This window comes from Haloferula sp. A504 (genome assembly GCF_044385805.1).
In the GTDB taxonomy this organism is placed as follows: domain Bacteria; phylum Verrucomicrobiota; class Verrucomicrobiia; order Verrucomicrobiales; family Akkermansiaceae; genus Haloferula.
Window position 1 is genome coordinate 1 of record NZ_JBISBU010000020.1, and the last position, 57671, is coordinate 57671.

Here is a 57671-nt window from a genome sequence, read left to right on the forward strand (position 1 = left end):
TCGACCACTACCGCGACCACCGCCAAAAATCAGTGAACACCATCAATATGGCACAACCCATCCAATCATAGCCTGCCAAGCAAACGCCCTAGGGATGCCCGGGTCGGATTCCCGGGTCGAAGCGACCCGCAGGTTGTACAGGCTCGGGAGCCTGTCATCCTAAATTCGCCGAACGATCGATTTTCGGATGCGCGCCGACAGACCGCGAATCTGTTCCGCCGTCCACGAAAACAACAGGACGGGCTCGGACAGCCCTCCAATCCAAACACAAACCACAAAACATAATGAAGAACACACTGAAAGCCATCATGGGCGCCTTCGCCGTCACCGCCCTCGCAATCCCGGCTCAGGGCGCGGAGAAGAAAGACATCGTCGACACCGCCGTCGCCGCAGGATCGTTTGAGACCCTTGCCAAGGCACTGACCGCCGGCGGCCTGGTCGACGCCCTCAAGGGGGACGGACCGTTCACGGTATTCGCCCCGACCGACGAAGCCTTCTCCAAGTTGCCCGACGGCACGCTTGAGACGCTTCTCAAGCCGGAGAACAAGGACAAGCTGGTCGCCATCCTGAAGTACCATGTCGTCAGCGGCAAGGTCATGGCCGAGACGGCGGTCACCCTCACCGAGGCGGAGACGCTCAACGGTGACAAGGTGACCATCGAGAAGAAGGACGACGGCCTCTATGTCGGCGGTGCCAAGGTCGTGAAGACCGACATCGACACCACCAACGGCGTGATCCACGTGGTCGACGCGGTCATTCTTCCCCCGTCGAGCTAAGCTCGGGCGAAGCCTCTGAAATCATCCCGCTGCCCGGCCCGGGTAGCGGGTTTTTCGTGTTCCGAACCGGCACTTCCGGTCACCCGTCACGACACTGGCCAGTTGGCCGCATTCATGCTCCATTGCCCCTCGACCGCATGAGCAACGAACACCAACGCCTCGCCGAATCCGTCATGGCCGACTCGCCCTGGCGGCAGTGGGGCCCGTACCTCAGCGAGCGCCAGTGGGGCACCGTGCGCGAAGACTACTCCGCCAGCGGCTTCAGCTGGGGGGCCTTCCCGCACGATCACGCCCGCATGCGCGCCTACCGCTGGGGCGAGGACGGTCTGCAGGGATGGAGCGACAACGAAAGCCTGCTGTGCTTCTCCCCCGTCCTGTGGAACGGGCGGGATCCCATTCTCAAGGAGCGGCTTTTCGGCCTCGGCGGCCACGAGGGAAACCACGGGGAAGACGTCAAGGAATGCTACTACTACCTCGATTCGACGCCGACCCATTCCTACACCAAGGCGCTCTACAAGTACCCGCAGTGCGAGTTTCCCTATTCCCGGCTGCAGCACGAGGCGCTCCGCCGGTCGCGAGAGGAGCCCGAACTCGAACTCGCCGAGCTCGGGGTGTTCGATGACGGCCGCTACTTCGATGTGCTCCAGGAGGTCGCCAAGCGCACCCCCAACGACATCCTGTGGAAGATCACCGTGACCAACCACGGCCCCGAGAAGGCCGATCTCCACCTGCTGCCCCAGTTGTGGTTCCGCAACGTCTGGTCATGGAAGGGGACGCGCGAGGAACCGGTCGCCAAACCGACGCTGCAGTATGACGACGGCGGGCTGCTGGTCCACCACCCGAAGCTGGGCAACTACCGTTTCCACGCCGACTCGCCCGACGCAAGGGCCGGGCGCTGGCTCTTCACCGAGAACGAAACCAACCACCCGGCGGTCTTCGGCATCGACCCCCAGGGGAAATACACCAAGGACGCCTTCCACCGGCATCTGGTCGATGGCGAGAAGGGCGCGGTCGCCCCGCGCCGCATCGGGACCAAGGCGGCGCCGCACTTCAGGTTCTCCATCCCCCCCGGTGAATCGGTGACCGTCCGCTGCCGGCTCCATCAGGTCGACTCCGCCATCGCCGCCTTCGATCAGTATGATGAAACCTTCGCCGCGCGGATTTCGGAAGCGGACGAGTTTTACGCGCGGACCATCCCGCCCGCCGTCGACGAGGAAGAGCGCCGGATTTCACGCCAGGGCTACGCGGGCCTGCTGTGGACCAAGCAGTTCTACTACTACGCCATCGACGAATGGCTGGAAGGCGACGAGAACGCGCCGCCGCCGCCGAAGGAGCGACTCAAGGGCCGCAATCACGACTGGCATCACTTCCATGCCCGCGACATCCTTTCGATGCCCGACAAGTGGGAGTACCCTTGGTTCGCCGCATGGGACACGGCCTTCCACATGATTCCCTTCGCGAAGATCGACCCGTCCTTCGCGAAACACCAGATGCTGCTGCTGCTCCGCGAGTGGTACATGCACCCCAACGGACAGCTTCCCGCCTACGAGTGGAACTTCTCGGACGTCAATCCTCCGGTCCACGCCTGGGCCGTGTGGCGGGTTTACAAGATCGCCGACCCGAAGGGCAGCCGCGACCTCATCTTCCTCGAGCGCTGCTTCCAGAAGCTGCTGCTCAACTTCACCTGGTGGGTCAACCGCAAGGACGCCGACGGCAACCACGTCTTCGGCGGCGGCTTTCTCGGGCTCGACAACATCGGCGTCTTCGACCGCTCCCACGCGCTGCCCGACGGCTCCAAGCTCTATCAGGCCGACGGCACCGCATGGATGGGGGGATACTGTCTCACCATGCTCACCATGGCCCTCGAACTCGCGGAACACAACCGCGCCTACGAGGACATCGCCTCGAAGTTCTTCGAGCACTTCGTCAGCATCACCGACGCGATCAACTCGCTCGACGAAACCGGCCTGTGGGACGAGCAGGACGGCTTCTACTACGATCAGTTGATCTTCGACGATGGCAGCGAGCCGCAGCCCCTGCGGACCCGCTCGCTGGTGGGCCTGCTGCCGCTTTGCGCGACCACCGTGCTCAAGCAGAAGCACTTCGAGATGCTTCCCGACTTCAAGCACCGCGTGGACTGGTTTCTCGCCAAGCGCCCCGAGCTCGTTCGCTACCTCAACGTCAAGCGCTACGAAGGTGCCAAGAATCCCGGACGCTGCCTGCTCGCGATCCCCACCGAGGAACGTCTCCGCAAGTGCCTCGAAAGGCTCGTCGACCCCGACGAGTTTCTCTCCGACTTCGGCATCCGCTCGCTTTCCAAGGCCCACGAGAAGGAACCCTTCGTCTTCGAATGCGGGGGCCGCCGCAACGAGGTCCGCTACACCCCGGGCGAGTCGGATACCGACATGTTCGGCGGCAACTCGAACTGGCGCGGCCCGATCTGGTTCCCGACCAACTACCTCATCATCGAGGCCCTCCAGCGCTACCACTACTACTACGGCGACGACTTCACCATCGAGTATCCGAAGGGATCCGGAAAAAGGTGCAACCTGCGCGAGATCGCGGCCGACCTCTCCGAGCGCCTGATGAACCTCTTCAAGCCCGGTGCGAACAACCAGCGCCCGTGCTTCGGCGACGCCACCCGCTACGCGGAAAAGGATGACTGGAAGAACCTCCTGCTCTTCCACGAGTACTTCCACGCGGAAACCGGGGAAGGCCTCGGTGCCTCGCACCAGACCGGCTGGACCTCGCTGGTCGTCCGCCTGATCCGCGAACAACGCCGCAGCTGATCGCAAAGAAGGACCGTGCGACGCGGTTCTATACAGGCCACGGTCGGCAGGCTTCACCTTCACAGGCCACCACCTCACCCGGCCCCTCCGAGCGCACCCACACGGAGCGAGGCATGAAGGTTCGCCGTGCCTTCTCCCTGATGCTCTCCGGCAACTCGCCGCGAACGTCCATCTTCACCACCCCGCGCAGGAGGCGGTCATACGCTCCGATCAGCACCGGACAGGCGAAGCCCTGCGTTTCCATCCTGCGTGAACCGGCCCGCACGATCGCTTCGGCCCGCTTGGCGTAGCCGTCGTCGCCGGTCAGTGCCGCCAGATCGAGGAGATTATCCGCCGCAACGTGAGTCGCAGCCGGCTCCGCTCCGTCGTAGTCCTCGAGCACGGTCATCAGCTCCCGCCCCTCGAGTTCGGCGCGCATCACGTAGCCGACCCGCTCCGGGTCCCAGAACCGCTCGTCCATTTCGCGCTGAAGCTTGAGGGCCCAGTCCAACCATCCCGCATCCAGCGCACCGAGCTCGATGAGACCACGGATCACGCAGGCATGATCGATCGCGAAACCGGCCGCATCCCCCCGCGTGCCCCGCCACGACCTCGCGAGCCCATCCTCGTCGCTCCAAAGCTCCCTTTTCAGAAATCCCGCCGCATCGGCAGCCGCATCCTTCAAGTCGGTCCGGTCCAGCAGGCGAGCCCCCCGAGCCAACGCCGCGATGAGCAGGCCGTTCCACGCACTGATGATCTTGTCGTCGCGATGCGGCCGATGTCGGCCCGACCGCCGCTTGAGAAGAAGCCCGGCGGATGCCGCCAGGGATTCCCTGACCTCCCCCACCTCCATCTCGAAGCGCCCGGCAAGCACCTCGTCGCTGGCGGCACGATACAAGGTGTTGCGTCCCTCCAACTCGCCGTGGGGGTCACTCTCGGGCCGGGCATTTCCCTCCTCCGTCACGCCGTACGCCGTGCAGAACAAGGCCGCCGCCCGTGGTTCCAGAAGTTCGTGGATCTCCGCCCCCCTCCATGTCCAGTAGGCTCCCTCGATCTTCGGAGATTCGGGCGGCTGCAGCGCATCCCCCTCGACCGAGTCCGCGTCCTCGGCCGCATGAAACGCCCCGCCGGAATCCCGCATGTCGCGCAGCAGGTATGTGAAAACGCCCTCCGCCACCTCGCGCCACTCCGCCGAACCCGTCGCCTGCCAGGCTTCGAGATACAACAAGGCCAGCTGCGCCTGGTCGTAGAGCATCTTCTCGTAGTGCGGCACGTGCCAGTAGCGGTCCACCGAGTAGCGGTGAAATCCCCCGCCCAGCTGGTCGTGCATGCCACCTGCCGCCATCAACTTCAGGGTCCGCTCGACCATCTGCAGGCAGGCCCCGCCCTCGTCGGACCCCGCGCCGAAGCGGTCCGCCAACTGCAGCAGCAGCCGGGGCACCACCGGCCGGGGAAACTTCGGAGCCCCGCCCCAGCCACCCCACTCGGGATCGAACATCGACTCGCAGCGGTCGACAAAATCCCCGAACACCTTCTCCCCCGGCAATCCCTGAACCACGGCATCCACCGTACTTTCCTTCCGCAGATGATTCATCATCCTGCCCGCGCTTTCCTCAATCCGCGCCCGGTCCTCCTTCCACAGCCGCCCCAGCTCCTCACAGACCCGGGTGAATCCCGGCCGTCCCCCGCGGTCGCCGGGCGGGAAGTAGGTGCCGCCGAAGACCGGCTCGCCGTCGGGCGTCAACCACACGCTCATCGGCCATCCACCCTGGCCCGTCGTGGCCTGGACGAAGGCCATGTAGGTCGCGTCGATGTCCGGACGCTCCTCGCGGTCGACCTTCACGCACACGAAGTGCCGGTTCATCACCGCGGCCACCGTCTCGTTCTCGAAGCTCTCGTGCTCCATCACGTGGCACCAGTGGCAGGTCGAGTAGCCGACCGACAGGAACACCGGCACGTCGCGCCGCCGAGCCTCCTCGAAGGCGGCATCCGACCACGGCACCCAGTTCACCGGATTGTCCCGGTGCTGCAGCAGGTAGGGAGAAGTTTCGTTCGCAAGTGCGTTCGGCATGCGCCGACCCTGCACCCGCTTCCCCGGGCTGTCGCCCGAAAAGCCGCCACAGGATTGCCGGGGGGAAGCAGGCTGAATGCACGACGTTGCTGCCCGTGGATCACGACTTGCACCGGTGATGCGGATCTGCGACTTTCCGGTCATGTGCGAGCGAGCCACGGCAGGCCACCGTCCAAGCCGCAGTGCGAGCGCGGAAGCTGCATTGCGGGCGGAGATCGAACGGATCTCCCGCATGACGGTCGAGGAACGCATCACCGCCGCCCTGACCCTGCGCGAGCGCTTCTCCTGGATCCACCCCGGGAAAGCGTTGCCGCCCTCCACTGAAAAGTGAGCCATGCCGGACGCGCCTGCCAACTTGAGGGTTGCGGAACACATCGCAGCGATCCTCGGCGAGTCCGAACTCCTGCGCCGCAACCCCGATGTGGATCTCGATGCCATTCGTGAAACCTGCCGGAAATACCGGCTCCACGGTTTCGGCCGGGTGCTTGAGGACCTGGTCGATTAGGGATTCGCGATCACCACGCCAGGTCCCGGGGGCATTGCCGGGCTCCCTGTCCGCATCCGCATCCCGATGACGCAGCGAAAAAGAACTCGCGCTTCCGGAGTCGGGTCGATTGGTTCACGGCATGGGACCCGAACTCCTTCTGCTGCTCCTTCCGCTGGCCGCGTGCCTGGGGATCTTCTGGATCATTCTCAGGTTCTCGTCGGCAAGGATTGCGAACCAGTACCGTCTGCTGTCCGAACGCTTCGGTCTCGAACTCGACCAGCCACCGGCGAAGATGGCCGGGTTCGTCCGTCCGGACCCGTCGCTCTACGGCCGCTACCGCGGGCGTGAGCTTTCGTTCTCGGCCCCGGGAAAGGGACTCAAGGGCACGCGGCAGATCGAGAGCGTGGTGAAGCTGGAACTCAGGAACCGGCAGCTCAAGGCGCAGATGGCCCCGAGCGGACTGCTCGGGGGCCTGCGTCAGCGCGACAGCCGCGGGCAGGACCGCTGGAAGAGCGGAGAGGCAACCTTTGACCAGGCCGTCGACGTCCGGACCAATGAACCCAAGACGCTCGAGGAGGTCCTGACCGATGATCGGCGCACCTGGCTGGCCGGGAACCTGAAGAGCTTGAAGGGTTCCGTTTACGTCGGCGACGGCACCATCGCGTACGCAAAACTGGGTTTGATCGCCGACGACGCGACCCGGCTGAAATTCGAGGAGGTCGTCGATTTCCTCTGCGACTTCGCCGAGGCGGTGGAGGATTGAGCGGGTGCCGGCCTCACCTGATCCCGAATCGCTCGAGCAGGTCGAGCTTGGGGGCCTTGACCAGATTGAGGGATAGCTGCTTGCGGACACGCCGGCCGACACCGGTGCCCAGCTCGTCAAGGAGGTCGGCGATGATTTCCTTGGGCGCGGCGAGGTAGATGTCCTCCCTGCCCGTGCCGGCCGCTCGCCGGATCGCCCCGGCGATGCCGTTGAGCTGGCGGGCTTCGGCTTCGTCCTGCTCGGACTGCCGTTCGCCCACCGACTTGCTCCCGGACCCGTAGGCGAAGCGGCCCGCCTTGTCGGTCACCCGCTCGGAGACCTTGCTGTGCTGGTTCGCGAGATCGACGTCGGCCACGTTCGCGAAGACGGGGGAGGTGCCGGGCTCGAGTTCGTCGCGGGTGATGCGGTAGGCCTTCATGCGGCCGAGGTCGGCGAGGATGATGAGTGCATTCATATCACGCCACCCTCGCAGTGAAGCCGCCCGGGTGCAAGGGGAGGCCGGAAATCTCCTGTCCGCCATCCCCGACTTCCGGCAGACTCGGGCCACGCGCATGGACGAGGTTCCTGAAATTCCCGCACCCCCGCCCGAGGTCCCGAGGGGCAGACTCTGGGCCTCCCTCGGCATTCCGCCGGGGATCACGATCCTCGGCACCATCATCCTCTCGGTGGCTTTCCGGGACAGCCACAACTACGGCATGGAGATCCTCCTGATGCTGCCCGTCGGCCTGATTGCCATCATCACCTGCCTGGTCTTCTTCATCCTCGCCTGGCGTGTCCGCTACCACGGGCGCACGCTGGTCCTCACCGCCATCGGTTACTTCCTCGGCCAGATCATCCTCTGCCTCTGCCTGTGGTATGGATGCTGTTTCGCCGTCCTCGCGTGACCCCTTTCCGGGATCCACGTGGCGGCACCCCGGCCTCGTTTTGCATTTTCGCGGATGCCGTGAGCCGGCATGGTCCGTTCATGCAGGATTCCGACAGCCCCAACGCCAGCATCGCCCTGCTGGTCGATGCCGACAACGCGCCCTCCTCGAAGATCGACTTCATCATCTCCGAACTCGCCTCGCACGGCGTGGTCAACATCCGCAAGGCCTACGGAAACTGGAAGAAGAAGGGGCTCGCGGGCTGGGAGAAGGTGCTCCACGAGTATGCGATCCAGCCGGTGCAGCACTTCGACATCGTGAAGGGCAAGAACGCCACCGACATGGCCCTGCTCATCGAGGCGATGGACATCCTCTACACCAAGGACGTGCAGACCTTCTGCCTGGTGTCGTCGGATTGTGACTTCACGCCGCTGTGCCTGCGCCTGCGGGCGGAGGGAAAGCGCGTGATCGGCTTCGGCAGCCGCAAGACCCCCGAGCCCTTCGTCAACAGCTGCACCCATTTCCTCTACCTCGACGAGAAGACGAGGACCAAGAAGACCGCCTCCCAGAAGAGCAACTCCACGAACGAGCTGAAGGGGAACAGCAAGCTCATGAACACCCTGCGGACGGCGGTCCAGGCCGTGCAGGACGAAGACGGCTGGGCGCGCCTCGGCCCGGTGGGCTCCCACATCAACAACCAGGGTCCCTTCGACCACCGGACCTACGGCTACCGCAAGCTCAGCGACCTCTTCGCGGCCATCGACCTGTTCGAGGTGAAGACCCGCAAGGACGGCGAGCGCACCACCTTCCTTGTCCGGGTGAAGAAGGGGGCCGCGAGGAAGTCGGGGGGAGCCAGGGCCTGAACGGATCCTTCGCCACTGGACCATCCGGGACCTTTCCGACAGGGTCCGGCGCTCGATGGCCATTGAGGAAGAGACACGCATCGCCAAGGCGACGGGAGCGACCCGTTGTCGGGAACTCGACGTGGTGCAACGCCTGTGGAGCGGCTACGGGGCGATCCGGCGATACGGACTCGAGGGGAGCGATCGGGAAAGCCTGATCGTGAAACACATCTCCCCACCCACCGCAGCCGACCATCCTCGGGGGTGGAACACGGACCGGTCGCATCGGCGCAAGCTGCGATCCTACCAGGTCGAGTCGGTGTGGTACAGCGACTACGCCGGGCTCTGCGATGACCGGTGCCGCGTGCCGGAGTGCCTGGCGATGGAGCGGCAGGACGAGGAGATCCTGCTGCTGCTCGAAGACCTCGACGCGGCGGGCTTCCCCGGACGCCGGACGACGGTCGACTCCGGCGAGGTGCGGGCCTGTCTCGCATGGCTGGCGCAATTCCACGCGACCTTTCTCGGCAACCCGGGCGAGGGACTGTGGGAGTGCGGCACCTACTGGCATCTGGAGACACGCCCGGATGAGCTGGAGGAACTCAGGGCCGGGGACCCGGCGCTGTGGCGGGCCGCGGGGGCGATCGATGCCAGGCTCAAGCAAAGCGCCTTCCAGACCCTGGTCCATGGCGATGCAAAACTGGCGAACTTCTGCTTTTCCCAGGATGGCACTTCGGTGGCGGCGGTCGATTTCCAGTACGTCGGGCGCGGCTGTGGGATGAAGGACGTGGCCTACTTCATCGGCAGTTGCTTTCGCGACGAGGCCTGCGAAGCACAGGTTCCCGCGCTGCTGGATTTCTACTTCGCCCAATTGCGCGCGGCACTCGTGGCGCGGGGCTCGGACAACGATGCCGGTGCGGTCGAAGCGGAATGGCGGGAACTCTTCCCGATCGCCTGGACCGACTTCCACCGCTTTCTGAAAGGCTGGAGCCCCGGTCACTGGAAGCTCCACTCCTACAGCGAGCGACTGGCCCGGCAGGTGCTGGCCGAAATCGGGGAGTAAGATCAAGCGAATCGAGAACCATGAACCTCACGCCCGAACAACTGCACGAACTTGCCGCTCAGGCCTGCCTCGCGGCAACCGAGGCGGGAGCGCTCATTGCCAGCTACCGCCACCACGAAGTGGCGGTGCGGGAGAAGGATGCCGGCAGCGGCCTCGCCTCACAGGTGGTGACCGAGGTCGACGAAAGGAGTGAGGAAACGATCCTCCGGATCCTCGAGCCGACGATCGCCCGACACGATCTCGCCGTGCTCACCGAAGAACGCGAGGACGACCGGCAGCGCCTTGAGAAGGACCACTTCTGGTGCATCGACCCCCTCGACGGCACCCTTCCCTTCACCCGCGGCATCCCGGGATATTCGGTCTCCATCGCCCTCGTCCGTCGCGATGGCAAGCCGCTGATCGGAATCGTCTTTGATCCGGTCGCCGGGAAACTCTACCGCGCAGTCAGCGGGGCCGGCGTGGAGATCGACGGAAAGGCCTTCCAGCCGTCCGCGCGCGAGCATGGTCCGCTGAAGTTCTTCTGTGACTGCACCTTCCCCGGCCACCCGGATCGCGAGGGCCTGATCGACGAGGTTCGCACGGCCGCCGACCGGGAAGGGTTTCCCGGAGTGGAGGTCATCGAAGGGGCGGGCGGTGTTCTCAATGCGTGCCACGTTCTCACGGACGGACCCGCCTGCTATTTCAAGAAACCCAAGCTGAAGCAAGGCGGAGGCTCACTCTGGGACTTCGCGGCGACGGCCTGCCTGTTCGCAGAGGCGGGGCTCCACGCCCGCGACTTCGAGGGAAGGCCACTCGACCTCAATCGCCCCGACTCGACCTTCATGAACCACCGGGGGGTGTGCTACGCGTCGAGCGAGAAGATGGCGATGGCATTGAGACGCGGCTCGCAGGCGTAGTGCCCCGGATTCGTGTTTACGGATTCTTTACCCTCGCAGGGGCTTCTTCTGTGCTAGCCTCGTCGCTGATCACCACCCGCGACCATCCGTCATGAACCCCAGGCTCATCCTGCTTCTAACCTTCGGCCTCGTCTTGATTCCCGTCAGCCCCGCGTCCGCCCAGCGTTCCTATTCGGTACCGCAGGGCATCAATGTCCTTTCCTCCAGTGCGCGACTCGTCGGCCTTTACGTGGAAAAGCACTATCCGGAAGCACGGACCCACGCCTTTGAGGATGTCATCCATTTCGAGCACCTGACGGCAGTCCATGTCCTGCCGGCGATCGCCATGAACCCGAAGCCGCCTCGTGTCGCCGTGCGCGGCCCGCTGGCCGGCGGGGTTTGGTGCGACATCGCGGTGCTGGAGGGTGCTCTCAGTGACACTCCCTACGCCCGTGCCGAGGGCGCGATCGATCGGGGGCCGTTCATCGAGCACCTACACTACGTGGCACCTCCCCTCGAGCCGAACCACCATCTCATCGTCACGGTCCGCCTGCCCAAGGATGCCGGGGACGCGGGCAGCAAGTTCGTCGAGGGCCTGCAGGAGACGCTCGAGCAGTTCCGCATCGAACGGCAGACGGAAACACCCCCGGCCCGCTGAAACCGGCGTGGCGACGCGCCTGCCGGGGGCGGAGGAAGATCCGTGCATTCGGGGAGCCTTGTGGTCCATCCTCAGGCCATGAAGGGCAAGCGGATCCGATGGTGTGTCCTCGTGCTCGCCGGCATTGCCGGGCTGGGACTGGTTTCCTGTGCTTCATCGAGGTCGCCGCAGATCACCATCACCACGCCCCTGGGCAGGATCGAGGCCGAGGTCTTTATCGACGAGGCCCCGATCTCGGCGCAGGCATTCCTGCGCAACGTCGATGCCGGAGTGTATCGAGACGGTCGCGCGGCCTTCTACCGGGTCGTGCGGATGGACAACCAGCCCGAGAACGAGGTGAAGATCGAGGTCGTGCAGGGCGGCGTGGACCGCGAGACCGGAGACACCGGGGTCCCCTACATCCCCCACGAAACAACCGCCGTCACCGGCCTCACCCACCGCGATGGTTCACTCTCGCTGGCGCGAATGGAGCCGGGAACCGCCAACACCGAGTTCTCGATCTGCATCGGTCCCCAGCCCGAGCTCGACTTCGGCGGGCGACGCAACCCGGACGGACAGGGCTTTGCGGTGTTCGGCCAGGTCACCCGGGGCATGGATGTCGTCCGCCGCATCCAGCAGATGCCCGAAACCGCACAGTACCTTGATTCCCCGGTGAGCTTCACCATCCAGCGAGAAACCCGCTGAATCCGGATCAAGATAGCCGTCACGTCCCCGGGCCGTATGACTCCCCCCACACCATGTCCATGACACCCCTCATCCGCCGACTCACCCCGATCGCCGCCTCCCTCTCCCTCGCGCTGCCGGGGCTGGCCGCCGACGCCCTGGATCTTCCAAGTTTTTTCAGCAACGGCATGGTGCTGCAGCGGGACCAGCCCCTGAAAATCTGGGGCTGGGGTCCCAAGGACTCCGAGGTTTCCGTCACCTTCGCCGGGCAGTCAGTCACCACCCGCATCGCGGACGATCGCTGGGATGTCGTCCTCGATCCTCTGCCCGCGAACGCCACCGGCCAGGTCCTCGTCGTGGCCTCCGGATCCACGAGGGTGAAAATCGAAGACGTGCTCATCGGCGACGTCTGGCTCTGCGGCGGCCAGAGCAACATGGAATGGCGGCTCCGCAGCAGCCGCGATGCCGACCTCGAGCTCCCCGCCGCCGACTACCCGGGCCTCCGCTACTTCCGCATCGAACCCGAGGGCGTCCCCGAGCCCCGCACCGACATTCCGGTGAGCGATACCGCCGGGATCTGGCAGGCCTGCACGCCGGAAACCGCCGGCGACTGCTCAGGGGTGGCGTACTACTTCGGCCGCCGCCTGCACCGGAACCTCGGCGTCCCCGTCGGACTGATCAACGCCGCGTGGGGCGGAACGATGGCCCAGCACTGGGTGACCCGGGAGACCCTCGACACGCTGCCGACCATGAAACCCTTCATCGAGGAATACGAACAGAAGCGCGCCGACTGGATCGAGGGCGGTGGCATCGAGGGAGCGAAGAAGCGCTACGAAGCCGATCTCGCCGCATGGGAACAAGCTGCCGCCAAGGCCAAGGCTGCAGGCGAGAAGGCTCCAGGAAAGCCCAACTTCAAGAACTACGGTGACCCGGCGACGGGCCGCATCCCCGCGGGCCCGCTCAACGCGATGATCATGCCGCTGGCCGGTCTCCCGATCCGCGGCGCGCTCTTCTATCAGGGCGAGAACAACTCCTTCGGGGAAACCTGGGTCCCCTTCCAGGAGACCTTCCCGGCGGTGATCGCCGACTGGCGGCGGCTTTTCGGGGATGACGATCTGCCCTTCGGCATCATCCAGATCGCCGGATGGAGCACCCGCCGGTCGATGACCTACGACATGAACCACCACACCAACGTGGTCCGGGAGATCCAGTTCAACACCTGGCGGAGCACTCCGAACACCGGGTTGGTCGTCAGCTTCGACGCCAACAGCGACGCCAACATCCACCCGCGCCGCAAGATGCCGGTCGGCGAGCGCTCCGCCCGCTGGGCGCTGTCGCAGGTCTACGGCGCCAAGGACGCGACCAATCCGAAGCTGCCGCTCGACTGGCATGGCCCGGTTTATCGGGCCATGGAGAAGGGCGACGGACGGATCAAGGTCGTGTTCGAGAAGGACGGCGCGCAGGGCCTGCGTCTCGACAAGGCCGACGTGCGCGGCTTCCACATCGCCGGAGCCGACCGGGAGTTTCATCACGCCGAGGCCCGGGTGGTCGACGCCAATGGCGACAATCCATCCGTCGAGGTCTGGTCCGCGGACGTCACCGAGCCGGTGGCCGTTCGCTACGCGGTTTCGAACCTGCCGATAGGCTCCCTGATGAACAGCCGTGAACTTCCCGCCTTTCCCTTCCGGACCGACGATTGGCCGATCAAACCGCACCACGGCGAAGCCGTCTATCAGGTAACAAGATAGCTGCAGGCGCCCTCGCTGCCGTCCATCACGGAAGTTTGCCGGTCGTCCTTGTCAGCCGCTCGGACCTGGCGATCTCCTTGCCGTCGGCGAGCACGACCAGGCCCTTGCCCCGGCCGTATTTCCCGCCGGCCTTGTCCCAGATGATGGTGAGCAAGTGCCCGTGGTAGGGCACCCGGTCGAGGCAGAAGGAGTCCCAGGTGCCCTCGGGAAGAAGCGGGTTCACGACGACGATGTCGTCCGCGCGCGGCCGCAATCCGACCAGGCCGGTGATGATCAGGTCGTTGTAGGTCGAGTGATTGTAGTCCTTGCCGCGCTCCTTGCCACCCTTGCCCTTGTCCCACGTTCCATTCTTCCATGATTCCAGCCGGGTGCGCGAGATCCAGTCGCCGGTGAAGGGGTTGAGGTTCTCGTCGATCCACGGAACCACCTTCCCATCCTCGCGGGTACGCAGATGGGACCGCGTGTAGATGCCGAGGGCCTCGAAGTAGTCCCGCCGATCGATGACGTCCTGCTCGTAGTTGTTGAGCACATTGGCCATCGCCGTGAGCACGCTGCAGGTCGCCAGCGGCCAACTCGGTCCGTTCCACTGGCATTCGTGACCCTCATAGGAAATCACGAACTCCGGATGCCTTTGCTCGGCGAAAGTCGGCCCGTAGGGAGCGTGGAACCCCCGGGGATCCATCAACTGCTTCCACCCGGCTTCGTAGCCCGGGTCCGGCAGATTGAAATACCACGGGGTGTAGCCGTAGAGTTCCCTGACGCCGCCCAGCGGCGCTCCCTCCTTCGGCAGAATCTTGAAGAACCGGGCATCCTCGTCCCACAGCTTCTCCTGGACCAGACGCTTGATGGTGGCCGCCTTCTCCTCGAAGCGCGCGGCCTGCTCGCCCTCGCCCGCCATGCGTGAAATGGCCGCGATGGCCCTGGCGTCGCCATACATGAAACTGTTGAGCGTCGGGCGGTAGCCGTGCCCGCCGATGGACATCTCTCCCCCGTCCCGGTCGTCGATCGTGTAGAACATCCCGTTCTCGTGCCGCCCGATGCGATGGGCGCCCCAATCCCAGCCGGCCTCCCAGGCTTCGTAGTTCTCCACCAGGTCGGGCAGCAGGTCGACGAGCAACTCCCGGTTCGGCGTCGCGAGGTGGCGCGCATGATAGGCATCCGCGATCCAGAAGCTGTACTGCCGCGGCTTGCCCCCCTTGCGCAACCAGAAGACCGCGTAGTCATCGAGATACTCCGGATTGCGCAGCCAGCGCCCTTCATAGAAATGGTGGGCCGCCGGACAGTTGATGGTGTTGTGTTTCCGCGACCAGCTGACCTTCGGAAGGAACTCGGTGATCACGTAGCCGTCGGGCGTGGACTTCACGTGCTTGCGGTAGGTCCACCACCGGAAGTAGAAGGTCCGCTCGAAGTGCTTGTCCGGGCACTCGAAGAGCGGGATGTTGTCCTTGAGAAAGGCGAGGGCCTCCTTGTTGGGGATGTTCGCATACATCTCCTCGTCGTCGGCATTGAAGCGGGCGACGTACGTTTCGAGGGCATCCGTGGTCAAAGTGTCGTCCGCAACCGCGGCACCCATCCCCGCAAGCGTCCCCAGCAGCATCGCCCTCATCGTCGCCGGTTTCATCATCTCAATCCCTACCCTCCTACCGCCCCGAAGCTTTCGCCGGCGACCCAGGAGATTCAGAAACCAAATTCGTGTCCTTTCGCGTCCATTCGTGGTTCCTTTCTCCGCATGAAACCCGTCCTTGGCCTTGCCCTAGCCCTCACCTGCCTCAGCCTGGACGCCGCCGAAAAGCCCAACATCGTGCTCATCATCACCGACGACCAGGGCTACGGCGACCTCGGATGCACCGGCAACCCGGTCATCAAGACCCCGCACATGGACGCGCTTGCGGCGGAGTCCTCGACGCTCGACGACTACCATGTCGCTCCCACCTGCTCACCGACAAGAGCCGCGCTGCTGACCGGCCACTGGACCAACCGCACGGGTGTCTGGCACACCATCATGGGCCGCTCGATGCTGCGGGCCGACGAGATCACCCTCGGGCAGCTCCTGAAGGACAACGGCTACGAAACCGGCATGTTCGGCAAGTGGCACCTGGGCGACAACTACCCCTACCGCCCCGAAGACCGGGGCTTCACCGAGGTCTACCGGCACGGCGGCGGCGGTGTCGGCCAGACCCCCGACTACTGGGACAATTCCTATTTCGACGGCCACTACTTCCACAACGGCGAAGCCGTCCCCGCCAAGGGCTTCTGCACCGATGTCTTCTTCGAGGCCGGCCACGCCTTCATCCGCAAGTGCGTGGCCGCGAAGAAGCCCTTCTTTGCCTACATCGCCACCAATGCCCCCCACGGGCCGCTCCACTGCCCGCAGAAATACATGGACCTCTACAAGGACCAACCGGCGGGCATCGCCGCCTTTTTCGGGATGATCACGAACATCGATGAAAACCTCGGGAAGACCCGGAGCCTCCTCCGGGAACTTGGCGTGGCGGACAACACGATCTTCATCTTCACCACCGACAACGGCACGGCCGGCGGCGCCAAGGTCTTCAACGCGGGCATGCGCGGGGCCAAGGGCTCCGAATACGATGGCGGCCACCGGGTCCCCTTCTTCCTTCACTGGCCGGCCGGAGGCATGGATCGGAAGAACCCCGTGAAGGAGATCGCCCACGCCGTCGACATCGTCCCCACCCTGCTGGACCTCACCGGATCCTCGAAGCCCGACGACCTGAAGTTCGATGGCGTGTCCCTGCGGGCCCTGCTCGATCCCATGACCGACGTTGACTGGGCCGACCGGATGCTCGTCACCGATTCCCAGCGTGTCGTGGACCCCATTAAGTGGCGCAAGTCGGCGGTGATGAGCCGCCGCTGGCGCCTCGTGAATGGAGAGGAACTTTACGAGATCGAGGCCGACCCGGGCCAGAAGACCGACGTCGCCGACCAGCACCCCGACCAGGTCGCCCGGATGCGCGCGTTCTACGAAAAGTGGTGGGCGGAACTGGAGCCGACCTTTTCCAGGACCACCGAGCTTCACCTCGGCCAACCCGGCCACGAAACCGTCACCCTGACCTGCCACGATTGGATCGGAAAGAACCCGCCGCCGTGGAACCAGGGCCAGATCCGACGTGCCGGAAACCTGCTTCAGGAGGATTCCCCGACACTTCGTCACGAAAGCCACTGGGCGGTGAAGGTGGTCACGGCCGGCACCTACGAGATCACCGTTTCGCGCTGGCCGCAGGAGGCCGGCCACCCCATCACGGCCCCGCTGCCCCCGGGCGGAAATGTCCCCGGTGCCTCAAAAGCCTACCGCTCCCACCCGGGAGTCGCCGTTCCGGCGGTCGAGGCCGTCCTCCGCCTCGACGGCCGGGATCTCGCCCGCAAGCCCGTCTCCGGCGACGACACCGCGATCACCTTCACCACCGAGCTTCCGGCCGGCTCCCACCGGCTGGCCCCGGTCTTCCTCACCCGGAAGGGCGGCGAAGTGGGTGCCTTCTACGCCGTGGTGTCGAAAAAGTAGGCCCGGCCGGATTCGAACCGGCGACCAACCCCGACAGCGTCGGGGCTGCTCCAACCGCTTCAAGTAGGCCCGGCGGGATTCGAACCCGCGACCAAGGGATTATGAGTCCCCTGCTCTAACCGCTGAGCTACAGGCCCGAGGTGGCGGGAGTTGCGACACCGAAAAGGTTGGGACGCCCCTTGAAGCGGAGCAAGACTTTCCGCCTCGCGGCCAAGAGCCGAGCCTGTCGGGCTGGCTCCCCCAACCGAACCGCAGCCCATGCCAGAGGCGGCCGGCCAGATCCGCGGCCCGATTCAGGCGGCGATTTCGTAGTGCTCGGCAATCTGCTGGAAGATCCGGTCGCGACGCTCGCGGGCCTGTTCGACGTCGCGGGTTTTCAGCGAGAAACGAAGGCGCTCAGCCGTGGCGTCGGGCTTGTGAACGGTCAGGTGGCACCACCACACTCCACGGTTGTTCCAAAGGTGGTGGTTGGGGTTGTCGTGATTGACCCGCAGGGCGAGCTTGGGTTTGCGTTTCATGCTGGCTGTAGAGGTAACGAAACCGCCCCAGACTCCTCCAGTTCGCTGAAACCGAATGCCTTTCGACGCTAACGTCGGTCGAATTCCAGCGGATCGACGTGATCAGGCAAGCCTTTTTGCCTGGATGCCATTCCAATGCCGGATTTGAGCAAAATGTGCTCAATTGCCGGCTCAACCGACCCGCAATGCATCCTCGAATCTCTGATGCAGTTCCCTCGGATCCTCCTCACCGACCGAGACCCGGATCAGATGCCGCGGCACGCCGCAACCTTCGGCCCAATCCAGCTCCCGGTAGTGCGCCAGCAGCGTGTAGGGACAAGCCAGGGTGAACCGGGTGCCGAAACTCGGCCCCTTGGTGACCTCGAGCGCATCAAAGACGCGCGGTGCCCGCCGCGCGGACTTGAGCGCGAAGGAAAGAAGAGCCCCGTAACCGCCGTCGGGATGGCGGATGCGGTCGTAGCGCTCGGTGGTGGTCCGGGACGGATGCCACACCTCGGCCACCGCCGGATGGGATGCCAGCAGCGCCGCCAGGTCGCGGGCGCTGTCGTTGGCACCCTTCAGCCTCGCCGGGTAGCCCTTCATGTTGGCCAGCAGCGCCTGGACGTCGCCAAGGTAAAGCGGCCCGGTCTCGGTGCTCTCCCGGTCGAGCGATGCGATCAGGTCGTCGGCAAACTCCGAGTCCTCGCGGACCACCACGCCGCCCCCCATCACGTCGCCCACTCCCGAAAGCCACTTCGTCAGGCTGAAGGTCACGGCGTCGGCCAGCGGCAGGACCCGGACATTGTGGGGGCCGACGGCGGAGTCGTCGACGATGAGAGGCGTCCCGCCCTCGCGACAGGCGACGGAGACCCGCTCCAGATCCACACAGCGCAGCAGCGGATTGGTCGGCACCTCGGTGAAAACCGCGGCGAACTCGCCGCGGACGATGCGCTGCAGCGCTTCTTCGAACGACTCCCCTTCCGTCTCGTTGAGAAAAACAACTCCGTTCCCGAAGCGTTCCTGGAGCTTGAGCGAGTCGACGTACGGAAATTCGAGCTGCAGCGTGCGACGGCCCTCGGCGACGCCCGGCAGGGATCGCAGCAAGGCGGTGATCGCCGCCATGCCGTTGCCGAACACCGAGACCTGCTCGCTGCCCGTTCCGTAGATCTTCGCCAGGCGGCGCTTCAAGAGTCCGAGCTTGGAGCCGGTCCGGAGCCCGCCGTTCAGCCAATCCTCGGCCATCCGGCTGCTGATGATTTCCCCGGTGAACCGCTGGTATTCCCACGCCACGGTCGCCGCGGCCTGCGGGACGATGACCGCCTGAAAGCCATCGAACCCCGAGGATCGCACCGCCAGCTTCGAACGCCGCTCGATCCAGCGCTGCGCCCGCTGGGCGGCGCTCTTGGTCGGGAACAGGTAGGCCGTCTCCCCGTCGCCGCAAAGCTCCTCCGCCGCGCGCAGCGTCACGCGTTCGACGATCGGATTGCGAATGAACCGCGGGTAGCCCGCCTTGAGCCGGCGCAGGATCTTCTGCCGGCCTTCCTCGTAGCCGACGACGGAGGACCAGGTCGGCAGGCAGACCGAACATGCATGCGGCGAATCCGGCAAGGGGACGCCAAGGTCCTCCTCGCTGAACGCAGGCTGCCGGATGAAGTCGCGCATGCGCCCCCTGCTTGGAACCAATCGCCCTTCCCACGCAAGCCGATTCGATTCGCCCCCCCCTTTCCTGTGGCCGGACCTTCCCCTTACCGCACGGACCGAAGGTGCGGTGAATTTTTCGCTACCATCCACCGGGTCCGGGGTTTCTATTCCCGCGATGCGGCATTGGAAATCGATCGGCCTGATTCTCCTGGTGACGGCTGCCGGACTCATTCTCGGCAGTCATCTGGGAAATCAGGCGGGCAAGACCCCGGAGCCAAAGACCGGGGAAGCGGCTCCTGCCCGGCAGGCGCGGTCCATCGACGATCCGGCTCCGCTCCCTCCGAGGTCGGGCGAACGGGAGTCCGGCCCGGACCGGACACGCGGCACCGATGCGCCCCCCGGAGCGCTCTACGGCGAACGCACGGTCACCTTCTCGAGTGCCGAGGCGATGCGCCGCTTCCTGGCCTCGCTCGACGGCACGGGCATCTCGGTGATTGGATCGATCGACGCGCTCAACACCCTGCGCCTGCGGCTGGACGATCCCGGCGCCCTCGCCGGCCTGCTCGATGAATCCGACGAGATCGGCTACATCTTTCCCGCCGAGATCCCCGGGCAGGGCAGCATCCAGCCCGGCGCGGTGGCCTTCGGGGAGACCTACCTGAGATGGCTCGGTGCCGACGGCGACCGGACCGCCTGGGGCAAGGGCGTGGTGGTGGCCGTCCTCGACACCGGGGTGGTGAGCGGTTCCGCATTCGGCCAGGCGGTTTCCAGCATGAACCTCGTCGAGTTGCCCACCGACGGCTCGACCATCAACGGGCATGGCACCGCCGTTGCGTCGCTGATCGCCGGCAAGGACGGCCTGGCCCCCGACGCCCGGGTGCTCGACTACCGGATCGCCCGCGACGACGGCACCTCGGACACTTTCCTGATCGCCCAGGCGGTGCTCGCCGCGACCGATGGCGGCGCCGACATCATCAACATCTCGCTCGGCTCCAGCGGACGCAGCGTTCTTCTCGAGCAGGCGATTCGCTATGCCAACGAGGCCGGGGTCCTCGTCGTGGCTTCCGCGGGGAACAACGGCGCCCCCTCCCTTTCCTACCCGGCGGCCTACGACAACGTCATCGGTGTCGGGGCCGTGGATGGCCTGGGCGAGCATCTCGATTTTTCCAATTCCGGCAATCCCTCCATCACCGCACCCGGACTGGCGCTCACCACCGCGGGAGCCGATGGCAGGTCGGTGAGCTTCAGCGGCACTTCCGCAAGCTCGCCGGTGGTCGTGGGAGCCATCGCCGCGACGATGACCCAGGAAGGACTCAATGCCTGGAACGCGTGGAGCCTGATCGAGCAGACGGCCAACGAAGCCGGGGCTCCGGGCTACGATCCCGCCTACGGTGCCGGCATCCTGAACGTCGGGAGGGCACTGAACCATGACATCGCGGGCATCAACGACATCGCCATCGCCGCCAATCACGTCACCCTCAACGAAGCGGGCAATCCCATCGTGCAGGTGACCGTGGAAAACCGCGGCACGGCCCGGGTGATCAATGCGCCGGTTTCCGTGACCACCCAGATGGGAGAGAGCCAGCTCAACGTGACCTCGCTCGCCCCGGGAGCGACCCAGACCTTCGATCTTCCGCTCGGATCCCTCGAGTCCGGCGCGCGGATCGAGTCGAGCGTCGAGCTTTCCGGTGGCGGAACCGACCAGAATCCGGCAAACAACCGCCGAGTTGATGTTGTTGCGCCCCAGGAGTCTCCTTAGCGGTCTCGTCGCGACCGTGCTGATCATCGCGGCCCGAGCCGATGAACGCTGGGCTCCCCACGCCGTCGCCGGCCCGGTGAACCAGCTCAAGGTCGCGGGCAATGCCTGCGGTCCCGCCGCGCTGCTGGCCTCGTTCCGCTGCGGCTCGGAGAACTGGCGCTCGAGTTCCGAGGCCATCCCCGGCGATTCGGACCGCTCGAAGCTGCTCTACATCATCCGCGCCCACGGCCTGCAGCCATCCAACAGCCTGCGGAACCGCAAGCGCTGGAGTTCCGGCGGCATCAACGCCGAAGACCTCACCGAAATCGCCGCCGAAATCGCCGGCATCGGCGGTCAACCGGCACCCCGGATGGAAGGACTCCTGCGAGAGAAGCGCGAATCCCCGGAGCGCCATCTCGACCGGCTTCACGACCGCCTCCGAGATTCGCTGAAGCGCGGCTTCCCTCCGGTCATCAACCTGCGCCGCTACGCCCGACGCGACGGCCACTGGACTCCGCTGGACGGCCATTTCGTCACCATCGTGATGGTTCCGGAAAAACTCCCGCGGCGCTCGTCGAGTTTCAAGTTCACCTACTTCGATCCCTGGGGGGCGAAGAAGTGCCATGGAACCTTCCGCATCCCCACCGCGCCCGGCCTTTCCGGAGACGGCGAGCAATCAGCGTTTCTCGAAGCCGTCGTCCCCGAGGCGCGGATCGGTCGCGAGAAGCTTCGCCGCGGCGAACCGACCGTGGTCGTCCCCGAAGTGATGATCGGGCGCTGATCATGCTGGTCTATCTCCACATTCCGTTCTGCCACCGGATCTGCCCCTATTGCTCGTTCTACAAGCACACTCCCGGTGCCACGCCCATCCCGCGGTTCATCGATGCCGTCGTTGCCGAAGCCCGGGAGCGAATCACCACGATACGCAATGAGCGATCCGCGACCGCCCCTCGCACGCTCTATCTGGGTGGCGGAACTCCCTCGATGCTCTCACCCGCCCACCTGCAGCGTCTGTTCGAGGGCCTATCCGAGGTCCTCAGCCTCGACTCCTTGGACGAGGTCACGCTCGAGGCCAACCCCGCGACCTTCGACCTGGCCAAGGCCCGCCTGTTCCGTGATCTCGGCGTCCGGCGGGTCTCGCTCGGCATCCAGTCATTCGATCCGGCAACCCTCCGCACTCTCGGCCGCGAGCACGATCCCGGGCAGGCGGCCGAGGCGGTGCGGATCCTGAGGGAGGCCGGCATGCCCTCGGTCAACATCGACCTGATCTTCTCCGTTCCCGGGCTTTCCCTCGACTCGTGGCGCGCGACTCTCGAAACGACCCTCGCGCTCGAACCGGATCACGTCTCGGCCTACAACCTGACCTACGAGGAGGACACCGAGTTCCTGGCAAGCCTGAAACGAGGTCACCTCGACGAGGACGAGGACCGCGACGCCGTGCAGTTCCACCTCGCCCACGACCTGCTGACGGCGGCCGGATTCGATCACTACGAGACCTCCAACTACGCGCGGGACAGGCATCACTCCACGCACAATCGCGGCTACTGGCAGGGTGAAGACTACCTCGGACTCGGGCCCTCGGCCGTTTCAACCATCGCCGCGCTGCGGACCACCAACGTCGCCGACACCGACCGCTACGTCCGGATGATCGAAGCCGTGGGCCATGCCACCGTCGAAAGCGAGGCGCTCGACGCCGAACAACTTCGCCTCGAACGACTCGCCCTCCTGCTCCGGACGAAGGAAGGAGTTCCGCTCGAATGGCTCGATGCCGATGACTCGCAGCGCCTCATCGAGGCCGGCCTCGCCCGGGTCGCAGGCGATCATTTCATCCTGACCCGGCAGGGAGCCGCCCTAGTGGACCCCATCGCCGCCGAGCTCGCATAGATCGGTCTTCTTTGGAACTTGGCACTTCTCACTTGGCACTTCGAGGCGCAGCCTCGCAGCGTGTCCGCCGCCTATCGAATTGCCCGTTCGCTGCTGTTCCGACTCGACCCCGAAACCGCCCACAACGTCAGCATGGCCGGACTGCGTCTGGCCGAGCGGTCGCGGATCCTGCCTCTGGTATTTCCGGAACCGGACCACATCGCGCCCATCGAGTTGATGGGGCTCCGCTTCCCCAACCGCATCGGCCTCGCCGCGGGCCTCGACAAGGAAGGCAACACCATCGATGCGATGGGGCGCCTCGGCTTCGGATTTCTCGAAATCGGCACCTTCACCCCCCGCCCCCAGCCGGGAAATCCCAAGCCCCGCCTGTTCCGCCTGGTCGATCGCGAGGCCATCATCAACCGCATGGGCTTCAACAACCCCGGCATCGACGAAGGCGTGCGCCATGCCTCCTCCAGCCGGTCGTTTGAAGGCGTCGTCGGCTTCAACATCGGCAAGAACAAGGACACCCCGAACGAGAATGCCGTCGACGACTACCTCGCCTGCTTCCGGGCCTGCTACGAGGCCGCCGACTACGTTGCGGTCAACTTCTCCTCGCCCAACACCCCGGGACTTCGCGACCTGCAAAGCGAGGACAGCTGCGCGCACCTGCTCGAGACCCTCAAGCGGGAGCAGGAGAAGCTCGCCGCCGAGCATGGCAAGCAGGTGCCCCTGCTCTTCAAGGTCGCGCCCGACCTCGACCCGCCCCACATCGCAGGACTCTCCCGCGTGTTCCGCGACGGCGGGCTCGATGGATTGATCGCCACCAACACGACCATCTCCCGCACCGAGATCGAGGGACACCCCCGCGCGGGAGAAGCAGGCGGGCTGTCGGGCCGGCCGCTGCTCGAGAAGAGCAATGAGATCCTCGCCGCCTTCCACGCCGAGCTCGGCGCGGGTATTCCCATCATCGGCGCCGGGGGCGTCTCGTCGCCCGACGACGCGGTCTCGAAGATCCGCGCGGGGGCTTCCCTGGTGCAGATCTACTCCGCGTTCATCTTTCATGGACCGGCACTGATCCGGGACTGCGCCGACCGGCTGGACCGGGCCTGAGAGAATTGAGGAATCAAACCACCGGCCGCACCTCCCACGACCAAGTTGTGATGAAGATCCTACCTCTCCTTCTCGGAATCCTGCTACCGTTTCAGGCCCAATCACAGGACGACCCGCTGGAACTCGCTTTCGGTGACAAGTCATCCAAGACCGAGGAATGGTCGGAAGCTTCTCTGGTCTCCGAAGTCACCCACATCGCTCCGGGAAACCCCTTCACCGTCGCCCTCGTCCTTGAGCATCCCGAGGACTGGCACAGCTACTACAAGAATAGTGGCGGCACCGAAAAGCCGCCGGAGATCGAGTGGCGGTTGCCGGAGGGGTTCAAGGCCGGACCCATCCAGTGGCCGGTGCCCGAAATCATCGAGGGATCCCTCGGAAACCAGAGCCTCACCTACTCCGGAACGGTGCGTTTCCCCGTCGAGATCACCCCGCCGTCCGACCTCGCCGTAGGCGAAAGCTACACCCTGACCGCCAGACCCTCGTGGCAGATCTGCAAGATGGTCTGCAAGGACGAGCCCCATCCCGGCGCGCCGCAGGAATACACGATCGAACTCGAGGCGGCCGCTTCACCGGTCCCGAACGCGGAAACCGCGGAGACCTTCGCCAAGGCCCGCGCCGCACTTCCGAAACAAGCCCCCGACTGGGAGTTTTCGGCGACCACCGCGGACGGCGGGTTCACGCTCCACGTCAAGCCGGCCGCCTCCGGGGGCAACCTTCCCATCCTCGAGGGCGGGATGCACTTCATCCCCGACGTGCCCTACGTCGAACCCCTCACCGAGTCGACCAACGTCCGGCTGGGAGAAACCGAATGGACCATCCCGCTCAAACGCCTGACCGAGATCCCACTCATCGAGATCCCGATCGAGCAGGGAAACACGCTCTCCGGCATCCTGGTCTTCGACGAACCGCTGCCCGAACTCGGAGCCAGGGCCGTGGTCGTGCCCGAGACGGTCGTCGGCAAGCCCCCCGCGCCTCCGCTGCCGTTCAGCAAGTTGCTTCCCATTCTCGGCGGCATGCTGCTCGGCGGGCTGATCCTGAACCTCATGCCCTGCGTCTTCCCGGTCATCGGCATCAAGATCATGGGATTCGTCCAGCAGGCCGGTGAGGACCGCCGCAAGATCGTCCTGCATGGCGTGATGTTCGTGGTGGGAGTGCTGGTCTCCTTCTGGGTTCTCAGCGGGGCCCTGTTTGCCCTGCGCGCCAGCGCCGCCCCGGGCGAGGAAATCGGCTGGGGCTATCAACTGCAGAACCCGTGGATCATCATGGTCCTGATGCTCGTCATGTTCGTCCTCGGACTGTCGATGTACGGCCTGTTCGAGATCGGTGCCTCCGCCACGGGTGTCGGCGGCTCGCTTCAGAACAAGCAGGGCGTCAGCGGCTCGTTCTTCTCCGGTATCCTCGCCACCGTGGTGGCCACCCCCTGCTCCGCCCCTTTCCTCGGCGTCGCCATCGGCGTGGCGGTCACGCTGCCCGCCGCCCAGTTCTTCCTCGCCTTCACCTTCATGGCGCTCGGGCTCGCCCTGCCCTACCTGATCCTGTCGATTTTCCCGAAGCTGGTCGACATGCTGCCGCGCCCGGGACCATGGATGGAGTCCTTCAAGCAGGCGATGTCCTTCCTGCTCTTCGCCACGGCGGGATTCCTGCTGTGGGTCTACGTCGGCCAGATCGAGCTGGTGAACATGCTGACGGTGGTCATCGGCCTGACCCTGATCGCCATCGCCGCATGGATTTATGGCCGTTGGGATACTCCGGCCCGCCGTTCCGGGGTTCGGTGGACCGCCCGTGGCCTGACCGTGCTGTTCGCCGGCATCGGGCTCTACGCCTGTACGCCGCCGGAGCCATCCGCCATCGAATGGGAGAAGTGGAGTGAAGAAAAGGTCGAGCAGTTGCTGGAAGAAGGCACCCCCGTCTACGTCGATTTCACCGCCCAATGGTGCGCCACCTGCCAGCTCAACAAGAGCCGCGCCTACCCCGAGGAGGTCGCCAACCTGATGAAGGAGCGCGGAGTCGTCGCCCTCAAGGCGGACAAGACCAAGGCCGACCCCGAGATCGACGCCAAGCTCGAGGAACTCGGCAGGAGCGCGATTCCCGTCAACGTGCTCTACGTGCCCGGCAAGGAACCGATCATCACGCCCGAGATCCTGTCGGCCGACTACCTCAAGGAGCTCTTCACCAACGAGGTGCCGGAGTAGCCGGAGTGGCGCTTTCCACCTGTCCTCCGAAGCCTCGGCGAAGGGTGAAGCGCCATACCGTGGACGGGCGACGTCCTCGTCGCGGGGGACCGCCTGGCATTCGGGGAGGTTCCCGCACCAAACTCGATCCCGCACCCTGGAGTCGGCTCAAAGCCGCCCCGCCCCGCCATGGGTTCTGCAAGGAGCCACTCCGCTCTCGCGTGTCCGCCGAAATCCACTCAACCTCGCCGCGATGAGCAACGCTCCCGACCTCCCCAAACTCGTCCGTGACGATCCATGGCTGGAAGCCCAGGCCGACCGGATCCGGGAACGCATCGATCGCTTTGAGAAAGCGCTTGATCGACTCGGCGACACAAAGGGCAGGCTCGCCCCCTTCGCCAACGGCGACAAGCTGATCGGCCTCCATCCAACGGCCGACGGCGACTGGAGCGTCCGCGAATGGCTCCCGGCGGCCAAGGCGGTGAGCATCGTCGGCGATTTCAACGTCTGGAACGGCGATGCCCATCCGCTCAGCCGTCACGACAACGGCGTCTGGAGCGCCCGGCTTCCCGCCGGAACCATCGAGCACGGGCAGACCTACAAACTCCGCATCACCGGTGCCGACGACACGGTCCGCGACCGCCTCCCCGCCTGCGTGACCCGCGCGGTCCAGAATCCGGAAACCCACGACTTTTCGGCCCAGGTCTGGAACCCGCCCCAGGCTTACGAGTGGAGGCACGACTTCGATCCCTCGACCGTCCGCATCCCCCGCATTTACGAAGCCCACGTCGGCATGTCCGGCGAGGAACCGCGCATCCACAGCTACCGCGAGTTTGCCAACACGGTCCTGCCGCGCATCGCCGAGGGTGGCTACAACACAGTGCAACTCATGGCCGTCCAGGAGCACCCCTACTACGGTTCCTTCGGCTACCACGTCTCGAATTTCTTCGCCCCCTCCTCGCGCTTCGGCACACCCGAGGACCTGAAGTACCTCGTCGACACCGCCCACGGCCTCGGCCTCGCGGTGCTGCTCGATGTCGTCCACTCCCACGCCGTCAAGAACATCGCCGAAGGCCTCAACGACCTCGACGGTTCCGGCAACCTCTACTTCCACGCCGACAGCCGTGGCGAGCATCCGCAATGGGACTCGAAGTGCTTCGACTACGGCCGCGACGAGGTCCGCTGCTTCCTGCTCTCGAACGTCCGCTACTGGATCGAGGAGTTCCACTTCGACGGCTTCCGCTTCGATGGCGTGACCTCGATGCTCTACTGGCACCGCGGCACGATCGCCTTCGACCACTACGACAAGTACTTCGCCCACGACATCGACCACGACGCGATCCTCTATCTCCAGTTGGCCACCACCCTGGCCCGCGAACTGAAGCCCGGTGCGATCCTTGTGGCCGAGGACATGTCCGGCATGCCCGGACTGTGCCGCCCAATCAACGAGGGTGGCATCGGCTTCAGCCACCGCCTGGCGATGGGCGTCCCGGACTACTGGATCAAGCTGCTCAAGCACACCCGCGACGAGGACTGGGATCTCGACGAGATGTGGGGCACGCTCACCAACCGCCGCCACGGCGAGGCCAACATCGCCTACGCCGAAAGCCACGACCAGGCGCTGGTCGGCGACAAGACCCTCGCCTTCTGGCTGATGGACCAGGAGATGTACTGGCACATGGGGGCCGAGGACGAAAACCCGGTGATCGACCGGGGGATCGCGCTGCACAAAATGATCCGGCTCGCGACTTTCGCCCTCGCCGGAGAAGGCTGGCTGAACTTCATCGGCAACGAGTTTGGCCATCCGGAGTGGGTCGATTTCCCCCGCGAGGGCAACGACTGGTCGCACCACTACTGCCGCCGCCAGTGGTCGCTGGTCGACAACGAGGCGCTGAAATACCGGTTCCTCGCCGCCTTCGACCGGGCGATGCTGGAGTTCGGCGAGGCGCATGGACTGCCCGGCGACACGCCGCCCACATGCCTCAACATCGACCCGACGAACAAGGTCCTGTGCGCCGAGCGGGCCGGGATGATCTTCGTCTTCAACTGGTCCTTCGATCGCTCCATTCCCGACTACCGCTTCAAGGTGCCCGGCACCGGCGAGTACCGACTCCTCCTCGACACCGACGCCCCGGAGTTCGGCGGCCACGACCGACTCGACGCCTCCATCCCCTATCCCGTGAACAAGGATGGTGAACTGAGCATCTACACCCCGGCACGGACGGCGCTGGTCTTTGGTCGGGTCGACTGAAAGCAGGTACCGCCGATCTCCGAATCGGCTCCGGTTGGCGATTGAAGATGCCGATTCGGAGATCGGCGATCCTTCAATAATCCCGCCGACAGAAGCTCCATCCGGCAAAGGCCAGCATGACGGCCTCGAAGGCGAGCGACGAGCCGATGATGAAGCCGACGCTGTGCCTTTCCAACGCCTCCTCCACCTCATCGTCCCGCACGGGCGCGCCGGTTGCCATCAGGTTCAACAGCTCGCTGACCGCGAACTTCTTCTGTCCCTGGACCGTGACCAGGCGCTGCAACAGGTTCACCGTGTCCGAGGTCTTCGGGAGGAGCGTATAGGCCAGCGAGACCTGCGAATAGCGGTCACGCCAACCTTTCTGCTCCGCCTCGGTCAAGCGCATCGATCCCTGGGCCGCGGGCACTTCTCCAAACTCGGCGGCGGTCCACGCATACTCTTCGACCGTCTTCGCGATCCAAGCGCCGAACCAGACCAACAGCGAGGCGAGCACCGAGGCCATCACCGAGCGGGTCCGCACGCCGACCGCGACCATCACCGACCACAGGTAGGAGAACATCAGGACCACCAGCGGCACCGCCCAGAAGACCGACGGATTCCAGGTCCCGACCTGCAGCCGGATCGCGAGGAAAACGATCGCGCAGAAGATCCCGGTCTGCAGGAAGGCGAAGAGCAGGCCGGAGAGATACTTGTAGAAGAACAGCTTGATCCGGGAGATCGGCTTGCTCAGCGCCACGCCCGCACTCCCCTCGGCCATGAATTCCGGAAACACCGGCGCACAGGTGATCAGCGCGAGGATCACCGCGATCCACGACAGCCAGAGGTTGACGATGATCATGCTGAAGATCCCGAGGTAGAACATCTCGGCCAGCGGCGAACCCTCCCGGAGGAACTCGCTCTCGAAACCGCTGGCCCCGAAGAGGAAGGTCACGCCGTTCTCATCGAAGCCGATCGACAGATAAAGGACGGCCGCCAGGGCCGAAATCCCGAGCGTGATCCAGAACAGCGCCCGGGCCCTGAGGAGCCGGAGCGCATCGACGAACACCGCCACGAACTGCCTCACCGGGATTCCTCCTTTCCGACACTTTGCACCGCCTTGAGGAAAACCTCCTCGAGGGTGAAGCGGAGCTCCTTCATTTCCCGGATCACGACCCCCCGGGAGCGCAGCCGGTCGATGAGCTGCTGGACCCCCTTGGCGTCCGCCGCCGTCGAGGCGATCCGGTCGCCGGCCACCTCCAGTCCGTCCCCTTCGAGTTCCGCCCGCACCTCGGCCGGCACCGGCCCGAGCGTGCGGATCTCGTAGCGGTTGTCGCGCCGGGTCAGCGACTCGAGCGTGCCCGACTCGGCGATCCGGCCGTGGGCCATGATCGCGACCTCGTCGGCGACCTGCTCGACCTCGCCCAACAGGTGGCTGTTGACGAAGACCGTCCGTCCCTCCTCCCGCATCCTCTCGATGATCTTGCGGATCTCGATGCGCCCGCCGGGGTCCACGCCGTCGGTCGGCTCGTCGAGAAAGACGATCTCGGGGTCATTGACGAGTGCCTGCGCGAGTCCAACCCGCTGGCGCATCCCCTTCGAGTAGGTGCCGTTCTTCCGATCTGCCCAGTCCTTCATGCCGACGGTTTCGAGCAGTTCTTCCGCACGGCGTTTCGCCTGCTTCGCCGGAACCTTGGCCAGCCCGGCGGTGAAGCCGACGATCTGGCGGCCGGTCAGATATTCCGGGAAGCGGGCATGCTCCGGCAGGTAGCCGACCTTCGCCAAAGTCCGGCGGTGGCCGATCCTCTCGCCGAGCAGGGTGCCGCGGCACTCGGTCGGACGGACGATCGTCAGCAGCGACTTCACCAGCGTGCTCTTGCCTGCGCCGTTCGGTCCGAGCAGCCCGAACACACTCCCGCGAGGGACCGACAGGGCGACCTCGCGCAGCGCCTCGAAACGCCCGTAGCGCTTGCTCAGATGCTCGATTTCGACGGCCGCGGCTTCCACGCGGGATTTCTAGCGAATCCGCCATGGGCCGAAAACCTCTTTCCGCTCCCCCTTTACGGAACCCCTTTTCAGGCTACTATTTGGGAACATCGAGGCTTCGACAGCCCTCCAGCCACCATGAAGTCCTTCCTTTCCATCCTCACACTCATCGCCCTCACTTCCTGCAACGCCATGTCCGAAGAAGACAAGAAGCCCGCCGAAGCCCCGAAAGTCCCCGAAGGGGCCGAAGTCGCCACACTGGGTGCCGGCTGTTTCTGGTGCATTGAAGCCGTCTACGACCAACTCGACGGCGTTTACGCCGCCGTGTCGGGATACATGGGCGGCACCGTGGCCAACCCGACCTACCAAGCCGTCACCACCGGCACCACCGGCCATGCCGAAGTGGTCCAGGTCGTCTTCGACCCGAAGAAGATCGGCTACGATGAGATCCTCTCGTGGTTCTGGCAGATGCACGATCCGACCACCCTCAACCGCCAGGGAGCCGATGTCGGAACCCAGTACCGCTCCGCCATCTTCTACCACTCCGACGAACAGAAGAAGATCGCCGAGGCCTCGAAGAAAGCTCATCAGGAGGACTTCACGGACCCGATCGTGACCGAGGTCACCAAGGCTTCGACCTTCTACCCGGCGGAGAAATACCATCAGGAATACTATTTCCAGAACAAGTCGGCGGGCTACTGCCGGGCCGTGATCGCGCCGAAGCTCAAGAAGCTGAAGCTCGACCACTGAGGCCTTCATCCCGCCCAGTTCCGGCATTCGTCATTTTCCATTTGTCATTCGTCATCGGAGGCGCAGCCTCCCCGCATGTCGAAATACGCCGGTGAGGAAGTTCTGGTCGTCCCGAGGTCGCTGTTGGAGGAAACCGGGATCTTCGAGGGGATCCGCACCGACGGCATCGAGTCCGTGATCGGGCGACTGCTCGACCCGGCAAACCACTTCTTCATGGATCGGGCCGAGGCGGAGGACGACCCCTCGCACAAGCAGATCATCCCCTACTGCGTGATCCGCTGCGGCACGCGAGTCCTCAACTACACCCGCGGCAAGGCCGGCGGCGAGGCGCGACTCCATGCGCTGCGCTCGGTCGGCGTCGGCGGGCACATCAATCCGGTCGACACCGGCGGCGGCAGGACCGGGCCCGAGGCCTATCAGGCGGCGGTGGAGCGCGAACTCGAAGAGGAACTCGTTTTCGAGGTCCCCCACACCAACCGCATCATCGCACTACTCAACGACGACTCGAACCCGGTCGGGCGGGTCCACCTCGGTGTCGTCCACCTGATCGAGATCGAGGACGACGCCGTCCACTCGAACGAGGACGCGCTGGCCGACCTGAACTTCACCGAACTCGCCGAACTCAACGGCCCCATGTTCGAGCGCCTCGAGACCTGGTCCCGGCACTGTGTGAGGCACCTGGCATAGAGAGGGCGGACACTGCTGCCCGCCCTTCCGGAGCATCGACATTCCTGTCGATCTTCACCAACCTGCTGCGGTGGAAGAGGAATACCGGCCGCCGGTGCCTGCAACATCGGCTTCAAAAACGAAGAAGTCGTACAGCCCGAGCATGGTGATCGTCGCTACGGTGCTGCTGGTGATACTCGGCTTCGTCACATGGCCGATGATTGGCAGGCAGCAGGCGGCTGCTCAACGGACCACAGCCAACAATCACCTCAAACAGATCGGACTTTGCTTCCTTGAATTTGATCAGGAATTCGGCGCTTTCCCGTCGGAAGACACTGCAAACGCTGTGAAGGCAGCAACCGAGACTGATCTCAATCTGCAAGGCACAAGCACCAACGCTCTATTCAGGCAGTTCATCGCTTATGGAATTCAGTCTGAAGAGATCTTCTGGTGTCGGCACCCGGAGCTACCAAGGAGCAGGCCGGACAACGATATCGACCCGGGAGAGGCACTGGCCCCAGGGGAAGTCGGTTACAGCTATCTTGCAGGCCTAAAAACGGACTTGAACCCGGGAATCCCCCTCGCTTTTGCCCCGATGAAGATAGGAACCGAATCCTTCCACTCTGAAGTCTATGGAGGAATGGCGGTGGTGCTCCATCTCGACAATTCGGTCTGGCACTTTCCCATCCGGCCCGAAGACGGACGCGTCGCCAGCGGCGGCGGAAGTACTCTCTTCGACCCCACCAGCGAGATCTGGCCCGACGACTACACCATCGACCTCCGCCACCCGGAGAAGTGAGCCCAGCCAATCCGGCCGACCATTTCAGTACGTCGTTCCTCCTTCAGGAGGTCTTCGGTCTCGTTCTTGAGGCGAGGGTTGCCGGGTCGGTCGTTTGGACCCCTAAAGGGGGAACTACGAACAGAACAGGCCCGCCGGTGGCGTAAGCAGTTCCCCCTTTATGGAAGCACGCTGTTAGAGCTTGAACAGGCCGCCCTTCTTCCCGCCGAGGGCCGTCGCGCCGACGATCGCGATGCCGAGGAAGACCATGGCCCAGGTTCCCAATGCGGCCGCAAGTTCGTGGCCGTTGCCAAGGGTGCTGAGCAGCGTGTAGATCGCCTTGGTGATCGGGTAATGCTGGGCCTGCTGGGCAAGGATCAGGCTGTCGCTGACCTCGAGCATGGCAAAGGCGAAGGCCAGGATCGCGCCGGCCGCGACGTTGGCGCCGATCAGGGGGATCGAGATCCGTCGCAGCGTGCGCCACGTGCCGGCCCCGAGCGAACGCGCCGCCTCCTCCATCGCCGGGTTGCTCTGCTGGAGACCCGCCACCGCGGCCCGCACGACGTACGGCATCCGCCGTACCGCATAGGCGGCGATCAGCAGCAGGGCCGGGCTTCCCCCGGCACCGATCATGAAGTGCAGCGGCTTCCCCTCCTGCGACAGCGCCAGGTAGCCGAAGGCCAGCACCAGGCCGGGGACCGCCAGCGGAAGCATCACCAGCGCATCGAGCACACTCCGCCCCTTGATGTCGCTGCGCACCACCACCCAGGCGATTGCGAGACCGACGATCACGGCGATCAGCGTCGCCACCACGGCGTAGAACAGGCTGTTCTCGATCGAGGGCACCACCAGCGGATCACCGAGCGCCTCCTGGAAATGGCCGATCGTCCAGTGAACCGGCGCGATCGAATCATACCAGTTGTCGGAAAACGCGAGCATCACGACTCCGGCGTGGGGAATCGAGGCGACCAGGAACACGCCCGCGAAAATCATCGCGCAGCCGAGCGAGTTGAGTCCGGTGAGCTTCTTCTCGGCGTCGCGTCCCTTCGGACGGGGTTGGCTCCCCGAGGTCGACCGTCCGAACAGGAACTTCGTGAGCCCGAAGACCAGTGCCGAGATCAGCAGGATCACCGCGACCAGCGCGTAGGGTGCGGGATTCCCCCCGAGGTCCTTGATGCCGTGGAAGACCTGCACCGGGGCCACCCGGCTGTAGTTGAAGACCAGCGGCACCCCGAGTTCGGTGAAGGACCAGATGAAGACGATCGACGAACCGGCGAAGATTCCCGGCATCGCCAGCGGCAGGGTGATGCGGAACAAGCGCCGCGAGGGCCGGCACCCGAGGTTTTCCGCAGCCTGTTCCATCGCAGGGTCGAGGCTCGAGAGTGAGGCCGCGATGTTCATGTAGAGGATGGGATAAAGATGCAGCGCGTTCATCACCACGATCCCCCAGAAGCGACCCTCCGCCAGCCAGTCGATCCGCTGACCGGGATCCATCAGGCCGATCTCGATCAGCAGCGAGTTGAGCGAGCCGGTGACACTGAGAATGTGCATCACGCCGATCGCCCCGACGAAGGGCGGCAGGACCAGCGGGATCAGGATCAGGCCGCCGAGAATGCGCCGGCCGAAGAAGTCGTAGCGGTGGGAAAGCAGGGCCAGTGGGAAGGCGATCAGCAGGGTCACGAAGGTGCTCGTCACCCCGAGCAGCAAGGCATTCCACAATCCCTCGACGTACACCGGGTTGCGGAAGACCTCGACGACGAAGGCGAAGGTGAAGCCACCATCACGGTCGCGGAAGGCCTCGCCGACCACGGCAAGTGCCGGATAGATGAAGAACACGGCAAACAGCAGGCAGACGCCGGCCGTCACCGCCACCGCGTTGCGACGTTTCATGGCTGCCCTCCCTTCGCTTCGGCGGCGGCCCGGTAACGGGCCGCGAAGGCCTTGGAGATGCCGGTCAGGGTGCGGGCGACCTCGAGCGGATCATCGCGCTCGAGCAGCGGCACGAGCTCGTTCATCACCTGGGCGTACTCGATCCCGTCGATGTCATGGATCAGGGAAAGATCCCCCCCGCTCCCGAAGTGAACCGCTTGCCACGCTTCCTTCAACTCGTCGTGGGGGTCCATGCACACCGCGCGGAAGATCACGCGCAGGGCATCGAAGGCCGCCCCGGTGAGCTCGGGTTGATAGACGAACTCGCCGGTCCGCTCGTAGGGCAGCGCCTCGGGATCGGTGAAATGCCTCAGATGCTTCGGAGTGTAGAGATCGCGCCGGACCGGCAGGCGTCGCAGGGCCCGCGACTTCGGCCCCCCTTCGGTGCCCGGACGGTAGTTCCAGAGAAGCTGGCCTTCCTCGCTCAGGCAAAACCGGACGAACTCCTGGGCAATCTCCATGTTCGGCGCCCCGCGGAAGACCGCGATGGAATCCACACTCACCGAAGTCCCTCCCTCCGGGGAAATCCAGTGCAGACGGCTGGTGCCATCCTCGTACCGGACCGCATCCTCGAAGGACCTTCCGTAGAAGTCGATGCAGGTCCCCGCCGCGGCATCACCCATCGCCACGTCGTAGGGAATCTTGCTGGCGGAATCGCTGAAATACCGGGCGTTGGCCCCGAGCTTCTGGAGCAGGTTCATGCCCCGGCGCCAACCCTCCGCACGGGATTCGGGAGTGTCGCCCTGCTGCCGGATCACGTCCTGCATCTGCTCCTGCACGAGCATCTCGAAGGCCTGGGTCACCGAGCTGCTCTTGGTCGGATCCGCCAGGGCCAGCCGCCCGAAATAGGCAGCATCCCCGAGGTCCTCCCAGCGCTGCGGCGGAGACAGGTCGAGCCAGCCGAGCGCATCCCGGTTGTAAACGATGCCGAACTGGGAAACGCAGACCCCGACCCAGCGGTGCTCCGGGTCGTAGTAGGTCTCGCCCGAGAACCCGGCGGCGATCCGGTCACCGGAAAACCACTGCGGCTCGGTGTCGAAGACCTCCAGCACGGCCAGCCGGCCCAGCCTGGCCTGGTCGATGAAATCCTTGGTTCCCCCGCCGAAGAAGACGTCGAACGCGGTGCCCTCCTTGCCCAGGTCCTCGGCCGCGCCAAAGGCGCTCGCGATCAGGCGCTTGATGTCGCCACCGCCGCCCGGGGCCCGCCAGTCGATGTAAATGCTGCGACCGGTCTTCCGCTGCCAGTGGGCGGCGAAGGCCTCGCCGAACTCCGAGCGGATCGAATCGTTGTGGGGCGTGATGATCACCAGCCGGTCATCCCCGGTACCGGCGGCCGCGACCTCGCTGTCCTTGCGCAAAAGCAGCGGCGCCGCGACGACCAGCGCCAGCAACGCGAATACCGGAATGAGTCGCTTCAGCATGGCTCAACCCTTCATCACGACCACGTCCTCGTGACGCGACCCGAACCCGACCTCGTCCCCGACCTCGCGCACCAGCTCCGGATTCAGCTCGACGACATGCTGGCGCCCGGCCTCGGACTCCAGCACGTACTGGATGCGCTGACCCAGGTAACTGCGCTCGAGAATCGTCCCGCTCGCGCCGTTGCCGCCGCGGACGCCCCCGATGCGCCACGCCTCCGGCCGGACCGAAAGCACGACCTCATCGCCCGTGCCGGGCGACCAATCGGGATCGGTCGAGCGGCCGACCATCAGCCCGAACCTCGTCTCGGCCTGCACGAAACCGGCCCGGAAATCGACGGCCCGCCCCTTGATCAGGTTGGTTTCCCCGATGAACCCGGCGACAAAGGCCGTGCGCGGCGAGCGGTAAACCTCCTGCGGGGTGCCGAGCTGCTCGACCCTTCCGGCGTTGAGGACCGCCATCCGGTCGGCCATCGCCAGCGCCTCCTCCTGGTCATGGGTCACGTAGATCGCCGTGAGTCCTCCCTCCTTCACGATCCTCCGGATTTCCCGGCGCATCTCGATCCGGAGCTTGGCGTCGAGATTCGACAGCGGCTCATCGAGGAGCAGGCAGCGTGGACGCACCACCAGCGCCCGCGCCAAGGCCACCCGCTGCTGCTGGCCACCCGACAACTGGTCCACCCCCCGCTCGTCCATGCCCGCGAGATGAACGAGCCGCAGCGCCTCCTCGACCCGCCGCCGGATCTCCTCCTTCGGCACCTTCCGTTCCTCGAGACCGAAGGCCACGTTCCGCCCCACCGTGAGATGCGGCCACAGCGCATAGCTCTGGAACACCATCGCCGCCTCGCGCTTGTGCGGCGGCATGCCGGTCACCTCCGTGTCCCCGAAAAAGATCCCGCCCTCGGTCGGTTGCTCGAGCCCGGCGATGCAGCGCAGCAGGGTCGTCTTGCCGCAGCCGGACGCCCCCAGGAGAAAAAACAGCTCGCCCGGCGCCACCTCGACGTCGACGCCGTCGAGCGCCGTGACTTCCCCGAAGCGCTTGACCACCGACTCGGCGCGTATCGAATCCATAACCGCGCCCATGCTTGCCGACCGCGGCCCGCTGGCAAGCCTTGATGCCGCGAAGGGGAAATCCGTCACACGAGGCAAAAGATTCGCTTGCCAAGGTCCCCGATCATTCCTAAATCCGCCGCCCACGATTTCCCAGACCTGCTCGGGTGGCGGAATTGGTAGACGCGCATGACTAAGGATCATGTGGCTTAGGCCGTGGGGGTTCGATTCCCCCCTCGAGCACCACTCTTTGATTACCAAAGGCTTAGAGCCCGCCGAAAGGCGGGCTTCTTTGTGTCAGGGCGGCAAGGTGTGCCAAGTGGTGTGCCAACTCGTGCGGGCACGACGCTTTGCTGATCACGCTCATCCTACTCAAAAGCCTACCAATGGGATCTCTGATAGCGATCCCGACCAAAGCCCTCGGCTGATTAGGGGGATACGATCCGCGCAATTCGACTGGCACCCACAGACCCCGCGCAACCGTGGCCATCGATCGCAGTGCCAGAAGCTTTTGTCGCCAATCTGGGATTTCACCCCAGACCCCGACCGGGGATAACGTCCCCGGACCCGCATTTGGATGACAGGCTTGACGCCCAAGGGGTCGCTATCAGATCGTGATGGTGTGAAGGACGTTTATGCGCGGTTTCGGTCGTGGGTGGCAGGATTGCCGCGATCCCAGAGAAGGGTGCTGTTTTTGGGGTTCTCTGCGATTATTGTTGCGACCCTGATCCACAATCCGCTGTCGGGTTACGAATATGTGGGTAACTGGTCCTTCTGGGGAACGGAGCATCCCATCGGATTGTCTCGGAGCAATCGGTCCGGTGTTTTGAGCTTGGGGCAATTCAGCGTGTTCGTGTCGTTCGTGGCAGGCATCGCAATGATGACCGGTGTCGGTTTTTGGCTAGCTGGACTGTCAGGCAAGCACGAAGGAGACGACTAAGGAGGCTTTTGGCGACAAAAGGCTCCCCAGCCACGTGAGCAGTTGTTCTCGGGAACCCGTTGTCACTTTCTACAGTCCGGGTAGCATTGGTGTCCTCGGGCCCGCATTTGGGCATGAAGATACTTCGGTATCCCTAAAAACCCCCTAGAAAGCCCTAGAATCGCTTCTGACGAGTTTGAATGCTAAATGAGTATCAGTAGGCCAATGGCCGAGAGGCGTCTCAGAAGCCATTCTTGAGCGTTTAAACAGTAATCACCAAATCAATGTTCAGTGATTATGATCGCTATCCAATAGAGCAATATCAAAGCAATGATGATGATTGCCGGAGCCCGATCAAGCTTGCGATCGAACTCATAATTTGCCGGAAGCACTAGACATTGGAGGATGACAAAGAGCCCTACGACGGGAACGAATATCAGCCAGCAACTGAGTGGCCGTCGTCCGATGTTGTCCAGTCTTAGACTAACCGGGTAAAGCAGGAAAGCTGCCCCCAATAAACCGCCAATATACGGATTCATAGCTGCAGCTAGGTAGCTTGCTCCTAGAATCACCACGATAAATATCACAGCAAACGCAAGCCTCCCCATCCCGGAGCCTTTTGGACGAGCCCGCGACGGCTTGGACGGAGAGGGTCTGGATGGCAGAGACTGATGGTCCTTGGAAGCGGTTACTTCCTCAGCGGGGCTTTCTTGCCGAATTGATGGGAGCAGATCGCCGAGCGGCTGTGGGTCACAGTCCGCTGATGATACCAACGTTGTCGCATGGACCAAGCCAGCCTGTAAGCGGGAGATCAATTCCTGCTCTGTGTATGGGCCTTGAACAGAGCCGCGGTTGTGAAGGAAGTATTTCGACTGCATCGACCTATTCGCCGGTCAGTATTGAGCATCGCCGCTATGGCAGGAACGAAGGCCCCTGACAAGGCGAGACGTTAGGGATCAGCCACGACCTTTTGGCGACAAAAGGTTGACCCAGTGCATCTGAGAATTTTTTCACGCGCGTTCTCGTTGTCACTTTCTCCTGATCCGGGTGGCTCTTGGCGGACGCGACCCCACCCCCCGCCGTCTAGGTAGAAATCTGACGCCACCGCTCAATCCAGCTTCTTGAAGCCCACGCCCCGCACTTCGCGGGGCTCTTTCGTTCTCGGGACCTTGATCCCAACGCCACGGCGGCTGGCGAGTCTGCCGCCCCAACCAAAACAGAGAATGAAACGCAATAACCAGTGCCCCACTTGCCGGGGCGCCCTCAGACACGACCACGCCGCTGCATCCTACGTCAACAACCGCCGAACCACCGGCACCCGGCCACGATGGCACTCCGTCATGATCCCGAACTTCGTTTCGATCTTTGGCGTCAGCCCCATCGCCGTGGTCACGATTGACGACTACGCCCGTGGTGGCATCGCCCTGCGGGTGACAGACCACGATGGCCCCTTGATGACGGCCACCGCGTGGACACCGGGCATCCCTCCCGGCCATGTCGCCGTGAAGGACTACCCAGACATGGATGGCTGCCTTGACCAGCTCATCCGCCACCGGGTCGTTGAACCACCGAAGGAGTCCCTGAACGGGTTCCCGATCTGCCGACTTGGCACCGCTTTCCGAGGCTGAGCCTCCAGCAAAAACAGACACAACGAACAAACACACCGCCGGACTCACCGGCATGCCGAAGCCCCGCCTAGAGCGGGGCTTTTGCGTGTACGGGCAGCGCCTTCGGGGAGGACGGCTTCAACCAAACGAAACGATGAAGATGCACACCAATGGCTGCGAAGAAGCCGCCACCCACAAAGCGGAAGATTCCGCCACCCCCTGCTTGGATGCCGCGCTCGGCACCATGCTGGTCAACGATGTCCTACCCCGCCTGAAAGCCTACCTGACGACCGTTCCGATTGTGGGTTCCGATGACGAAGAGGAGCTGGTTCAGGATGCCACTTTGATGGCTGCTAGAATGATGCTCTCGGCCTCTCAGAAGGGCCGGAAGTTCACGGCTGGCAACATTGCCCACTACGCCGCCAAGGCGCTCAGAAGCGGGCGTAGGAGCCACTACACTGGCCGTGGCGACGCGATGTCACCGGGGTGCCAACTGGACGGGAAAGCCCGCTTTACCTACCTCGATCAGGAGGTTGAGTTTGAGGATGGGGAGTCCGGCGCACTCCAAGAGGCGATGCCGCTGTGCGACTACCTTGGCACAGGCACTGATCCTGCCGAGGAGGCTGCGCGGAATCTCGATTGGGAGGAGTTCCTAGACACCCATCCTCCACGCTACCGGGTTGCCGTCTGTGCGCTTCTCGAAGGCCAGACGATGCGGGAGGCAGGCAGGCGCTGCGGGATCAGCGACAGTGCCGCGCTGAATCTGAAGCGGAAGATCGCTGCCGATCTCGTGGAGTTCCGTGAAGAAGGGGATGCTCTGCGGGTTCTGCAAGTGTAGACTGTAGAGTGCTCGTTTTCCCTGACAGCGGGGGTCGCTGAAGCAGACGGCGGCCATGAAACTAGATGGACTCGTGACTCGGTTCAGGCCTATTCTCGACTCTTAGCTGCGGCGATGATTTTGTTCCTGAGGCCTTGATGGTCACTCTTAATGATGGCCTTCTCTGGGAGTTTCCCAACCACAAAATCCTCAAGGTGCTTCATCGACCCCGTTACACCTACGATCTTTCCCGTGTTTGGGCTTCTGGCCACAACGACCCAGCCCTCGAAGTCCTCGACTTCATTGCATCTGAACTCCTTAACGCTCCCACTCTTCTCGAATCGCACAACCTGATACTCAGCATCAAATATCTGCTTCTCCGCTCCCTTTCCCGCAATGGTGAAAAACTCCAACCCGGCATATCCCGGACCGAAGGTCGAGCTTAGCTCGACTTCTACTAATCGGTGGGAGACCTTGTAGCGATCAATCTCCGGTCGAACGTCAACCTCTTCCCAAACATAGCCATTGTAGCTGTACTCCGTAACGGTCACGATCAAGTTGCCGGTTTCTCGCGCTCGCTTCTCTCTCTCCGCTTTCACCGTCCTCGCACGCAGTGAAATCTGGTCATTGCATTGAAACGGTAGAGCTTCGACAGCGCGGATCACGTCCGCAGTCGACAGTGAGTCGAAGGGCACCACGAATTCCTTCTCATCAGAGGCTCGCCTCATTTGCACGCCCTCAGCGGTCCAATAAAGCCCGGTAGCCTCCAGCGTTCGGCCGTCTGCAGACTTCCACGTGTCGGCTTCGGCCTCGGAGCCACACGCGAAGATTACGCTTAGCCCAAGTGAAAGCAGCACGATCCGCATCAACGGTTTCTATCAGGCGGCTGCCTCCTTCAGCAACAGCAGTCGCTCTGCATAAATTGGCATTAACCAAGCGTATATTGACCTCACCTGACGGCCTTTGTTCCAATCGAGATTTTGGCTATCCGTGATCCGCTGTCATCGTTTCCCCAGTGATCCTTGACAGGCCGGGACCAAACGGACTATGCGTATTTTGCTATGAGGTTTGAGTCAGGAGTATACTTCAAGGTCGGCATCTTTTGCGTCACACTTGCTGTTTCGGGGCCAGTGGCTTGTGCGCAGGCCCTGTCGGGGGTGCCAGTTTTCATTCCCGAGGGCGTAGAGAGAACCAGAGAAGTAAGGGCCCTTTACTTGCGTGTGCTTGCGGGCAGCAACGGTCTGATTTCAGGAGACTACTGCCGCTGGAAGTATGGATACGGCTTCAAGCACAGTGCGAAGCCCTTGGGAGGAGGGCAGGAAATCCCCCTGATTCCCAAGAAGACTTGGGTGAAGTACATTTCCCATGATGAAAGCGGGGCGACCGTGATCATCGCTGGTAAGAAAGCACGGATACCTAACCCTAATAATTCTAATTCGATTATGCTACATCTTGAGGTCTTCGATATGCCTTTGCGGGAAGTGGATAAGGACGTGGTGCGCATCCGACTAGGTCAGCCAGATCGCGTCGAGACTATTGGAGGTGCCGATTGTTTTCTCTACACCTCGAAGGCGGTAACGCTGTCCCGTACGCGGTATGAGAATGCCTATGGGACAGGCACTGCACGTGTGGAAGGACACACAATTGATATCGACACCGTGACTCGCATCCCGATTTATGAGGTAATTACTTTCCAGCCCTACTCATTCCGGGTGTATTTTGATGACAGGGGTTGGGTGTCGCGGGTAGAGGATTTAGTGGACCGAACTCCCGTCTGGCGCACCAAGTAGGGCCATTCACGAGGTGACTTAGCCGCCCCTGATTCTAGACTGCCTTGGATTTGGGTCACTCTTTCACCGGCGCCCCCAGCGCGGGATTACGGACTGGCATGATGACCTTAGAAGCGTGGCGGTCATGCAAACGGATCAGCCTCGATCAGCAGCTAGTTCCACTGCTTGCAGGCCAGCGTCGGACAGCAGTCCCAGCCGATTCCAGCGCCTTCCGATCTGAACCTTCCGCTCGGTCACGCGGTTCCCCTTGCCGGAGTTCATCCGGGACGGCATGAATTCGAGGTTGTAGAGCCGCTCGTCGAGTTCTTCGCAGACGCTCCGGGGGATGATGTGATCGACTGAGGCGATGTCGCCAGCATACGGCCCTCGGGTGATGGTCGGGGCATTGCTCGTTTCCAGCTTGGCCATGCCAGCAGGTTCGAGGCATCCCAGCTTTTCCAGAATGTCGAGGTTGCGGATGAGGGAGGCTTTGACCGCTTCAGCCCGAGCGGTGCCAGACACTTCCAGAGCCTCCTGCGCGGCATCAATTATGGCTGCCGGGGGGTGTCCGCCCTGGCGGGCGGACTCAAGAACGAAGCAGACACGGCGCAAGGAGCGGTTGGCGGCTCGCTTGCCTTGGAGTCCGTCGAGGCGCACGGGGTCGATTAAGCCCGCCACTTCTCCGACGATCTCGAACGGGATCGGAGCAGGCTTGGTCGCCTGTGGTGTGGGGGCAGGCGGCTCCGGTTGGCCGGGTGCCTCCTGTGGCTCGCTGGCGGGCTTGGACGGAGCGGCAGGGGTGGCACTCCGGTCGCACGCGACGAGCGCCAGCAGGAGCGCCAGCAGGAGCGCCGTGTGACGCCTCAGAACCATGACGCCGGGGCGGTGTTCATGGCGAGGTGAGGTGATCCGCTGCACCCCATCACGCGTTCCTCCGTTGTGCCGTCCGGGCGATGGACAATCAGCTTGGAATCGTCGGTAAGCATCCCGGCTCGGTGAAGAGCGTATTCTGCCGCGCTACGGACGGAGCGGAACCAGTGACAGCCAGCAGCCCCGCCCAGCGTCTCGCCTGACAGGTTCACGCCGTCTCCGGTGGGGCGTGGGTGGATCTCGAAGCAGTTCACGGAGGGAGGGTGGCGGATGTCCGTTGCCAAGGCGAGCCGTGGATTCAATCCTGCGGCATGTTGAGCGAAGCGGAAGGACTGGCCGACCTCGGACTCTGGCAAGACGCGTGGGAAGCTCTGGAGGCGTTCCCAGCGGAGGAACGCGCCACGCCCGCCGCGCTCCGTGTCCGCCTGCGGTGCTGCCCCGGTGTCGGTGCTTGGGAAATCGGCGAGCACCTCGCCGCCACCCTTCGAGAGGGCAAGGAAGCCGACAGGGAAACGGCAGCGGGATTCTATCACGCGCTTGCTGTGTTCCACGCGAAAGCGGGCAACCGCGATGCGGCAGAGGTTGCTATCAAGTGTGCGGTAGATGCTTGGGCGGACATTCGAGTCGCTCTAATCGAAGATCCGGTGCTGGGTGAGGAGATTTTCTAGTGGATGACTTGGCCCTTGAGTCCTCGCTTTTCGGGGAGCCTTCGGCTTGAGTTCCGGCAATGATCGAGCGGATCGTCAGTGGAGGTCAGACGGGAGCAGATCGAGCCGGACTTGATGCCGCGATTGCCGCAGGTCTTCCGCACGGAGGATGGTGCCCCAGGGGGCGGAAGGCCGAGGACGGGCCGCTCCCTAAACGCTACCTCCTGACGGAAACGAAGTCGGCATCCTACCTGACTCGCACGGAGTGGAATGCGAGGGATTCAGACGGACGGTGATCTTCACGGTGGGGCCTCTGACGGGAGGCTCGACATGCACCAAGGAGCTTGCCCGCAAGTGCCCATGAACGCAGCAAGATGGTCACGCCTCAGCGAAGTAGTCGGAGTCGATCCGCTTGACTTCGTAGGTTGAAGCCGTGGCGACACCAATGCCGTGGTCAAACATCAGACGAGCAAGACGAGTGCCGTCAACGAGGATGATCTTGGAGTCGATGCGCGAAACGTATTCCAGAGCCTCAGCGGTGAAGTTGGAAGTGGTGATGAAGATCCCCTTGCGGGCACGCTGGCCTTGGAGGGCACCGGCGAACTTCTGGATCTCCGGGCGGCCCACGCTGCCTTCCCATCGCTTTGCCTGAAGGTAGATGATGTCGAGGCCCAGTGGGTCTTCCTTGATGATGCCGTCGATTCCCTCGTCACCCGACTTACCCAGTGCCTCTCCAGCGTCCTTCCGACTGCCACCGTAGCCCATGCGGACAACCAGATCGACGACGACCCGCTCCATGAAATCTGGTGGGTTGTCCATGACCTGCCTCAGTAAGTCGGCCTCAATCTGCCGTCGGACTCTTTGGTAGGCATTCTCCAGCATTTCCTCGGGTGGAGCATCGTCATTGGCATCATCGTCCGAGTCAGTCTCGCCGGTCGCCTCCTTGCGGCGGTTGCGAAACTCCCTGTATTCCTCGAACTGCCTAAGAACTCCGAGATCCACTCGCTCGTGATTGTCAGCGAGCACCTGACGGCCCCGCTCGGTGATGGTGGAAACCGCCCGTCGGGGTGACTCCAGAAGCCCTGCCTGCACTACGTGGCTCTTCGCCCAGCCGACCCGGTTGTCGAAAAGCTTGGCACGCCCACTGGGGAGCATCTCGCGGCGCTCCTCCTCGGTCAGGCCGAACTGATCGGCAAGCTGTTGGACGAGATCACGGTTCTGGTGCTCTTTGCCGTCGGCGTGGGCCTCGATCAAGGGACGCATGAGGGATTGAAAGTCGGGGATGGCCATGGGTGTTTCGGTCAGATTTTTCCGAGTGCGGTGAGAGTGTCGAGGATCTCACCGATGGTACGGATGCGGGCTTGAGTGCGCTTGCCAAAGCAGGCGGCGAGTTCTGAAGCATCTGGGCCGATAGCGGGCAGCAGGCGCTGGATGGCGGCTACCTGATCAGGCATGGAGGTGGGCCACTTCTGCTTCGCGGCGGGTGCGGGCAGCTTGGTGCTCGCAGACTCCGCTTCGAGTTCAATCTGCTTCTGTTCGCTTGCGGGGACGCCGGTTTCGTCGGGTGCTTGGTATTCAGGGCGGAGCCAGCGGACGAGGCCGCGCTTCTCTTCCTCTGCGCGCTCTTGGTTGAGGACGACGAGACGCTTTATGAGTTCCTGCTCGATCTCTTCTTCGGCTTCGCGCGTGAAGCCTTTGATGCTGCCGGGTTCGAGTTCCATAACGGCAGCGCTGCCGGTTTCGAAGTCGTATTTCATGCCGGGGAGCATGCGCTTGGCTTCGAGGATGTCGGACCAACCGTAGGCTTCGAAGACGGCTTCATCCAGATCGTCGTGAATCTGCTTGAGGTTGGTAACGAGGCCCGCTTCGTGAATGTTCTTTTCCTTGTCGGTGAGGGGTTCCTCGACGCGGAGCTTTTCGAGGACGTTGTACATACGGGTGAGGGTTAAATCGGGATGAAGCTCTTGCTGGCGCTTGCGATGCGCGTCGAGTTTCTCGCCTAGGTCGCGAATACGTTTTTTCAAGGGTCCTTCTTCGAGAGCGGGAAAGGGGAAGGTTTCGAAGCAGCGGGATTTGTTGTATCGGGGCCTATCCTCAAGTGTGCCACCCTGCGCTAACGACCATAATACATGAATACGCGAAGAGAGAATCCCTAGGATCGAGGCGTCGTCGTGCGCAACTGAGATCACCATGTGATCGGGCAAGATTTCCCCTTCCAGAAATGAAAAGATCCGATGTTTGGCAGTTTCAGTCGTGCCAATGAATCGCGGCAGGCCGCTAAGCATCCGTCGGAGTTTTGGGACACTCTCGTTGAAAAGCCACCAATTCTCCCGGCGACCCTTCCGCTTGTTTTGAAGGCGTTTCGGTCGGATATGAGTGTGAACCCACTGATAGACACCGGGCAATTGGTCCTGAAGCTCGGCTTCAGTTAGCCCAAATAGATCGAGAACATAGCTTTCTTCGTATCGAGAAGTGAGGGATGATCCTCCTAAGTACCTTCGGATATGACGCTTCCCCGCTGGGTTGTTTTCTAGCCCAAGAGCGAGAGCTTGGGTGTGAGAAACCTGAAAATCCTTACCGCCGAGGATTACACCATTATTTGAAATGCCCTCGTTTGAAAGCAATGGCTTCGCTAAGCTTGTATTCACGCCGAGCTGTAAGTTGGCGGCAATGTTCCCTGTTTTCCGCGCAAGGCTCACGTCGTTCTCTCCGTCGTCTCCGGTCTTTTCACCTTCAACTTCCTCAAGAACTCCATCGAGTCGTTCGCTGTCGGCGACAGTCATCGAGATTCGTACGGCGGCCCCATCGGCAGAGTCGACCCACGGATGATCGGGAATGGCGTAAGCGAGGTGGATGGGTTTCTTGTCGTTGGCAAGAAAAGGTTCGAGGACGCGGCGATTGAAGGTTTGATGGATGGAGTTGGTGGTGATGAAGCCGAAGCGCTCGATCCTCTTCGCAGCGAGCAACTCGGCGGCCTTGTGCCACCAGAACATGACGAGGTCGGCAGAATCGGGAACCTTGCCCTTCCATGCCTTGCGTAGAGTCTCGGTGTAGCCGTCGCCGAGAGCGTCGCGCATGCGTGAGGCTCCGATGAATGGTGGATTCCCGACAATGAAATCCGCTTCCGGCCATTCGGCACGTTTGGGATTGGTGTAGTCGAATACGGTGGTGCGGGCGGTTTCGTCAGGGGCTTCCTTGCCGGTGACCGGATGCGGCTTGGTCGTGCGGCCGTCCCAGATGGTGCGGATCTCACCGGTGTCGGGATCGCGGCGGGGGATGCGCTCGTCGTAGTCGAGCACGGCGTCGCGGCATTCGATGGTGTTCTCGGAGCGCAGCAGCGGGCGGTCGTTGGTGTCGGCGGTGCCGGTGGTCTTGAGCTGCCACTGGAAGTAGCCAATCCACAGCACGAGCTGGGCGATGGCGGCGGCGCGGGGGTTGAGCTCGATGCCCTTGAACTGCGACGGGCGAACCCGCGCGGTGTCCATCTCCAGCGTGCGGTTGCCGCCGAGTTCTTCAAGCAGGTCGAGCACCTCGGCTTCAAGTTCCTTGATCCGGGCAAGGGCGACGTAGAGGAAGTTGCCGGAGCCGCAGGCGGGGTCGAGCACGCGGGTGTCGCAGAGCAGGCGGTGGAAGTTTTCGATCTCGGCACGGGCTTTGTCGTCCCTGCCCTGTTCGTGAAGCAGGGCGGCGGCGGTCTTGACGGCCGACCACTGGTCGCGCAGCGGCGCCATGAGTGTGGGCTCAATGAGCCTCTCGACGTAGCTGCGGGGCGTGTAATGGGCACCGAGCTTGTGGCGCTCGCGGGGGTTGAGAGCTCGTTCGAGCAGGGTACCAAAGATCGCAGGCTCCACTTCCTTCCAGTCCTGCTTCGCGGCGTCGATGAGCAGCTTGATCTGGTCCGCGTTGAGCGGCAGGGCGCTCGGGTTTTCGAAGAGCCCCCCATTAAAGTAGACGACCTTGGCTCGGATTGCGGCCGAGTAGTCGTTACCAGTCGCCATGTCATTCCAAAGGGCCGTGACGAGGGTGGCGAAGCCCGCGGGACTGGCGGCGGTGTGGGTGAGTAGTTCCTCGAAGGACTTCTTGGGTAGCAACTCGATGTCCTCGGCAAAGAGGGTGAAGAGTAGGCGCTGAAGAAAAATCGCGATGACTTGGGGGTCGTGACCGTCCTTTTCGAGCGAGGTGGCGAGCTCGGCCAGAATACTGGCAACCCCACGGGTGACCTTGGCGGCGTACTTCGAGGGGTCGAGGGAATGGGGATCGGTCCAGACCGTGCGCAGGCGCTCGCGAATGTCCGGGTCACGGAGGTCTTCGAGGAAGATCCGGCGTCTCGCGGGGGTGGGGAACGCGAGGTAGGTGCCGCCGGTGCCGGTGAACTCGGCGTAGAGGTCGATGCAGTGGCCGACATCGACGACGATCAGGAAGGGCGGGCGGCCGTGGTCGGCGGGCAGGTCACGGATGTATTCGCGGGCCTGATGGTATGCCCTGTCGAGAGCTTTGTCCCAACCCTGACTGCCGCGCCGCCCGTGGCCGAGGCGGTCGCCCTCTCCGCTGGAACCCTGCTTGGTTTCGAGCACGAAGAAGCGGCGCTTGTAGAGGTCGAGATAGACGGTGGCACGGTTCCCGTCCTTGTCGGTTCGGGTGAAGGCTCGATCAATGACGTAGTCGTTGAGCTCGTTCTGGTCGGTGGAGGGGTCGGGGCGCGGGACGCCGAGCAGGTCGCAGAGTTCCGAGAGGAAAAGAGCGTAGTTCGAGCGCTCGGCGGCGCCTGATGACTGCCAGCGGCTGATGAAAGCGTCGATGGCCTCGGGGGTGGTGGCGTCTGGCATGTCAGAGGGAGAAAGACTGGTGCTTTACCTATCCGGAGCAACAGCCTGCGGCCAGCCAGAATGCGGCATGCTGTCCCATCTGTGGCTCTCGGGAGCAGATGGCGCCAAAGGATTGAGGCTTGTGTCACCCGAGATCGAAGGCGTCCGAAGCAACTCCTCATCGGTGGCACTCTTCAGAACTTCGAGCTTTTCGGCCCTTTCGATTCGCTTCCTGTTCGTTCCTTCGTCGGTGGTCAATCCGCAGCAGCAGATCAAGGCGACTCGACAATCCGGTAGAATGCCTTGCTGGGACCTCCGCTGTCAGCCCACTGCCGCTGAGAGCCATAACCGCTGAGGGTCGTCACCGTGGTCCAAGAATCAAGATTCAGTGAGCGCTGGATGTAGTAGGTTTTGTTGGGTGCCGCATACCAGGACAACCGGGGGATCATCTCGATGGTCGGCGCACTCATCACACTTGATGGAGAAGCGTCTGGGAGAACGGAGCTGCGGGTCAATCCGACGGTCAGCTCGTCAATGCGGAACACGGAATCAGTGCCGCTCGTTGAGTCACGGCCCACGCGGAGACCGATTCTGTCGAAGAATCCCGGCTCGTAAGTGCCTGCCCAGTTCTTCGGATCATAGTTCGTCGCTGCGGTTGGGTTGAATCGCGGAGTCGCCCATCCGGCGATCTCTGGATTGTGGATCTTAACCACCACGATATAGGGTGAAGACAACGTTTGGGGATCGGCGGTATCAGTATTTGCGAAGTAGCCGGAGGCATACCGGGTGTAGTTGAAGGAGAATCGGGACTCTTCCTCAAAGTCAGGGATGATGCGAAGGGCAACATCTTCAACCGCGCCCTTCGTGAAGATGAGATCAATGAATCCACCGCCTGTCCCCACTCCTTCGACACTGAGTAAGAAGCTGATGTAGAACGGAATGTCTATTGGTGGGTAAGAACGGAGTGCCGTCGATGAGCCAGTGGAGGTCGTCAGCTCCAGACTTTTCGGGCCGCCTGAAATTGAACCCAGACCCGGAGCCGTTTTGCCAAACCCACCGGGATTCGACACGATGCGGAGCCGTTGGGAGTCGTCGATGGTCCACGCCCCGGTCCATTGCCCCGTTCCCGAGGTTGCCCCGTTTAGAAAAGCGCCATTTGGAAGAGAATCGAATCCGTCTTCTACGATGACTTGCGCCGAAGCCGTCGCTATTACTGAGAAGAGGACGAGCGCGGGCAGGTGCGGCAGCTTCATTAGATCAGGGGTTCTGCTTTCCCTTTCATGCTGATCCTCTGAAGTGGAGAGTCAAGATGTCGCGGAGTCAGCGCCCGCCGACCATGGCGTTCGACCTTTTGTTGACTAAAGGTCGCCATTAACGCAAAACAGTTGCAATAAGGTAAATTAGGGGATGATTTTTCTCCTTCCGTTTGTGCCAGAAACTAGCCGAGATCCTTTATTTTATCGATGTTTCAGCTGCCAAACGAAAGGGTAAAGGGCCTTGGAGTGATGGGGTAAGGCAGAAAATCCGTCCCACCCCCGGTTCCAAAACCCCCGAAACCCCCATTACTGCCGAGTTTTGGGAGTAATGGGGGTTCTGGTAGTGGGGTCAGTGGTTGAAGCCATTGAGTTGCCGTGATGTCCGAAGCCTCACGCGGATTGATGGACGGCCACCGCCATGCTGTTGGCGTCTCCCGACGCGAACGTCGTCGAATTTAGCAGCCAGCTGTTCGATCTCCTCCAACTTGAATCCGTGGCTCTTTTCGAGTTCACGGGCGCTGGATTCCCCGCCGCGATCAGTGAGGACTTCGCGCAGCCTGTCGTGGCGCTTCTTCAGCTGGTCGCGCTGGGACCCACGAAGCACGTCGATCTGTCGCTCGTTGAACCAACGCATCACACGAACGGCATCCTTTGCCGTGTCGATAGAGAGCTGGTTTTCGGTAGCCCGAAGTCCGTGTTTCGCGACATGGAAGACGAGGGCCAGCTTCCACGCATTCTCCGCCCACCGGGCAAGGTAGGCAGCGAGGTCGTGATGGGGACCATCCGAACGGCGCAGCCTCACAGCTTCGTTGAAATATTCCCGGATTACCTCAGCTGCTTCGGGGGTGGGCTCGATGATGGGGACTTCTCGCGTGGAATCACTGTCACAGAACCGTTTCACAAGATCTCTGACGATCCTCGACCATTCGCTGAGAATCCGGTCGGGTACGGGATCGATGCCCCCGGTGTCTTCCAGCGGCTCGGCGTTGGAGTTGAATAGCAGGAATCTCGGGAGGAGTCCCGACCCCGTCATGGATGAGTTTACCAGCAACTTCGAGGCAGCGTCGGGCTGAACGAACCAGCAGACGGTGAGGCAGGGGCGCTTGAGCGCCACAGAAGCTCGTCCCACGCGATGAGTGGATAGCGCGTCACCCGAGTAGCTGGCGCAGTAGACATCTTCATCCGACGCACTCGAATACCGACCGTCGATCACCCCTAAGATGCCGCGTGCCTCGGCAGAGAAGGACGCGATGCTCTCGCGGTTCTGCTTGCTGAAGAGGTCGATCAGGGCTTCCCGCGTAATGTCTCTGACCACGTAGGTCGGTTCTGCGTTCCGTCTTTGCTCCAGTTCCTTCTTCCGGGCATCTGCTTCCATTAGCTCGGCTTTGTGCATGGCACGTTCGCTCGGGTCGTCGCAACGAGCCGCCTGCTTCAGCGCGCCCTTCCGGCGCTCCTCGACAAAATCAAGCTCGGTATCAATCTCGCCCGAAATCGCCTCGCGGAATTGCTCGCTTGCGGCTGCTTGGATCTCCTGAAGCGGCTGTGCTACAAACCGGAAGTTCTCAGACTTGCCGGTTCCAGACTCTGCCACCCCGAGGATGAAGAGATTTGCTCTCGTCGTTCTGTTCGGGCCGGTAGCAATCTCGATTCCAGCTCCGCATGCAGCGGATATGGTGCCGATAGCCGTCGCGGCAGCGAGAGGTAGGTTCCGGGCCGGGGTGACCCGAGAAACCTCTTCGACGACGATACGCATCGGAAGTGGCAGACATTCAATGGGGAAGTCACTATCGAACTCCTCGCTGTTGCCTTGCAGTGCGGTGGCTTGATTGGTAGCGTCTTGGCAGTCCTTCCAAAGAGCGCTCCGTTCGGCCCCGGCTGGCGGGGCGCTTTCGTTAGGGATGATGCTCATTTCCGCGCTCCTTCCCGGTTGAGGCTCTCGAACACAGCGGCAGGGTCGAACATGACGGTTCCGCCGACTCTGAAACTCGGCACCAGCTTCTTTTCCGCCCACTGTAGTAGGCAGCGGGAAGTGACGGGCAGAGGTCCCTCGGGCTTGGTTAATGCGCTGGCCCGGACGAGCTGGGGCAGCGTGGTCTCACGGGACTTGCCCGTGTCGGTTGTGGTTTCGCGCTTTGCGCGGTTTGGATTTAGTTCCATGGGACAAGACTAATATCCTAACAGAATTCACCCAAAACACTTACCCTTAGATGCTTACGCTGTGCTCTAAGTTGCTTGCCGGGACGCCATCTGCGCTTAGCAGAGGCGCTTCTCTACTTGCGCGGCGAACCACCTTGCTTGGCCCGCTTTTTGCCCGACTTCTTCGCACCAAGCGATTTCTTCGCCCTTTTCGCAGCCGCACCTTTCTTGCCGCGTTCGGAATAGTTGGCAGCCTTCCGTCTCTCAAGCCACTCCTGAAACGCTCCTAAATGCCATTGGGCATTGGGAACCCCTTTTTCCCGGTGCTGGGTAAGGAGTTCAACCGCCATGTCTCTGGCTTGGTCTTGGGTAAGGCCACCTTTCTTGTAATGCTCCAACGAAATCAGAAACTCCCGATAAGCAGCTGTCCGGTCGCCAAGGCTCGCCTTCGGCATCGCATCGCAAAGAACTTCTTGAAGGGGGCGCGTTTGTTTGGCGGCCATATCCGCGTAAAACTCGTCGTTCACAAGCAGATCACCCGCCGCTTTCCAGATCTCAGCGGCCAGATTCACCCGCTCGTTGGCATCTCCCGTCGGCAGTGCAGCGGCCAGCGCGGCGAGTTGCTCATGCGTCAGTCGTTTAAGGGTAGTCCTCATTATTAGGCGGCTTTGGTGGTTTTGATCATCTTGCCCTTGGGTCCAATATTGAGGATTTCCGCTGCGTCGTCTGACTCCATGCGTCGGACGTAGTGCCTCCGCAAAGTGTCGTGCCCGCCCGAATGCCCAAATCTGAAGATCAGAGTTTCAAGGGGTTCGCCCGTCTCGACCAAGACGGACGCGCAGGTGTGGCGCGGGGCATTTTTGGGCCACCGTCCACGGGTCGGTTTGGGTGGATTGTTGAGCAGGCGGGCGGATACTTCCCACCCCGCAAGCCTACGGACGGCGTTCTTAACCTCGCGCCAGTTGGTTCCCACAATCTTGTCGTCGGGGTCCGCGTCCACTGGTCGATAGGCCGTAATCCATGCGGCGAGCGTCGGACAAATCGGGGTATTCCGTCGCTTGTTCTTTTTTGCAACGTCTTTGTCAATTTCCACGCCCTTCGCGCCGATATGCCGCCAACAGAGTTTTGAAAGCTCGGTCATGCGAACCCCAGCAAAGACAGCCAAGGCATAAGCGACGGCAGCATTGGGGCTCCACTTCTCTGCGGCCCCGAGTAGGGCGCGAACCTCGGCTGGCTTTAGTATCTCAATGTCGGCGTCGTCGTCGTCGTCTTCAAACTCCAGCCCGTAGAGCGCGGCTGACGAACACCACTCACGCGGCGGCTTCGCTGCCCAGCGCCAGAAAGCCCGCATGTATCGGTAATGTGATTCCTGCGTGGTCGGGGCGTAAGACTCAAGCACTCCCTCTAGGTCGGCTGTCTCAACGTCGGACAACTGCATGTCAGCCAGCGGAGCAAGGGCATTCCTGAGCGCTCCCCGGTATCCCCTGAGCGTGTCCTTCGCGAGCTTGCCACGCTCAAACCGTTCCTCCTTCAGCTTGAGAAAACGTTCAACGGCAGCGCCCAGCGGCTTTGACGCCTCGCGAGCGTCATGGGTTCTCCGATAGGCGCGGGCGGCTTCCAGCAGGCTCCCAGCGTCGCCCAGCGCTTCGAGCGCTTCGAGGTGCTGGCGGGCAAGCTCGGCAAGCGTCACGTCGTGGCCCGCCTCTTGGAGACGTTCGCGGGCGGTGTCGGCGTCTTCGGCTAGGCGTGGATTGATCGCCTTTGCGGGCGTCGCCTCGGGGTCGCGGGGATTCAACTTAGCGATGAAGTCGCGGGCGGCGTCACGGTTGCGGAAGTGCGCACGGTGGCGCTTGCCGTCGTCGGCCATGTGGGGCGGAATATCCACGCGCCAGCGCTTGCGCGATTCGATGAACACGGGTTGGAGCGCAAGTTTTCGGGGCATGATTTTGGCGGCATGATTTTCAACGCAAAATGAGCCCGCACGGCGATTTGTTAGGGCACGCTTGGCACAGCGATAGTGCCATCTTGTGCCATGAAATGCGAGCAAAACATGCCGAAACGTTTACATGTGGAAGAATTAGAAACTGACAGCCAGTGACTTGTGATTCCACGCTCCACTAAGGATCATGTGGCTTAGGCCGTGGGGGTTCGATTCCCCCCTCGAGCACCATCATTCGAACACCCCTGCGGCTGAAAGGCCGCAGGGGTTTTTCTTTGGTTCCGCCACTTGGATCCCGGGGCTTCCGCCAGAGGACCCTTTACATCCTCCGATCCGCCAGCCTTCACTCTCCCAACCCAGAAAAAGAACGTGATCCGGATTTTTTTCATCACCACCGCAGTTGCCGCGCTGCTCGTCAGCTGTCAGAAACCCTCCAGCGCCAGCAACCCCAACCCTGACGAACTTCTCGTGGAAAACTTCGGCAAAATCCAGGACGGCCGCGACGCCCATCTCTACACGCTGACCAACGCCAACGGCATGGTCGCCCGGATCACCGACTTCGGCGCGACCCTGGTTTCACTGACCGCCCCGGACAAGGAGGGCCAACTGAGCGACATCACCCTGGGCTACGATTCCGTCACCGGCTACGACAGCGACGAGAACCCCTACTTCGGCTGCTCGGTCGGCCGCTACGGCAACCGCATCGCCCACGGCAAGTTCAGCCTCGACGGCAAGGATTACCAGCTCGCCACCAACAACGATCCGGGAGGCATTCCCTGCCACCTGCATGGCGGCGACCGGGGCTTCGGACGCCGGCTGTGGACGCTGGAAGAGCATACCCCGTCCTCGCTCACCCTCAAATACGTCTCCGCAGATGGCGAGGAAGGCTATCCGGGCACCCTCACGGCAAAGGTCGTCTACCGCCTGACCGACGACAACGAGCTGATCTGGGAAGCCACCGCCACCACCGATGCCCCCACGATCGTCAACCTCGTCCACCACACCTACTGGAACCTTTCCGCCGATCCGGTCACCTCGATCAACGACCACCGGCTCACCCTCAACGCGGACCACTACCTTCCGACCAATGCCGGGCTGATCCCGACCGGGGAACGGGCGCCCGTTGCGGGCACTCCGATGGATTTCACCGAACCCACTCCCATCGGCCAGCGGGTCGAAGCGGATTTCGAGGCCCTGAAGCTGGGCCTCGGCTACGATCACTGCTGGGTCCTGAACGAAGCCGCGGACGGCGAACTGGGACTGGCGGCCCGGCTTGAAGATCCCAAGACCGGTCGCGTGATGGAATTGCTCACCAACCAGCCGGCCATCCAGTTCTACGGTGGCAACTTCCTCGACGGCACGATCACCGGGAAGAACGGCACCGTCTACGAACATCGCGCCGCCGTGTGCCTCGAGACGGAGAGCTTCCCCGACGCTCCGAACCAGGAGGGATTCCCGTCACCGGTCCTGCGCCCCGGAGAAACCTACCGGCACGTCATGGTCCACCGGTTCTCGGCGAAGCCCTGAACCTGCCCGAGGGCAGGTCAGAAATTCGCGACGTCGTCGGACCCGGCGTAGGCATCCGCCTTCACCCCGTCCTTGCCGTAGGACAACAGCACGTAATTCTGGAATCGCGGCTTCTTGTCGCTCCACTCGGCAAGCCCCCAGGTGTACAGAATCTTGTCCCGCTGCCCGTCGGAGAACTCGTTCTCGAAGGGTGGCGTGTTGATCGCAATCATGATCTCGTTCCCCCACGAGTCATACAATTTGCCATCCTCGCGCCCGACCCCCGACCGCTTGTCGTCGACGATGATGGGCGTCACGTAGCTCTCACCTCGGGGATTCATCTGGCGGGTGCTGAACACCTCGTCCGTTCCTGTCGAATACTCGACGCTCTCGCCCACCAGCGCTCCCACGATGACCTCGCTGCCGTAGAGGCCACCCGGATCGCCGTAAATGGTGTCGTAGCCGGTATCCAGTTTGGACTTGGGAATCGGCGGGCGGTTGTAGTCGATACTGAACGCCTCGACACCGAGACCGAAGTCCCGCATCTGCTGAAGGGTCTTCGCCTGCTGGGCCTTGAGAATCCCCTTTCCTGCAAACATGAAGGCAAGGGAGGCAAGCGCGGCGATGATGACGATGACCACGAGCAGTTCGACCAGCGTGAAGCCGCGGTCTCTGGAGGGGCGTTTGAATTTCATGATGAATGGCGCTGGGGCGGAAAGATAGCGTGGTTCGTGCCACTTTCCAGAAGGAACGAAATCACCCTTGTCCGGACGGCGAACTGCCTTGAGCTCGCTCGGGTTTACCCTGAACCGGAATTCCCGAAATTTCATCCAAGCAACGGTCCCCCTTGATCGTTCGGGGGCGGCACAGGCACCATCCATCCCTGATTTTTCAGCTGGCAAGGCGGTAAATCCGCCATAATTTCACCAAAGCACCTGATAAAATGAGCCTCCACGCCCAACTCAGCCCCGAAGCTCAAGCCCGACTCCAGGCCCAGCGCCGGGTCTCAACGATCTCCTCGATCGTCATCTCGCTGCTGGTAATCGTTTTCCTGGGTCTGATCCTCGCCTTCATCCTGTTGCCGGCGCTTGAGAAGAACACGCCCCGGATCATCAGCTACGCCGCTCCTTCCAGCAACGAAGACAAGCTGGAGACCAAAAAGCTCACCAACAGCGTCGAAAGGAAACCTTCGGCCCCCTCCTCTTCAATGGCGAAGGTGATTGCCGCGAACACCAGTTCGCCGACAGCGGTCCCGGTGCCGGAAGTGGATGTCCCCGAGCCTTCCACGGATTTTGGAAATGGCGATGACTTCGGCGACGGCTGGGGTTCCGGCGGTGATGGAGGCGGCGGCGGTGGCTTCGGCAGCATTCCCGCCACCATGCAGAAGCGGTGCTCGCCGGAAGACCGGATGCAGCGCCTGCTCGAGAGCGGAGGCACTGAAAAATGCGAGGAGGCCGTGGTCAAGGGACTCGACTGGCTCCAGGCGACCCAGCATGCCGATGGCTCGTGGGGCGGCAGCCACAAGTCCGCCATGACCGGGCTCGCCCTGCTTTGCTACCTCGGTCACTGCGAGACCCCGCTTTCCGAGAAATATGGCGAAACCGTGCTCAAGGGCATGGTCTGGCTCATCGATCTCGGAATGAAGCAAAATGGCCGGCTGAACACCGATCCGGGCAATCCCATGCCCTACCAGCACGCGATCGCCACCTACGCCCTCGGCGAGGCCACCACCTTCTGCAAGCAGCTCGGGCTGAATGTCCCCAACCTCGCCGAGGTCACCCAGAAGGCCGGCCAGTTCATCATCGACAACCAGCACACGAAGACGGGCGGCTGGGACTACGGCTACTCCGAGGACAGCGGCCGCGGCGGCGACCTCTCGGTGGTCGCCTGGCAGATCCAGGCATTGAAGGCCTGCTACCATACCGGCCTCGATTTCCGCAACCTCAAGGGCAGCATCCGCAAGGCTCTCGACTACGTGGAATCCTGCCAGTCTTCCGATGGCGGCTTCGGCTACCGGCCAGGAGGGGGTGCCGGGCACGCCCCGAACGGCTACCACACCCTCACCGGTGCCGGCATGCTTTCCTTCCAGATGTGGGACAAGGGATCGGTCGGTGCGGTCCGCAAGGGTGCCCGCTACATTTCGAAACACTCGAAATTCGACTACGACACCGCGGACGCCGATCTCTACGGCCACTACTACGAAAGTCAGGCAATGATCGCCCGCGGTGGCGAAGACTGGAAGAAATACAACGAGATGTTCCGCGACGAACTCCTCGACAACCAGAATCCGGACGGCTCGTGGAAGGCTCCGGGCGGTGGCAACAAGCTCAATGCCGTCGGCGCGCTCTTCCAGAGCGACGTCCACTACCGCACCTGCCTCTGTATCCTGATGCTCGAAACCTACTACCGCTTCCTCCCGGGAACCGGTGCGGGCGTCAAGTAGTGAGCAACCCGCGCGACACGGGCCACCCGCTTGCCC

At 63.1% G+C, this 57671-nt stretch carries 48 protein-coding genes and 2 tRNA genes; 30 read left to right on the forward strand and 20 right to left on the reverse strand.

Features of this window, described 5'->3' with window-relative positions; all coding sequences use genetic code 11:
* Positions 1–284: 284 nt before the first annotated feature.
* Both ACG2LG_RS11405 and ACG2LG_RS11410 read left to right on the forward strand, forming a co-directional pair.
* Positions 285–776, forward strand: a complete 492-nt coding sequence (locus ACG2LG_RS11405) for a fasciclin domain-containing protein (protein WP_396259091.1) — start codon at positions 285–287, stop codon at positions 774–776.
* A 137-nt stretch (positions 777–913) separates the two neighbouring features.
* Entirely contained in the window at positions 914–3565 is a 2652-nt protein-coding gene (locus tag ACG2LG_RS11410; RefSeq protein ID WP_396259093.1) for an MGH1-like glycoside hydrolase domain-containing protein, read from the forward strand.
* 28 nt (positions 3566–3593) lie between these two features.
* On the opposite strand, the gene ACG2LG_RS11415 is transcribed toward ACG2LG_RS11410, so the two are convergent.
* Positions 3594–5615, reverse strand: a complete 2022-nt coding sequence (locus ACG2LG_RS11415; protein ID WP_396259095.1) for a thioredoxin domain-containing protein — start codon at positions 5613–5615, stop codon at positions 3594–3596.
* A 142-nt stretch (positions 5616–5757) separates the two neighbouring features.
* On the opposite strand from ACG2LG_RS11415, the gene ACG2LG_RS11420 reads away from it, so the two are divergent.
* From ACG2LG_RS11420 to ACG2LG_RS11430, 3 genes are all read left to right on the forward strand, one after another.
* Positions 5758–5946, forward strand: a complete 189-nt coding sequence (locus ACG2LG_RS11420; protein ID WP_396259096.1) for a hypothetical protein — start codon at positions 5758–5760, stop codon at positions 5944–5946.
* Positions 5947–5949: 3 nt separating this feature from the next.
* Entirely contained in the window at positions 5950–6120 is a 171-nt protein-coding gene (locus ACG2LG_RS11425; RefSeq protein WP_396259098.1) for a hypothetical protein, read from the forward strand.
* A 121-nt stretch (positions 6121–6241) separates the two neighbouring features.
* Positions 6242–6865 carry a hypothetical protein gene (locus tag ACG2LG_RS11430; protein WP_396259099.1) on the forward strand — a complete coding sequence of 208 codons (624 nt, stop codon included), beginning with the start codon at positions 6242–6244 and terminating at the stop codon, positions 6863–6865.
* Between the two features lie 13 nt (positions 6866–6878).
* On the opposite strand, the gene ACG2LG_RS11435 is transcribed toward ACG2LG_RS11430, so the two are convergent.
* Positions 6879–7319 carry a host attachment protein gene (locus ACG2LG_RS11435; RefSeq protein WP_396259101.1) on the reverse strand — a complete coding sequence of 147 codons (441 nt, stop codon included), beginning with the start codon at positions 7317–7319 and terminating at the stop codon, positions 6879–6881.
* Positions 7320–7416: 97 nt separating this feature from the next.
* Here ACG2LG_RS11435 and ACG2LG_RS11440 point away from each other — a divergent pair, with 97 nt between their 5' ends.
* The 7 genes from ACG2LG_RS11440 (at position 7417) to ACG2LG_RS11470 (ending at position 13574) form a co-directional block, all read left to right on the forward strand.
* The gene (locus ACG2LG_RS11440) at positions 7417–7749 is read left to right on the forward strand and encodes a hypothetical protein (protein WP_396259103.1); all 333 of its coding nucleotides are present in this window, start codon (positions 7417–7419) and stop codon (positions 7747–7749) included.
* A gap of 80 nt (positions 7750–7829) precedes the next feature.
* Positions 7830–8591, forward strand: coding sequence for an NYN domain-containing protein (locus tag ACG2LG_RS11445; RefSeq protein WP_396259104.1), 762 nt, complete (start codon positions 7830–7832; stop codon positions 8589–8591).
* 55 nt (positions 8592–8646) lie between these two features.
* Positions 8647–9630 carry a phosphotransferase gene (locus tag ACG2LG_RS11450; protein ID WP_396259106.1) on the forward strand — a complete coding sequence of 328 codons (984 nt, stop codon included), beginning with the start codon at positions 8647–8649 and terminating at the stop codon, positions 9628–9630.
* 20 nt (positions 9631–9650) lie between these two features.
* A complete protein-coding gene (locus ACG2LG_RS11455) occupies positions 9651–10526 on the forward strand; it encodes a 3'(2'),5'-bisphosphate nucleotidase CysQ (RefSeq protein WP_396259108.1) in 876 nt (291 codons plus the stop codon).
* Positions 10527–10617: 91 nt separating this feature from the next.
* Entirely contained in the window at positions 10618–11163 is a 546-nt protein-coding gene (locus ACG2LG_RS11460; RefSeq protein WP_396259109.1) for a hypothetical protein, read from the forward strand.
* Positions 11164–11241: 78 nt separating this feature from the next.
* A complete protein-coding gene (locus ACG2LG_RS11465) occupies positions 11242–11847 on the forward strand; it encodes a peptidylprolyl isomerase (RefSeq protein WP_396259111.1) in 606 nt (201 codons plus the stop codon).
* A 53-nt stretch (positions 11848–11900) separates the two neighbouring features.
* On the forward strand, positions 11901–13574 hold the full coding sequence (locus tag ACG2LG_RS11470; protein WP_396259112.1) for a sialate O-acetylesterase: 1674 nt from the start codon (positions 11901–11903) through the stop codon (positions 13572–13574).
* A gap of 25 nt (positions 13575–13599) precedes the next feature.
* Here the strand turns inward: ACG2LG_RS11470 and ACG2LG_RS11475 are convergent, their stop codons facing one another.
* Positions 13600–15195 carry an MGH1-like glycoside hydrolase domain-containing protein gene (locus tag ACG2LG_RS11475; RefSeq protein WP_396259114.1) on the reverse strand — a complete coding sequence of 532 codons (1596 nt, stop codon included), beginning with the start codon at positions 15193–15195 and terminating at the stop codon, positions 13600–13602.
* A 108-nt stretch (positions 15196–15303) separates the two neighbouring features.
* Here ACG2LG_RS11475 and ACG2LG_RS11480 point away from each other — a divergent pair, with 108 nt between their 5' ends.
* A complete protein-coding gene (locus tag ACG2LG_RS11480) occupies positions 15304–17094 on the forward strand; it encodes an arylsulfatase (protein WP_396259115.1) in 1791 nt (596 codons plus the stop codon).
* A 64-nt stretch (positions 17095–17158) separates the two neighbouring features.
* On the opposite strand, the gene ACG2LG_RS11485 is transcribed toward ACG2LG_RS11480, so the two are convergent.
* From ACG2LG_RS11485 to ACG2LG_RS11495, 3 genes are all read right to left on the reverse strand, one after another.
* Positions 17159–17231: transfer RNA gene (locus ACG2LG_RS11485), tRNA-Ile, on the reverse strand.
* A 156-nt stretch (positions 17232–17387) separates the two neighbouring features.
* A complete protein-coding gene (locus tag ACG2LG_RS11490; protein ID WP_379709202.1) occupies positions 17388–17612 on the reverse strand; it encodes a hypothetical protein in 225 nt (74 codons plus the stop codon).
* A gap of 171 nt (positions 17613–17783) precedes the next feature.
* Entirely contained in the window at positions 17784–19253 is a 1470-nt protein-coding gene (locus ACG2LG_RS11495) for a PLP-dependent transferase (protein ID WP_396259117.1), read from the reverse strand.
* Between the two features lie 154 nt (positions 19254–19407).
* Here ACG2LG_RS11495 and ACG2LG_RS11500 point away from each other — a divergent pair, with 154 nt between their 5' ends.
* The 6 genes from ACG2LG_RS11500 to ACG2LG_RS11525 all read left to right on the forward strand — a co-directional run bounded on the left by ACG2LG_RS11500 (position 19408) and on the right by ACG2LG_RS11525 (position 28368).
* Complete coding sequence (locus ACG2LG_RS11500) at positions 19408–20991, forward strand: S8 family peptidase (protein ID WP_396259118.1); 1584 nt, start codon at positions 19408–19410, stop codon at positions 20989–20991.
* Positions 20963–21751 carry a hypothetical protein gene (locus tag ACG2LG_RS11505; RefSeq protein WP_396259120.1) on the forward strand — a complete coding sequence of 263 codons (789 nt, stop codon included), beginning with the start codon at positions 20963–20965 and terminating at the stop codon, positions 21749–21751. The genes ACG2LG_RS11500 and ACG2LG_RS11505 overlap by 29 nt, the downstream gene beginning before the upstream one ends.
* Positions 21752–21753: 2 nt before the next feature.
* Positions 21754–22854 (forward strand): radical SAM family heme chaperone HemW, encoded by a 1101-nt coding sequence (gene hemW / locus ACG2LG_RS11510; protein WP_396259122.1) that lies wholly within the window; start codon positions 21754–21756, stop codon positions 22852–22854.
* A gap of 18 nt (positions 22855–22872) precedes the next feature.
* Positions 22873–23946 carry a quinone-dependent dihydroorotate dehydrogenase gene (locus tag ACG2LG_RS11515; RefSeq protein ID WP_396259124.1) on the forward strand — a complete coding sequence of 358 codons (1074 nt, stop codon included), beginning with the start codon at positions 22873–22875 and terminating at the stop codon, positions 23944–23946.
* Between the two features lie 50 nt (positions 23947–23996).
* Positions 23997–26138, forward strand: coding sequence for a protein-disulfide reductase DsbD family protein (locus ACG2LG_RS11520; protein ID WP_396259125.1), 2142 nt, complete (start codon positions 23997–23999; stop codon positions 26136–26138).
* Positions 26139–26370: 232 nt separating this feature from the next.
* Positions 26371–28368 (forward strand): alpha-amylase family glycosyl hydrolase, encoded by a 1998-nt coding sequence (locus tag ACG2LG_RS11525; RefSeq protein WP_396259127.1) that lies wholly within the window; start codon positions 26371–26373, stop codon positions 28366–28368.
* Positions 28369–28441: 73 nt separating this feature from the next.
* Here ACG2LG_RS11525 and ACG2LG_RS11530 read toward each other — a convergent pair whose 3' ends face one another.
* Together ACG2LG_RS11530 and ACG2LG_RS11535 are read right to left on the reverse strand one after the other, a co-directional pair.
* On the reverse strand, positions 28442–29431 hold the full coding sequence (locus ACG2LG_RS11530; RefSeq protein WP_396259128.1) for an ABC transporter permease subunit: 990 nt from the start codon (positions 29429–29431) through the stop codon (positions 28442–28444).
* Entirely contained in the window at positions 29428–30351 is a 924-nt protein-coding gene (locus tag ACG2LG_RS11535) for an ABC transporter ATP-binding protein (protein ID WP_396259130.1), read from the reverse strand. Before ACG2LG_RS11535 ends, ACG2LG_RS11530 begins: the two co-directional genes overlap by 4 nt.
* Before the next feature lie 117 nt (positions 30352–30468).
* Between ACG2LG_RS11535 and msrA the strand changes: the two genes are divergently transcribed.
* The 3 genes from msrA to ACG2LG_RS11550 all read left to right on the forward strand — a co-directional run bounded on the left by msrA (position 30469) and on the right by ACG2LG_RS11550 (position 32545).
* Positions 30469–31080 (forward strand): peptide-methionine (S)-S-oxide reductase MsrA, encoded by a 612-nt coding sequence (gene msrA, locus ACG2LG_RS11540; protein ID WP_396259132.1) that lies wholly within the window; start codon positions 30469–30471, stop codon positions 31078–31080.
* A gap of 75 nt (positions 31081–31155) precedes the next feature.
* A complete protein-coding gene (locus ACG2LG_RS11545) occupies positions 31156–31767 on the forward strand; it encodes a hypothetical protein (protein WP_396259134.1) in 612 nt (203 codons plus the stop codon).
* Between the two features lie 70 nt (positions 31768–31837).
* Entirely contained in the window at positions 31838–32545 is a 708-nt protein-coding gene (locus tag ACG2LG_RS11550; RefSeq protein ID WP_396259135.1) for a hypothetical protein, read from the forward strand.
* Positions 32546–32719: 174 nt separating this feature from the next.
* On the opposite strand, the gene ACG2LG_RS11555 is transcribed toward ACG2LG_RS11550, so the two are convergent.
* From ACG2LG_RS11555 to ACG2LG_RS11565, 3 genes are read right to left on the reverse strand one after another with little or no spacing between them, the layout of a single operon-like run.
* On the reverse strand, positions 32720–34414 hold the full coding sequence (locus ACG2LG_RS11555) for an ABC transporter permease (RefSeq protein ID WP_396259137.1): 1695 nt from the start codon (positions 34412–34414) through the stop codon (positions 32720–32722).
* Positions 34411–35874 carry an ABC transporter substrate-binding protein gene (locus ACG2LG_RS11560; protein ID WP_396259138.1) on the reverse strand — a complete coding sequence of 488 codons (1464 nt, stop codon included), beginning with the start codon at positions 35872–35874 and terminating at the stop codon, positions 34411–34413. The genes ACG2LG_RS11555 and ACG2LG_RS11560 overlap by 4 nt, the downstream gene beginning before the upstream one ends.
* Positions 35875–35877: 3 nt before the next feature.
* The gene (locus tag ACG2LG_RS11565; RefSeq protein WP_396259140.1) at positions 35878–36942 is read right to left on the reverse strand and encodes an ABC transporter ATP-binding protein; all 1065 of its coding nucleotides are present in this window, start codon (positions 36940–36942) and stop codon (positions 35878–35880) included.
* A 140-nt stretch (positions 36943–37082) separates the two neighbouring features.
* Here ACG2LG_RS11565 and ACG2LG_RS11570 point away from each other — a divergent pair.
* The 3 genes from ACG2LG_RS11570 to ACG2LG_RS11580 all read left to right on the forward strand — a co-directional run bounded on the left by ACG2LG_RS11570 (position 37083) and on the right by ACG2LG_RS11580 (position 40285).
* A tRNA-Leu gene (locus ACG2LG_RS11570) sits at positions 37083–37167 on the forward strand.
* 2013 nt (positions 37168–39180) lie between these two features.
* Positions 39181–39468, forward strand: a complete 288-nt coding sequence (locus ACG2LG_RS11575) for a hypothetical protein (protein ID WP_396259142.1) — start codon at positions 39181–39183, stop codon at positions 39466–39468.
* A 133-nt stretch (positions 39469–39601) separates the two neighbouring features.
* Entirely contained in the window at positions 39602–40285 is a 684-nt protein-coding gene (locus tag ACG2LG_RS11580) for a hypothetical protein (RefSeq protein ID WP_396259143.1), read from the forward strand.
* A gap of 89 nt (positions 40286–40374) precedes the next feature.
* Here the strand turns inward: ACG2LG_RS11580 and ACG2LG_RS11585 are convergent, their stop codons facing one another.
* Complete coding sequence (locus ACG2LG_RS11585) at positions 40375–41130, reverse strand: hypothetical protein (RefSeq protein WP_396259144.1); 756 nt, start codon at positions 41128–41130, stop codon at positions 40375–40377.
* Positions 41131–41478: 348 nt separating this feature from the next.
* Between ACG2LG_RS11585 and ACG2LG_RS11590 the strand changes: the two genes are divergently transcribed.
* Entirely contained in the window at positions 41479–42054 is a 576-nt protein-coding gene (locus ACG2LG_RS11590; protein WP_396259146.1) for a hypothetical protein, read from the forward strand.
* 135 nt (positions 42055–42189) lie between these two features.
* Here the strand turns inward: ACG2LG_RS11590 and ACG2LG_RS11595 are convergent, their stop codons facing one another.
* Positions 42190–42951 (reverse strand): hypothetical protein, encoded by a 762-nt coding sequence (locus ACG2LG_RS11595; protein ID WP_396259148.1) that lies wholly within the window; start codon positions 42949–42951, stop codon positions 42190–42192.
* Between the two features lie 263 nt (positions 42952–43214).
* Here ACG2LG_RS11595 and ACG2LG_RS11600 point away from each other — a divergent pair, with 263 nt between their 5' ends.
* A complete protein-coding gene (locus tag ACG2LG_RS11600; RefSeq protein WP_396259149.1) occupies positions 43215–43571 on the forward strand; it encodes a hypothetical protein in 357 nt (118 codons plus the stop codon).
* A 59-nt stretch (positions 43572–43630) separates the two neighbouring features.
* Positions 43631–43846: a YpsA SLOG family protein gene (locus ACG2LG_RS11605; RefSeq protein ID WP_396259151.1), complete on the forward strand. Its 216-nt coding sequence runs from the start codon at positions 43631–43633 to the stop codon at positions 43844–43846.
* An 82-nt stretch (positions 43847–43928) separates the two neighbouring features.
* Here the strand turns inward: ACG2LG_RS11605 and ACG2LG_RS11610 are convergent, their stop codons facing one another.
* The 6 genes from ACG2LG_RS11610 to ACG2LG_RS11635 all read right to left on the reverse strand — a co-directional run bounded on the left by ACG2LG_RS11610 (position 43929) and on the right by ACG2LG_RS11635 (position 53689).
* Positions 43929–44840, reverse strand: a complete 912-nt coding sequence (locus ACG2LG_RS11610; RefSeq protein ID WP_396259152.1) for a restriction endonuclease — start codon at positions 44838–44840, stop codon at positions 43929–43931.
* 11 nt (positions 44841–44851) lie between these two features.
* Entirely contained in the window at positions 44852–48376 is a 3525-nt protein-coding gene (locus tag ACG2LG_RS11615; RefSeq protein WP_396259153.1) for a class I SAM-dependent DNA methyltransferase, read from the reverse strand.
* Between the two features lie 251 nt (positions 48377–48627).
* The gene (locus ACG2LG_RS11620; RefSeq protein WP_396259154.1) at positions 48628–49608 is read right to left on the reverse strand and encodes a hypothetical protein; all 981 of its coding nucleotides are present in this window, start codon (positions 49606–49608) and stop codon (positions 48628–48630) included.
* A 352-nt stretch (positions 49609–49960) separates the two neighbouring features.
* On the reverse strand, positions 49961–51520 hold the full coding sequence (locus ACG2LG_RS11625) for a YfjI family protein (protein WP_396259156.1): 1560 nt from the start codon (positions 51518–51520) through the stop codon (positions 49961–49963).
* A 361-nt stretch (positions 51521–51881) separates the two neighbouring features.
* Positions 51882–52403: a hypothetical protein gene (locus tag ACG2LG_RS11630; RefSeq protein ID WP_396259157.1), complete on the reverse strand. Its 522-nt coding sequence runs from the start codon at positions 52401–52403 to the stop codon at positions 51882–51884.
* Between the two features lie 2 nt (positions 52404–52405).
* Entirely contained in the window at positions 52406–53689 is a 1284-nt protein-coding gene (locus tag ACG2LG_RS11635) for a tyrosine-type recombinase/integrase (RefSeq protein WP_396259159.1), read from the reverse strand.
* Positions 53690–54055: 366 nt separating this feature from the next.
* On the opposite strand from ACG2LG_RS11635, the gene ACG2LG_RS11640 reads away from it, so the two are divergent.
* A complete protein-coding gene (locus tag ACG2LG_RS11640) occupies positions 54056–55213 on the forward strand; it encodes an aldose epimerase family protein (protein WP_396259161.1) in 1158 nt (385 codons plus the stop codon).
* 17 nt (positions 55214–55230) lie between these two features.
* Here the strand turns inward: ACG2LG_RS11640 and ACG2LG_RS11645 are convergent, their stop codons facing one another.
* A complete protein-coding gene (locus ACG2LG_RS11645) occupies positions 55231–55887 on the reverse strand; it encodes a type II secretion system protein (RefSeq protein WP_396259163.1) in 657 nt (218 codons plus the stop codon).
* 248 nt (positions 55888–56135) lie between these two features.
* Between ACG2LG_RS11645 and ACG2LG_RS11650 the strand changes: the two genes are divergently transcribed.
* Positions 56136–57635, forward strand: a complete 1500-nt coding sequence (locus ACG2LG_RS11650; RefSeq protein ID WP_396259164.1) for a prenyltransferase/squalene oxidase repeat-containing protein — start codon at positions 56136–56138, stop codon at positions 57633–57635.
* The last annotated feature ends 36 nt before the right edge of the window (positions 57636–57671 follow it).

What these genes read in the sequence shown, in the direction of transcription:
- ACG2LG_RS11465 (WP_396259111.1), top strand. Translation starts at nt 11,242, where the DNA reads ATGAAGGGCAAGCGGATCCGATGGTGTGTCCTCGTGCTCGCCGGCATT.
- ACG2LG_RS11555 (WP_396259137.1), bottom strand. Translation starts at nt 34,414, where the DNA reads ATGAAACGTCGCAACGCGGTGGCGGTGACGGCCGGCGTCTGCCTGCTG.
- ACG2LG_RS11630 (WP_396259157.1), bottom strand. Translation starts at nt 52,403, where the DNA reads ATGAGGACTACCCTTAAACGACTGACGCATGAGCAACTCGCCGCGCTG.
- ACG2LG_RS11580 (WP_396259143.1), top strand. Translation starts at nt 39,602, where the DNA reads ATGAAGATGCACACCAATGGCTGCGAAGAAGCCGCCACCCACAAAGCG.
- msrA (WP_396259132.1), top strand. Translation starts at nt 30,469, where the DNA reads ATGAAGTCCTTCCTTTCCATCCTCACACTCATCGCCCTCACTTCCTGC.
- ACG2LG_RS11615 (WP_396259153.1), bottom strand. Translation starts at nt 48,376, where the DNA reads ATGCCAGACGCCACCACCCCCGAGGCCATCGACGCTTTCATCAGCCGC.
- ACG2LG_RS11475 (WP_396259114.1), bottom strand. Translation starts at nt 15,195, where the DNA reads ATGAAACCGGCGACGATGAGGGCGATGCTGCTGGGGACGCTTGCGGGG.
- ACG2LG_RS11600 (WP_396259149.1), top strand. Translation starts at nt 43,215, where the DNA reads ATGTTGAGCGAAGCGGAAGGACTGGCCGACCTCGGACTCTGGCAAGAC.
- ACG2LG_RS11625 (WP_396259156.1), bottom strand. Translation starts at nt 51,520, where the DNA reads ATGAGCATCATCCCTAACGAAAGCGCCCCGCCAGCCGGGGCCGAACGG.
- ACG2LG_RS11405 (WP_396259091.1), top strand. Translation starts at nt 285, where the DNA reads ATGAAGAACACACTGAAAGCCATCATGGGCGCCTTCGCCGTCACCGCC.
- ACG2LG_RS11525 (WP_396259127.1), top strand. Translation starts at nt 26,371, where the DNA reads ATGAGCAACGCTCCCGACCTCCCCAAACTCGTCCGTGACGATCCATGG.
- ACG2LG_RS11455 (WP_396259108.1), top strand. Translation starts at nt 9,651, where the DNA reads ATGAACCTCACGCCCGAACAACTGCACGAACTTGCCGCTCAGGCCTGC.
- ACG2LG_RS11505 (WP_396259120.1), top strand. Translation starts at nt 20,963, where the DNA reads ATGTTGTTGCGCCCCAGGAGTCTCCTTAGCGGTCTCGTCGCGACCGTG.
- ACG2LG_RS11440 (WP_396259103.1), top strand. Translation starts at nt 7,417, where the DNA reads ATGGACGAGGTTCCTGAAATTCCCGCACCCCCGCCCGAGGTCCCGAGG.
- ACG2LG_RS11410 (WP_396259093.1), top strand. Translation starts at nt 914, where the DNA reads ATGAGCAACGAACACCAACGCCTCGCCGAATCCGTCATGGCCGACTCG.
- ACG2LG_RS11460 (WP_396259109.1), top strand. Translation starts at nt 10,618, where the DNA reads ATGAACCCCAGGCTCATCCTGCTTCTAACCTTCGGCCTCGTCTTGATT.
- ACG2LG_RS11585 (WP_396259144.1), bottom strand. Translation starts at nt 41,130, where the DNA reads ATGCGGATCGTGCTGCTTTCACTTGGGCTAAGCGTAATCTTCGCGTGT.
- ACG2LG_RS11635 (WP_396259159.1), bottom strand. Translation starts at nt 53,689, where the DNA reads ATGCCCCGAAAACTTGCGCTCCAACCCGTGTTCATCGAATCGCGCAAG.
- ACG2LG_RS11610 (WP_396259152.1), bottom strand. Translation starts at nt 44,840, where the DNA reads ATGGCCATCCCCGACTTTCAATCCCTCATGCGTCCCTTGATCGAGGCC.
- ACG2LG_RS11435 (WP_396259101.1), bottom strand. Translation starts at nt 7,319, where the DNA reads ATGAATGCACTCATCATCCTCGCCGACCTCGGCCGCATGAAGGCCTAC.
- ACG2LG_RS11470 (WP_396259112.1), top strand. Translation starts at nt 11,901, where the DNA reads ATGTCCATGACACCCCTCATCCGCCGACTCACCCCGATCGCCGCCTCC.
- ACG2LG_RS11500 (WP_396259118.1), top strand. Translation starts at nt 19,408, where the DNA reads ATGCGGCATTGGAAATCGATCGGCCTGATTCTCCTGGTGACGGCTGCC.
- ACG2LG_RS11415 (WP_396259095.1), bottom strand. Translation starts at nt 5,615, where the DNA reads ATGCCGAACGCACTTGCGAACGAAACTTCTCCCTACCTGCTGCAGCAC.
- hemW (WP_396259122.1), top strand. Translation starts at nt 21,754, where the DNA reads ATGCTGGTCTATCTCCACATTCCGTTCTGCCACCGGATCTGCCCCTAT.
- ACG2LG_RS11650 (WP_396259164.1), top strand. Translation starts at nt 56,136, where the DNA reads ATGAGCCTCCACGCCCAACTCAGCCCCGAAGCTCAAGCCCGACTCCAG.
- ACG2LG_RS11545 (WP_396259134.1), top strand. Translation starts at nt 31,156, where the DNA reads ATGTCGAAATACGCCGGTGAGGAAGTTCTGGTCGTCCCGAGGTCGCTG.
- ACG2LG_RS11565 (WP_396259140.1), bottom strand. Translation starts at nt 36,942, where the DNA reads ATGGATTCGATACGCGCCGAGTCGGTGGTCAAGCGCTTCGGGGAAGTC.
- ACG2LG_RS11450 (WP_396259106.1), top strand. Translation starts at nt 8,647, where the DNA reads ATGGCCATTGAGGAAGAGACACGCATCGCCAAGGCGACGGGAGCGACC.
- ACG2LG_RS11445 (WP_396259104.1), top strand. Translation starts at nt 7,830, where the DNA reads ATGCAGGATTCCGACAGCCCCAACGCCAGCATCGCCCTGCTGGTCGAT.
- ACG2LG_RS11645 (WP_396259163.1), bottom strand. Translation starts at nt 55,887, where the DNA reads ATGAAATTCAAACGCCCCTCCAGAGACCGCGGCTTCACGCTGGTCGAA.
- ACG2LG_RS11495 (WP_396259117.1), bottom strand. Translation starts at nt 19,253, where the DNA reads ATGCGCGACTTCATCCGGCAGCCTGCGTTCAGCGAGGAGGACCTTGGC.
- ACG2LG_RS11520 (WP_396259125.1), top strand. Translation starts at nt 23,997, where the DNA reads ATGAAGATCCTACCTCTCCTTCTCGGAATCCTGCTACCGTTTCAGGCC.
- ACG2LG_RS11420 (WP_396259096.1), top strand. Translation starts at nt 5,758, where the DNA reads ATGTGCGAGCGAGCCACGGCAGGCCACCGTCCAAGCCGCAGTGCGAGC.
- ACG2LG_RS11480 (WP_396259115.1), top strand. Translation starts at nt 15,304, where the DNA reads ATGAAACCCGTCCTTGGCCTTGCCCTAGCCCTCACCTGCCTCAGCCTG.
- ACG2LG_RS11620 (WP_396259154.1), bottom strand. Translation starts at nt 49,608, where the DNA reads ATGAAGCTGCCGCACCTGCCCGCGCTCGTCCTCTTCTCAGTAATAGCG.
- ACG2LG_RS11575 (WP_396259142.1), top strand. Translation starts at nt 39,181, where the DNA reads ATGATCCCGAACTTCGTTTCGATCTTTGGCGTCAGCCCCATCGCCGTG.
- ACG2LG_RS11430 (WP_396259099.1), top strand. Translation starts at nt 6,242, where the DNA reads ATGGGACCCGAACTCCTTCTGCTGCTCCTTCCGCTGGCCGCGTGCCTG.
- ACG2LG_RS11425 (WP_396259098.1), top strand. Translation starts at nt 5,950, where the DNA reads ATGCCGGACGCGCCTGCCAACTTGAGGGTTGCGGAACACATCGCAGCG.
- ACG2LG_RS11490 (WP_379709202.1), bottom strand. Translation starts at nt 17,612, where the DNA reads ATGAAACGCAAACCCAAGCTCGCCCTGCGGGTCAATCACGACAACCCC.
- ACG2LG_RS11605 (WP_396259151.1), top strand. Translation starts at nt 43,631, where the DNA reads ATGATCGAGCGGATCGTCAGTGGAGGTCAGACGGGAGCAGATCGAGCC.
- ACG2LG_RS11560 (WP_396259138.1), bottom strand. Translation starts at nt 35,874, where the DNA reads ATGCTGAAGCGACTCATTCCGGTATTCGCGTTGCTGGCGCTGGTCGTC.